General features: G+C 53.2%; 49 protein-coding genes, 1 pseudogene and 1 riboswitch (2 of these 51 cut by a window edge). Of the genes and pseudogenes, 38 read left to right on the top strand and 12 right to left on the bottom strand.

Going from position 1 to position 57,671, the window contains the following annotated elements; genetic code table 11:
• A protein-coding gene (locus NST44_RS02165) for an NAD(P)-dependent alcohol dehydrogenase (RefSeq protein WP_007130447.1) crosses the window boundary here: on the top strand, positions 1-481 show its 3' portion. It extends 581 nt beyond the left edge of the window; the window shows 481 of its 1,062 coding nt (coding positions 582-1,062); the start codon falls outside the window, past its left edge; its stop codon occupies positions 479-481.
• Positions 482-680: 199 nt separating this feature from the next.
• Here NST44_RS02165 and NST44_RS02160 read toward each other — a convergent pair whose 3' ends face one another.
• Positions 681-1,529, bottom strand: coding sequence for a hypothetical protein (locus tag NST44_RS02160; protein ID WP_210094194.1), 849 nt, complete (start codon positions 1,527-1,529; stop codon positions 681-683).
• A complete protein-coding gene (locus tag NST44_RS02155) occupies positions 1,519-2,040 on the bottom strand; it encodes a sigma-70 family RNA polymerase sigma factor (RefSeq protein ID WP_007130445.1) in 522 nt (173 codons plus the stop codon). The genes NST44_RS02160 and NST44_RS02155 overlap by 11 nt, the downstream gene beginning before the upstream one ends.
• Before the next feature lie 529 nt (positions 2,041-2,569).
• On the opposite strand from NST44_RS02155, the gene NST44_RS02150 reads away from it, so the two are divergent.
• The gene (locus NST44_RS02150; protein ID WP_007130444.1) at positions 2,570-3,808 is read left to right on the top strand and encodes an MFS transporter; all 1,239 of its coding nucleotides are present in this window, start codon (positions 2,570-2,572) and stop codon (positions 3,806-3,808) included.
• 471 nt (positions 3,809-4,279) lie between these two features.
• Here the strand turns inward: NST44_RS02150 and NST44_RS02145 are convergent, their stop codons facing one another.
• The gene (locus NST44_RS02145; protein ID WP_340897585.1) at positions 4,280-9,667 is read right to left on the bottom strand and encodes a WIAG-tail domain; all 5,388 of its coding nucleotides are present in this window, start codon (positions 9,665-9,667) and stop codon (positions 4,280-4,282) included.
• Between the two features lie 707 nt (positions 9,668-10,374).
• Between NST44_RS02145 and NST44_RS02140 the strand changes: the two genes are divergently transcribed.
• The 5 genes from NST44_RS02140 to NST44_RS02120 all read left to right on the top strand — a co-directional run bounded on the left by NST44_RS02140 (position 10,375) and on the right by NST44_RS02120 (position 14,068).
• Positions 10,375-11,880, top strand: coding sequence for an HD-GYP domain-containing protein (locus tag NST44_RS02140; protein WP_340897583.1), 1,506 nt, complete (start codon positions 10,375-10,377; stop codon positions 11,878-11,880).
• A gap of 295 nt (positions 11,881-12,175) precedes the next feature.
• The gene (locus NST44_RS02135; RefSeq protein ID WP_007130439.1) at positions 12,176-12,379 is read left to right on the top strand and encodes a CsbD family protein; all 204 of its coding nucleotides are present in this window, start codon (positions 12,176-12,178) and stop codon (positions 12,377-12,379) included.
• A 28-nt stretch (positions 12,380-12,407) separates the two neighbouring features.
• The gene (locus NST44_RS02130; protein ID WP_340897581.1) at positions 12,408-12,689 is read left to right on the top strand and encodes a hypothetical protein; all 282 of its coding nucleotides are present in this window, start codon (positions 12,408-12,410) and stop codon (positions 12,687-12,689) included.
• Positions 12,690-12,943: 254 nt separating this feature from the next.
• Complete coding sequence (locus NST44_RS02125) at positions 12,944-13,618, top strand: NAD(P)H-binding protein (RefSeq protein ID WP_340897579.1); 675 nt, start codon at positions 12,944-12,946, stop codon at positions 13,616-13,618.
• 69 nt (positions 13,619-13,687) lie between these two features.
• On the top strand, positions 13,688-14,068 hold the full coding sequence (locus tag NST44_RS02120) for a RidA family protein (protein WP_007130436.1): 381 nt from the start codon (positions 13,688-13,690) through the stop codon (positions 14,066-14,068).
• Between the two features lie 406 nt (positions 14,069-14,474).
• On the opposite strand, the gene NST44_RS02115 is transcribed toward NST44_RS02120, so the two are convergent.
• The gene (locus NST44_RS02115; RefSeq protein WP_340897576.1) at positions 14,475-16,088 is read right to left on the bottom strand and encodes a response regulator transcription factor; all 1,614 of its coding nucleotides are present in this window, start codon (positions 16,086-16,088) and stop codon (positions 14,475-14,477) included.
• 9 nt (positions 16,089-16,097) lie between these two features.
• The gene (locus tag NST44_RS02110; protein WP_251535986.1) at positions 16,098-17,879 is read right to left on the bottom strand and encodes a cache domain-containing sensor histidine kinase; all 1,782 of its coding nucleotides are present in this window, start codon (positions 17,877-17,879) and stop codon (positions 16,098-16,100) included.
• A 153-nt stretch (positions 17,880-18,032) separates the two neighbouring features.
• Between NST44_RS02110 and NST44_RS02105 the strand changes: the two genes are divergently transcribed.
• The 3 genes from NST44_RS02105 to NST44_RS02095 all read left to right on the top strand — a co-directional run bounded on the left by NST44_RS02105 (position 18,033) and on the right by NST44_RS02095 (position 21,177).
• A complete protein-coding gene (locus NST44_RS02105) occupies positions 18,033-18,914 on the top strand; it encodes a carbohydrate ABC transporter permease (RefSeq protein ID WP_251535985.1) in 882 nt (293 codons plus the stop codon).
• Complete coding sequence (locus NST44_RS02100; protein ID WP_007130432.1) at positions 18,914-19,750, top strand: carbohydrate ABC transporter permease; 837 nt, start codon at positions 18,914-18,916, stop codon at positions 19,748-19,750. The genes NST44_RS02105 and NST44_RS02100 overlap by 1 nt, the downstream gene beginning before the upstream one ends.
• A gap of 137 nt (positions 19,751-19,887) precedes the next feature.
• Positions 19,888-21,177: an ABC transporter substrate-binding protein gene (locus tag NST44_RS02095; RefSeq protein WP_251535984.1), complete on the top strand. Its 1,290-nt coding sequence runs from the start codon at positions 19,888-19,890 to the stop codon at positions 21,175-21,177.
• A 174-nt stretch (positions 21,178-21,351) separates the two neighbouring features.
• On the opposite strand, the gene NST44_RS02090 is transcribed toward NST44_RS02095, so the two are convergent.
• Positions 21,352-21,564, bottom strand: a complete 213-nt coding sequence (locus tag NST44_RS02090; protein ID WP_007130430.1) for a hypothetical protein — start codon at positions 21,562-21,564, stop codon at positions 21,352-21,354.
• A 190-nt stretch (positions 21,565-21,754) separates the two neighbouring features.
• Between NST44_RS02090 and NST44_RS02085 the strand changes: the two genes are divergently transcribed.
• The 3 genes from NST44_RS02085 (at position 21,755) to NST44_RS02075 (ending at position 26,879) form a co-directional block, all read left to right on the top strand.
• Positions 21,755-24,856, top strand: coding sequence for a DEAD/DEAH box helicase (locus NST44_RS02085; protein ID WP_340897570.1), 3,102 nt, complete (start codon positions 21,755-21,757; stop codon positions 24,854-24,856).
• 217 nt (positions 24,857-25,073) lie between these two features.
• Complete coding sequence (locus tag NST44_RS02080) at positions 25,074-25,799, top strand: hypothetical protein (protein WP_340897569.1); 726 nt, start codon at positions 25,074-25,076, stop codon at positions 25,797-25,799.
• 180 nt (positions 25,800-25,979) lie between these two features.
• On the top strand, positions 25,980-26,879 hold the full coding sequence (locus tag NST44_RS02075) for a M15 family metallopeptidase (RefSeq protein ID WP_340897568.1): 900 nt from the start codon (positions 25,980-25,982) through the stop codon (positions 26,877-26,879).
• A gap of 406 nt (positions 26,880-27,285) precedes the next feature.
• On the opposite strand, the gene NST44_RS02070 is transcribed toward NST44_RS02075, so the two are convergent.
• The gene (locus NST44_RS02070; RefSeq protein ID WP_007130426.1) at positions 27,286-27,654 is read right to left on the bottom strand and encodes a hypothetical protein; all 369 of its coding nucleotides are present in this window, start codon (positions 27,652-27,654) and stop codon (positions 27,286-27,288) included.
• 372 nt (positions 27,655-28,026) lie between these two features.
• On the opposite strand from NST44_RS02070, the gene NST44_RS02065 reads away from it, so the two are divergent.
• From NST44_RS02065 to NST44_RS02040, 6 genes and pseudogenes are all read left to right on the top strand, one after another.
• Entirely contained in the window at positions 28,027-28,830 is an 804-nt protein-coding gene (locus NST44_RS02065; RefSeq protein ID WP_007130425.1) for a zinc ribbon domain-containing protein, read from the top strand.
• 106 nt (positions 28,831-28,936) lie between these two features.
• Positions 28,937-29,719: pseudogene (locus NST44_RS02060) on the top strand (TrmB family transcriptional regulator); the annotation flags it as partial.
• A 476-nt stretch (positions 29,720-30,195) separates the two neighbouring features.
• Positions 30,196-30,501, top strand: a complete 306-nt coding sequence (locus NST44_RS02055) for a hypothetical protein (RefSeq protein WP_007130423.1) — start codon at positions 30,196-30,198, stop codon at positions 30,499-30,501.
• A gap of 140 nt (positions 30,502-30,641) precedes the next feature.
• Positions 30,642-31,742: a metallophosphoesterase gene (locus NST44_RS02050; protein ID WP_340897567.1), complete on the top strand. Its 1,101-nt coding sequence runs from the start codon at positions 30,642-30,644 to the stop codon at positions 31,740-31,742.
• Between the two features lie 297 nt (positions 31,743-32,039).
• Positions 32,040-32,140, top strand: a riboswitch (purine riboswitch).
• 150 nt (positions 32,141-32,290) lie between these two features.
• Complete coding sequence (locus tag NST44_RS02045) at positions 32,291-32,860, top strand: xanthine phosphoribosyltransferase (RefSeq protein ID WP_007130421.1); 570 nt, start codon at positions 32,291-32,293, stop codon at positions 32,858-32,860.
• Between the two features lie 43 nt (positions 32,861-32,903).
• Positions 32,904-34,262, top strand: a complete 1,359-nt coding sequence (locus NST44_RS02040) for a nucleobase:cation symporter-2 family protein (RefSeq protein ID WP_007130420.1) — start codon at positions 32,904-32,906, stop codon at positions 34,260-34,262.
• Between the two features lie 140 nt (positions 34,263-34,402).
• Here the strand turns inward: NST44_RS02040 and NST44_RS02035 are convergent, their stop codons facing one another.
• The 4 genes from NST44_RS02035 to NST44_RS02020 form a co-directional block, all read right to left on the bottom strand.
• Complete coding sequence (locus NST44_RS02035) at positions 34,403-34,741, bottom strand: DUF4870 domain-containing protein (protein WP_007130419.1); 339 nt, start codon at positions 34,739-34,741, stop codon at positions 34,403-34,405.
• 105 nt (positions 34,742-34,846) lie between these two features.
• The gene (locus NST44_RS02030) at positions 34,847-36,802 is read right to left on the bottom strand and encodes a hypothetical protein (RefSeq protein ID WP_007130418.1); all 1,956 of its coding nucleotides are present in this window, start codon (positions 36,800-36,802) and stop codon (positions 34,847-34,849) included.
• A gap of 166 nt (positions 36,803-36,968) precedes the next feature.
• Positions 36,969-37,244, bottom strand: coding sequence for a hypothetical protein (locus NST44_RS02025; protein WP_007130417.1), 276 nt, complete (start codon positions 37,242-37,244; stop codon positions 36,969-36,971).
• A 92-nt stretch (positions 37,245-37,336) separates the two neighbouring features.
• Complete coding sequence (locus NST44_RS02020) at positions 37,337-38,374, bottom strand: serine hydrolase domain-containing protein (RefSeq protein ID WP_007130416.1); 1,038 nt, start codon at positions 38,372-38,374, stop codon at positions 37,337-37,339.
• 338 nt (positions 38,375-38,712) lie between these two features.
• Between NST44_RS02020 and NST44_RS02015 the strand changes: the two genes are divergently transcribed.
• The 14 genes from NST44_RS02015 (at position 38,713) to NST44_RS01950 (ending at position 52,419) form a co-directional block, all read left to right on the top strand.
• Positions 38,713-38,901 (top strand): hypothetical protein, encoded by a 189-nt coding sequence (locus NST44_RS02015; RefSeq protein WP_007130415.1) that lies wholly within the window; start codon positions 38,713-38,715, stop codon positions 38,899-38,901.
• A 298-nt stretch (positions 38,902-39,199) separates the two neighbouring features.
• Complete coding sequence (map, locus tag NST44_RS02010; RefSeq protein ID WP_007130414.1) at positions 39,200-39,949, top strand: type I methionyl aminopeptidase; 750 nt, start codon at positions 39,200-39,202, stop codon at positions 39,947-39,949.
• Positions 39,950-40,351: 402 nt separating this feature from the next.
• Positions 40,352-41,401, top strand: a complete 1,050-nt coding sequence (gene coxB / locus NST44_RS02005; protein WP_144869931.1) for a cytochrome c oxidase subunit II — start codon at positions 40,352-40,354, stop codon at positions 41,399-41,401.
• An 83-nt stretch (positions 41,402-41,484) separates the two neighbouring features.
• The gene (gene ctaD, locus NST44_RS02000) at positions 41,485-43,332 is read left to right on the top strand and encodes a cytochrome c oxidase subunit I (RefSeq protein ID WP_050954040.1); all 1,848 of its coding nucleotides are present in this window, start codon (positions 41,485-41,487) and stop codon (positions 43,330-43,332) included.
• A complete protein-coding gene (locus tag NST44_RS01995; RefSeq protein WP_028407358.1) occupies positions 43,329-43,952 on the top strand; it encodes a cytochrome (ubi)quinol oxidase subunit III in 624 nt (207 codons plus the stop codon). The genes ctaD and NST44_RS01995 overlap by 4 nt, the downstream gene beginning before the upstream one ends.
• Positions 43,953-43,955: 3 nt before the next feature.
• Positions 43,956-44,279 (top strand): cytochrome C oxidase subunit IV family protein, encoded by a 324-nt coding sequence (locus tag NST44_RS01990; protein ID WP_007130410.1) that lies wholly within the window; start codon positions 43,956-43,958, stop codon positions 44,277-44,279.
• 99 nt (positions 44,280-44,378) lie between these two features.
• The gene (ctaG, locus tag NST44_RS01985) at positions 44,379-45,284 is read left to right on the top strand and encodes a cytochrome c oxidase assembly factor CtaG (protein WP_007130409.1); all 906 of its coding nucleotides are present in this window, start codon (positions 44,379-44,381) and stop codon (positions 45,282-45,284) included.
• 29 nt (positions 45,285-45,313) lie between these two features.
• Positions 45,314-45,778, top strand: a complete 465-nt coding sequence (locus tag NST44_RS01980) for a DUF420 domain-containing protein (protein WP_028407359.1) — start codon at positions 45,314-45,316, stop codon at positions 45,776-45,778.
• Between the two features lie 1,071 nt (positions 45,779-46,849).
• Positions 46,850-47,566 carry a hypothetical protein gene (locus NST44_RS01975; protein WP_007132528.1) on the top strand — a complete coding sequence of 239 codons (717 nt, stop codon included), beginning with the start codon at positions 46,850-46,852 and terminating at the stop codon, positions 47,564-47,566.
• A 70-nt stretch (positions 47,567-47,636) separates the two neighbouring features.
• Positions 47,637-48,038: a GntR family transcriptional regulator gene (locus NST44_RS01970; RefSeq protein WP_028407361.1), complete on the top strand. Its 402-nt coding sequence runs from the start codon at positions 47,637-47,639 to the stop codon at positions 48,036-48,038.
• A 3-nt stretch (positions 48,039-48,041) separates the two neighbouring features.
• A complete protein-coding gene (locus tag NST44_RS01965) occupies positions 48,042-48,944 on the top strand; it encodes an ABC transporter ATP-binding protein (protein ID WP_340897564.1) in 903 nt (300 codons plus the stop codon).
• A gap of 16 nt (positions 48,945-48,960) precedes the next feature.
• Positions 48,961-49,863 carry an ABC transporter ATP-binding protein gene (locus NST44_RS01960; RefSeq protein WP_007132525.1) on the top strand — a complete coding sequence of 301 codons (903 nt, stop codon included), beginning with the start codon at positions 48,961-48,963 and terminating at the stop codon, positions 49,861-49,863.
• Positions 49,856-51,154 (top strand): ABC transporter permease, encoded by a 1,299-nt coding sequence (locus NST44_RS01955; RefSeq protein WP_007132524.1) that lies wholly within the window; start codon positions 49,856-49,858, stop codon positions 51,152-51,154. The genes NST44_RS01960 and NST44_RS01955 overlap by 8 nt, the downstream gene beginning before the upstream one ends.
• 47 nt (positions 51,155-51,201) lie before the next feature.
• Entirely contained in the window at positions 51,202-52,419 is a 1,218-nt protein-coding gene (locus NST44_RS01950) for a TraB/GumN family protein (RefSeq protein WP_007132523.1), read from the top strand.
• Positions 52,420-52,601: 182 nt separating this feature from the next.
• On the opposite strand, the gene NST44_RS01945 is transcribed toward NST44_RS01950, so the two are convergent.
• Positions 52,602-53,474 (bottom strand): AraC family transcriptional regulator, encoded by an 873-nt coding sequence (locus NST44_RS01945; RefSeq protein ID WP_007132522.1) that lies wholly within the window; start codon positions 53,472-53,474, stop codon positions 52,602-52,604.
• A 154-nt stretch (positions 53,475-53,628) separates the two neighbouring features.
• Between NST44_RS01945 and NST44_RS01940 the strand changes: the two genes are divergently transcribed.
• The 5 genes from NST44_RS01940 to NST44_RS01920 all read left to right on the top strand — a co-directional run.
• The gene (locus NST44_RS01940) at positions 53,629-54,813 is read left to right on the top strand and encodes a Gfo/Idh/MocA family protein (protein ID WP_007132521.1); all 1,185 of its coding nucleotides are present in this window, start codon (positions 53,629-53,631) and stop codon (positions 54,811-54,813) included.
• A 291-nt stretch (positions 54,814-55,104) separates the two neighbouring features.
• Positions 55,105-55,704 carry a TetR/AcrR family transcriptional regulator gene (locus NST44_RS01935; protein WP_144869941.1) on the top strand — a complete coding sequence of 200 codons (600 nt, stop codon included), beginning with the start codon at positions 55,105-55,107 and terminating at the stop codon, positions 55,702-55,704.
• A 189-nt stretch (positions 55,705-55,893) separates the two neighbouring features.
• Entirely contained in the window at positions 55,894-56,367 is a 474-nt protein-coding gene (locus NST44_RS01930) for a DUF3574 domain-containing protein (RefSeq protein WP_340897558.1), read from the top strand.
• 39 nt (positions 56,368-56,406) lie between these two features.
• Positions 56,407-57,084 (top strand): hypothetical protein, encoded by a 678-nt coding sequence (locus NST44_RS01925; RefSeq protein ID WP_007132518.1) that lies wholly within the window; start codon positions 56,407-56,409, stop codon positions 57,082-57,084.
• Positions 57,077-57,671 carry the 5' end (the start) of an NPCBM/NEW2 domain-containing protein gene (locus NST44_RS01920; protein WP_007132517.1) on the top strand. Its footprint extends 1,211 nt past the window's final position, so 595 of the gene's 1,806 nt are visible here — the first part of the coding sequence; its start codon is at positions 57,077-57,079; its stop codon lies off the right edge, out of view. Before NST44_RS01925 ends, NST44_RS01920 begins: the two co-directional genes overlap by 8 nt.

The raw sequence follows: 57,671 nt of genomic DNA, 5'->3' as shown, positions 1-57,671 counted from the left end.
GGCATCGCAGGTGTACGGAAGTGATGTAGTGGAATTCCGGCGCGATTTGGCGTCGCGGATCGGAGCCGCTGGCGTAATCAATCCGCTGTCGGATGACGTGCCTGAGCGGCTGAAGGAGCTGACTGGAGGAGAAGGCGTCGACCTGATCATCGAGACGTCCGGCAATGCAGTCGCGATTGGAAGCTCCATCGGCTACGTGAACCGTGGCGGACGGATCGTGTTTGTCGGCCTGCCGACGAAGGACGCCATTCCTGTCGATATCGGCGCACTGGTGGATGCCGAGCTGGACGTGTACGGCGTGTTCCGCTATGCCAATACGTATCCGGCGGCGATTCGATTGCTGCAGAGCAGCAGCAGCCGGATCCGGGATATCATTACCCATGAATTCCCGCTGGACCGGATCCAGGAGGCCGTGGAGCTGGCCCGGACGCAGAAGGACACCAGCGTGAAGGTTATGATATATCCGGGACGGACGTCATAAAAAGCGCCCATTCGTTCGTTTCTCGGCACAGCAGCACTCTGGATGATACGGTTCTCTAAATTTCATTAGTGCCTAATCCCAAAAGTTACTTAGCAGCAAGCGCCCGGCTCCAATCATCATGGAGCCGGGCTGCTGTACATTTTGGGGATTCGTTAAATGTATGTCTTCCCAATAAAGGGGTGAAATCCTCCCAAGCCTCTTATTCCGGATGGGCATTGCTCATCCAGCTGTCAATGCGCAGATCCCCGGCGTAGCCTTCACGGGATGAGATTTCGCTGAGCCTCTGTTCCGCTTCCTCCCGGGTATCGAATCCGCCAATCGCGGCAATGAAACCACCGCCGGCTGTCTTAATGAACGTTACGTCATCTTCGTAGTATATCTCCTCGAGGATTGCGAGGGACTCTCCCTGCGGCATAGCTTCACTACGGATATAAAACACTTCGCGCGGCGTTGCCTGTTTGCCGGTAAAGGCAAGCTTCAGCTCGATATACCCCGGATCCCGATACTCCGACACGCTGTGGGTCACACCATCCTTCAACTCTACCACAAAACGCATGGCGGAATCATCCAGGATGATATTTTCATAGACGTCCTCCACAAGCGAAAGAGCCAGCAGATCGCTCTTGACTGCATCGTAATCGAAATTTCGAACGCCGTTGAGCGTAAAAATGAGCCGGTTCGGCGCTTCCCGGTGCTCTACGGTATAGGAGGGCACGCTGGATACCGTTTCGCCTGCCTGGTCGAAGTTGATGCGAAGCACATCTGCTACAGTTTCGGTGTTGACGCTTACGCCATCGGTCCGCTCACCGCCCCCGCCAAACTGAAGCACCTGCACAATGCTGCCCACAACCGGGACTTTGGACAAGGCATTGGCAACGCCCGGTATGTTAACGACAAACAACAGGGCGAGGCTTGCGGCAACCACGCTCGAGTATCGCATCAAGCGCAGGGATCTTTTGCGCGCGGCCGCTTTGTGCCGGGCCGACTCCATCACATTAGCCAGCTGAGCCGGAATCTCGATCTGTTCATAACGATCCTTACCTGTCATATCCCTCGACCTCTCCTTCGATCAAATATTGTTTAAGCTTTCCGATGATTCGGTAAAACCGGGTTTTGACCGTGTTCTCCGGCAGTTCCAGGACATCGGCCATGTCTCTGAAGCGCAGGTCCTCGAAAAATTTCAAAATAATATACGCCTTCTCCTCCGGCGCAAGCCGGTCCATTGCCTCATATAAATCCAGCTTCTCTTCCAGCGGAACGGCAAGCTCGGCGGCCGCGTACTCCTGGGTCTGATCCTCCATAAAGGCGATCCGCTTGTTCCGGTTCAGACGATCGAGCGCGCAGTGAATCACGATCCGGGTAATCCAGGATTCGAAATACTGCGGCGTCTTCATCCGCTCGAAGGAAAGATAAGCCTTGTAAGTCGCCTCTGAGACGATATCAAGCGCGTCCTGCTCATTTTTGACATAACAATATGCCACCCGGTACAGCTTGCCGCTGCACCTCGTAATATGTTCGCTGAACTGCTGTTGCGAAAGTGCCTTGGCCAGTTCACTCACTCCTTGCTATTTAACGTCTTAATGATGCTGTACAGGATCGATTGCAGCATAAACCGATTGCTTATGCGTCAAGTCGCTGCCGCTGTATGAAACTCGGCCGAAGCTGCATAAACACGATTGCCACTGTCTAAACTCCGTTACACCTGCTTAAAACACGGATTGTTTCTGCGTCAAATCTTGCCGCTCATATAATCGGTTGTTGCTGTACAGGATCGATGCTCGCGCGCGCATCATTGGCTGGCCAGCTTCATGCTTGTTAGCCACACCGACTATTAGACCGAGTAGGAGCCGAAATAGTTTTAGCGCATGACTAAAAAGTCATGGGAGTTTCAGGAAACCCTTAGACGCCAGAGTAGAAGACATCTTTCACGCAAGGAATTCCCTGGGGTGATTTCGTTTCTTGGGGTTAACAAGCGATAGGGAATAATGTTAACATGTGAGCATATAAGATTAGGAAGCGAGGCCGGAACATGTAGGTTACTACCCCACCACCCATACAATTGAATACTGAAAGAAACGGGGTAGAACCATGAATAACAAATCTTTCCGCTATCTCTGGACCGGTCAGGCCCTCGCCAATTGCGGCGATTTATTTTACGTTGTCGGGCTAATGGCGATCGTCCATGAGATCACGGGATCTGCCATGTATATGGCTATGATTCCTTTTGTTACTACGCTTGCTCGATTTATTAGCGGGGGCTTTGCGCCCGTACTGATGGACAAATATGCCCTGAAGTTGCTGCTTCTCATCTCGCAATGGGGAAAAACAACAGCACTGCTGCTGCTCGTCATGACCCGATATGCACTGGGGAATCAAGAGATGACGGTGTATGTGATTCTTGGCATGGTGTTCCTTATCTCGTTCCTGGACGGCTGGGCCGCTCCGGCGAGCCATGCAATGCTCCCGCGGCTTGTTCCGCGGGATGAATTAACCCGGGCGAACAGCTTCGTTGCCGTAGTTGACCAGATCATTCAGCTAGGCGGCTGGGCTGCCGGAGGAATGCTGGTCGCCATGGTCGGAGGCGGTCAGGTCATTTGGCTGACCGTCGTACTGGCAGCGGCTGCAGCTGTTTTGATGAACAGGATGGAGGATCCGCTCGTTTCAGGCGACTCAAGCGAACGGAGGGACCGTCCTCCGTATTGGAGCTCCATGCGTGAAGGCTGGGTACTCATCTGGAAACAGCCTGCTTTGCGGACGATCCACGTCATATATGTGCTGGAATCCATTGCCGGAGTCGTGTGGATCGCTGCTATCCTATATGTATACGTGTCCGAGGTGCTGCACAAGGAAGAGGCTTGGTGGGGATATATTAACGCCAGCTTTTTTCTGGGATTGATGGCAGGCGGATGGTGCGGCATGAAGGGCTCGAGGTGGATTGATCGCCATATCGGCAGCTTAACCGTATATTCCTCCTTCGGCATCAGCCTGATGACGCTTGGCTTCGGAATGACCTCGATGCCGTGGCTGGCTTTGATGTTTTCGGCAGGGTTTGGTCTGTTTGATCAGCTCAAGGCGGTTTCATTGCAAACCATGCTTCAGCGGAGCGTGTCCCTACAGCTGATGCCCAAAGTGTATGCGGCCCAAAGCTCGCTGATCTCACTCGTTTTTGGAGCGTCTACACTGTTGTTCGGGTATGTCACAGACCGGTTTGGTGTCAGGGCGACCTTTATGGCAGCGGCAGGGATATTGTTCTTATCTGGCTGCTACGCGTTCGGGGCACGGTCCCGATGGCCGTCGGGTAAAAACGCTCCAGATAAGGCGCAATGAAAAATACGCTGGGGCATTTTTTCGTAATGCAGCACGGGTCCGTCATATGTACCGAATAGGGATTTGTGTCGGCAGTAGAGGGCGATTGTCGCGCCACAGGTACTTAAAAGGGTCCTGTAGCGGCAGTAAAAGGCGATTGCCGCGTTACAAGTACTTAAAAGGGTCCTGTTTTCAACTGCAGAAGGCAGGGGGCTACTCGGTCCGCCCGATTTCGGATGATCAAGGGATTATCATTCATATTGAAAGACGAGCTCTATGGCTCGTCTTTTTTGGCATAATATAGACCATTTGATAAGCTGTCCAGGAGCGGAGGATGTTAGCAGATTGCCGTGCTTTTCATAGGTCGGGAATTGCTGCTTACACTTACAATCATGCACATCCCCTGATGGGCAGCTTTAGCTGCAGCCGTGTACAAAAAGACTCCCCCAAGACGCTGAGATCGGGGGAGTCTTATAAAGAATTATGCACGTTCTACAGGGAAGGGCCAATCGCAATCCAAGATATGAAGCCGTAGGCCAGATTGCAGCCGGGCTGGCGCACAACCTCGAGCACGGCGCTGTCTTCTTGCTGGGATTTCAGCGAAATTTGGAAGCCGGGATTGTTGCTCATGCCTACGATGACATAGTTGATGCCGCCAAAAGGCTCCTCAAATTGAACCCCCACTTCGGCTTTGGCCTCGGGGCCGCTCAAAACGAAAGGCGTCATTCCATATTGTTGGAGCTTCGCCTGGCCGGCCGTACCGCGCACTGGCGTAAATCCGAGATGGCGGCTTTGAATGGAGCCATCGGCAATTTGCGTGCCGCCCAGAGAACCGTCAGCGACATGAGAACCTGTAATGGCACCTTGCGCAATATGGTCGCCGGTGATGGAAGCATCGGCGAGGGTGAAACCGTCGAAGGCATCCGGCCCGAGATGGCGGCTTTGAATGGAGCCATCGGCAATCTGCTTTCCGCCCAGAGAACCGTCAGCGACGTGCGACCCCGTAATAGCGCCCTGCGCAATATGGTCGCCGGTAATGGAAGCATCGGCGAGGGTGAAACCGTCGAAGGCGTCCGGCCCGAGATGGCGGCTTTCGATGGAGCCATCGGCAATTTGCGCACCGCCCAGAGAACCGTCAGCGACATGAGAACCTGTAATGGCACCCTGCGCAATATGGTCGCCGGTAACGGAAGCATCGGCGAGGGTGAAACCGTCGAAGGCATCCGGCCCGAGATGGCGGCTTTGAATGGAGCCATCGGCAATTTGCGCACCGCCCAGAGAACCGTCAGCGACGTGCGACCCCGTAATAGCACCCTGCGCAATATGGTCGCCGGTAACGGAAGCATCGGCAAGGGCGAAGCTGCTGAAGACGTCCGGTCCGAGATGGCGGCTCTCGATGGAGCCATCGGCAATTTGTGTGCCGCCCAGAGACCCATCGGCAACATGAGAACCTGTAATAGCACCCTGCGCAATATGGTCGCCGGTAACGGAAGCATCGGCGAGGGTGAAACCGTCGAAGGCATCCGGCCCGAGATGGCGGCTTTCGATGGAGCCATCGGCAATTTGCGCACCGCCCAGAGAACCGTCAGCGACGTGCGACCCCGTAATAGCGCCCTGCGCAATATGGTCGCCGGTGATGGAAGCATCGGCGAGGGTGAAACCGTCGAAGGCATCCGGCCCGAGATGGCGGCTCTCGATGGAGCCATCGGCAATCTGTGCACTACCCAGAGAACCGTCAGCGACATGAGAACCTGTAATAGCACCCTGCGCAATATGGTCGCCGGTAACGGAAGCATCGGCGAGGGCGAAGCTGCTGAAGACGTCCGGGCCGAGATGGCGGCTCTCGATGGAGCCATCGGCAATTTGCGCACCGCCGAGCGACCCATCGGCAACATGCGATCCCGTAATAGCGCCCTGCGCGATGTGGACTCCGGTCACAGCGGCGTCGGTCAAATGAGCGCTGGTCACTGCCCTTATTCCCAGCTTGGCACTGTCAATGGCTCCATCGGCGAGGGTGAAGCCGCTGAAGGCGTCCGGCCCGAGATGTCTGCTCTCGATGGCGCCGTCGGAGATGTGCGAGCCTGCAATGGTTCCATCCGCGATCTTATCTCCAGTCATCGTTCCTTCAGCTATGAGTTCCGCCGTAATCGCCCCGGCTTCGATATGCTCTGTACTGATGCAGTGCATCTGCAGGTGGTGGGGAAGGACCGCACCTTCGGCTAATTGCCGGGATCTTACCGAACCCGACTGCAGTTGATCCACGCCGACACTGTCTGGCTGCAGATGCACGTGCCCTACGGATTGATTCCCCAGATGGGCGGCATTAACGGAATAAGGCGCCAGGTGATGGCTCTGAATCGCGAACAGCTCAATATGATTGGAACCGACAGAACCTTCTGCGATATGCTGGCTGTTTACAGAGTCCTCCGCGATATGACCTGCAAGAATGCTTCCTTCCGTGAGATGGGAAGATGTAATACTTGTTTCTTGAATGTGGTGCGACCCGACCGAATCCGGAGCAAGATGGCGATCCGTTACGGCATTGTTTCCGATATGCTCTGATTTGACGATGTCTGCCCCCAGATGGTCGGACAGGATGCTCGCCTGCTGCAGGTGCCCGGAGCTGATGGAGAGCGGCTTGATTTTACCCCCGCTCACGGAGTTTGGTTTCAGAGCCTGCTCGGATACCGACTCTGGGGAGAGATGGGCTTCCGAGACGGACTGAGCTCCCAGCTTGGAGCCCGGAATGCTGCCGTCATTAAACAACATCTCCGGAGAGCGGGCTTCGTCCGCTAAGTGATTTAATGTGATGGATTTTTTCTTCAGGTGGTAACCGTAAATCGCTTCCTGCACAATATGCTTGCCCAAGATGGATTCCAGGCCGAGATGAGCGCCTTCTATTGCCTGCGGTGCAATTTTGTCTGAAGTAACCGCCTGGTCCTGGATCGCCTCTCCCGATACGGAACTTGGGGACAGGTGGGCCGATTGTACGGCCTTCTGGGCAATCTTATCTGCGGTGACGCTGCCCTCCGCAAGCTTGGAGGAAGTAACGGCAAGATCCACAAGCTTGTCGGTCGATACGCTTTCCGGCGACAGCTTCAGCGATGTAACGGCGTGGTCGCCCAGATGGCGGGGGACAATGGCGCCGTTCGCGATGGCGGATTCGGTAACGCTGTCCGGTGCAAAATGCTTCGGAATCAGGCAGCCCTCCGCAATATGAGCCTGATTTACCGCTTGTTCAGCCAGGTGCCGGGCCGAAATGGCTTGAACGGCGACATGGTCCGATTTAATGCTCGAGTTCTGAATATGATGCGTTTTGATCGAATCCGGAGCAAGATGGCGATCCGTTACGGCATTGTTTCCGATATGCTCTGATTTGACAATGTCAGCCCCCAGATGGTCGGACAGGATGCTCTCCTGCTGCAGGTGTCCGGAGCTGATGGAGAGCGGCTTGATTTTGTCCCCGCTGACAGAGTTTGGTTTCAAAGCCTGTTCGGATACCGACGCAGGGGAGAGATGGGCTTCCGAGACGGACTGATCTCCCAGCTTGGAACCCGGAATGCTGCCGTCATTAAACAACATCTCCGGAGAGCGGGCTTCGTCCGCCAAGTGATTTAATGTGACGGATTTTTTCTTCAGGTGGTAACCGTGGACGGCTTCCTGAACAATATGCTTGCCCGAGATGGATTCCAGGCCGAGATGAGCGCCTTCTATTGCCTGCGGTGCAATTTTGTCTGAAGTAACCGCCTGGTTCTGGATCGCCTCTCCCGATACGGAACCCGGGGACAGGTGGGCTGATTGTACGGCCTTCTGGGCAATCTTATCTGCAGTGATGCTGCCCTCTGCAAGCTTGGAGGAGGTAACGGCAAGATCCGCAAGCTTGTCGGTCGATACGCTTTCCGGCGACAGCTTTAATGATGTAACGGCGTGGTCGCCCAGATGGCGAGGGGCAATAGCGCCATTCCCGATGGCCGATTCGGTCACGCTGCCCTCCGCGATTTTGTCCGCCGTGACCGAGCCTCGCGCAAGCGCCTTGCTCTGTACGCTTTCGGCCTTGAGATGCCTTGCTTCGATTGCTTGGTCGGACAGATGGGCCGAGCGCACCGCTTCTTCCTGAAGAGCGCTGGTTCCGACACTGCCTTGAGCTAGGTGATGCTGCAACACCGACTGTTTGGCGATATTGACGGAGGTGACGCCATCAAGCGCAATGATCGCTCCGCCGACAGAGCCGAGCGCCAGCTTGCTGCTTGTGACGCTGCCAGAAGCCAGCTGCTTTTCGCCAATGGATTCAGGCTGAAGATGCTGCCTGGCTACGGCGCCGTCGGCCAGATGCTGCGGTCCGACCGCTTTAGGCTTTATGGCGGATCCGGTTACGCTTTCCGCTGCAAAATGCTTCGGCGTCAGGCTGCCCTCCGCGATATGGGACGCTTTCACCGCTTGCTCAGCCAGATGTTGGGCTGAAATCGCTTGATCCACAATATGGGCCGATTCTACCGATCCTTTGCTCAAATGCCGGGTCTGCACCGCTTCGTTAGCGATTTTGCTCGGGAGAACGCTTTGGTCTGCGATCTTGGAGGCAGTGACGGCTTGCTCCACCAGCTTCGCCGTATGGACAGACTGGTCGGCCAGCTTGAAGCTTGTAATGCTGGAATCGGCAAGATGCCGAGAAGCCACGACGCCAGAAGCGAGTTGCTCATCTCCAATAGAGCCATGTCTGATTTGCTCGGTGCCGATCGCGCCGTCCGCGATATGGCGGGAGAGGATGGTGCCAGCCTGTAGATGTGCCGAACCAACGGCGCCTTCGGCGATTTGGCTAGAACCGACGCTGCCATAAGCTAAATGCTCGGCAGTGACCGATCCGGGTGCCAAATGCCCGCTGTCTACGGAGCCTTGTTGGATATGTGAGCCGGAAACGGCACCATATTCAATCTTTTCGCTGCTGATCGCGCCGTCACGGATTTTGGTTGTCGTGACTGCGTAGTCAGCGAGCTTGGAGGTGTGCACGGCTCCGTTGGCCAGATGCCGGGTTTCGATCCCGCTGGAGGCAATTTTGTCGCCTCTGACAGATTGATCGTCAAGCAGCTCCGTCGTCACGATCAGATGCTGCAGGTGGCGGGCCGTCACGGCGCCATCGGCAATTTTATTCCCTTCGACCGAATGATCCGCGAGCTTCTGGGCAGTGATTGCGCCGTCTTTGATTTTGCTTCCGTTTACTGCGCCGTCGCGGAGCTTGCGAGTGGACAGCGAGCCGTCCATCAGGTGATCGCTGGTAATGGACAGCGGGGCGATCTTGCTTGAGGTAACGGCCTCGTCCGTGATATGGATGCTGCTCACGCTGTAATCCTGAAGCGCCTCGGCTCCTACGGCACCGGGTGCGATTTTGGAGGCGGTCACGGCCCGGGAGGCAATGCGGCTATCGGTAATCGCATATTCGCCGATATCTTCGGTGTATATGAATGCTCCCTTCACTCCAGGCATTTCCCTATCGGCCAGCAGCTGCTCTTGTTCAGCATGTATGGCCGCAAAGGATGAGGTATCGGCAGGTTTCTCTTGGCTCGGGAAAACTTCGCTCAATGGATTGCTCGGGTTCTGTTCCGGCAGAATATCGTGGATGACCTGTATCTCTTCCTGTATCTCTTCCTGTTCCTGCCTTATCTCCTGTTCAAACTGTTGCTCGTTCTCTTTCTCCTGCTTCAGTTCAGCTAGACCAACAAGGTCTTCATCGGAATCCAAGACGGAAGCCGCGGACAGGATGCGGGCCTCCTTGTCTTTTTTGGAGTTGCGTCCCGTACCTCGCCCCAGCAGGTCAATCTCCCGGGTACTCGGATCGACTCTGAAGGGCTGGGTAGAGGAGGATGAGGTTTTCTTCTTTTTTTTCAAAACGGCACACTCCTTCTGAATACTAAATCGTCTCCGATATCCTATGCAGACGCGTAGGCGGCTGTCACAGATGTTTCGGGAGCTTAGCAGACGAACGGCCGGGGCTTTTATCAGGGGGCCTCTCCGATAGAAGTCGCCATGGGGAGCTGCCGGTAAAATGGAAAAGGGACCCGGCTGTGCAGCCAGGTCCCTTATTGCGGCGTGAAATGCGCCGCCTATAAAATTTAACCCCTGACAGACGCATGCGGTCTGTACAGTCGGTTCCGTGTGTGAAGTCATTCAAGAATCATTACTTCCAAAACAACAAAAGCCCTGCCTCTCTTTCGTCCTTGCGGCTCCGATGACCGCTCCAGTGTGAATCAGAAAACGTTCCTTAAAACTCTTACTCTTAGGGTCATTAAATAGGAATTTTCCACTTCATCTGAGATGTAATATCAATTTTCGAGGAACTTACGGGGTTAAACTTCATGTAACAGTTTATTATTATATCATAGTTGGGCCCGATAAGCAAAAATATTCAAGAATCTTGGCGAATGAGGTTTAAAGTTCTTGATTTTTTTGGCATTTCCAACGATATTCATAGTAACGACAATTTTAGCAAATTCGATAATTATCCTCATTTCATGCGGGATTTTGTGAATGATGCTGCAGACCGATGTTCGGCTTAAACGGGGTGTTTATTTCTGTTACGAAAGTAGAGGCGGACCATGCAACTGTATAAGTCATTTCTTAAACAGCTTGTTCGGAATTATATGATCGGCTCGATTGCGGCTGTTCTTGTCGTCGGCGGCGTATTATTGGTAACGACCCTGGAAATTTCCTTCGAGGAAGGCGCGCGTCTGATGATCATCCTTGCCATTTCGTTCATGATCATGAGCGTTTCGGAGCTCAGCGTCTTCCTGAAGCAGCTTAAGCCGATCCGTGCGGTCTTTGAAGAGGAAAACCCGGATCTGGATCTGCTTGAAAAAGCCTATTTACACGTGCATCGTATGCCGCGCCTCGCCGTTTATCGCATATTCGGCCCCCATCTGCTCGGGCTGTCGCTGCCGGCCATCCTCCTGACCTTATGGATGATGGAGCAGGGGAAGCTGAGCTTTCCTGCCTTTTACATATGGCTTGCGTCACTTGGAGCCGTTCTCCTTGCAAGCTGCCATGCCATGATAGAGTTCTTCCTGACGATTGCCGCCATACGCCCGCTGATCAAGGGAATAAGGCGGAATGCGCTGTCGAGGTATGGTGTCGATTTCTCGCTGGAAGGGCATGTATTCATGGCGATTCGCACCAAATTTTTGCTCAGCACGATGCTCATCGGCACATTTCCGCTCTTTCTGTTCTCGCTGGCCGTCCAGATTAGGCTGGAGGGGCTTAACAAAATTGCCCCGCAGCAGTATTGGGGTTGGGCAGGGGTCGTCCTGCTGCTCGGCGTCGGATTCGCATATGTCGGAGCATGGCTTTTAACCCAGGATTTACAGCGCCCCATCCGCCAGCTGTACCGGGCGATGAATGAAATTAAAGAAGGACGCCTTATCCAGACCTCGAATCTATATTCCGACGAATTCTCTACACTGATCGCGGGCTTCAATATGATGGTTCGCGGCCTTCAGGTGCGCGAGGAACGGAACCGTAAGCTGCTTGACAGCTACTTCGCGGCGCTTGCGGCCGCGCTTGATGCAAGAGATCCTTACACGGCCGGTCATTCGCTTCGGGTTGCGGAATATTCCGTTCTGATCGGCCGTCTGGCCGGTCTCAGCGAGGAGGAGATCGATCTGCTGCGTAAGACGGCGCTTCTGCATGATATCGGCAAAATCGGTGTGCGTGATCATATATTGTTGAAGGAAGGGAAGCTGACGGAAGAGGAGTTCAATCAGGTCAAGACGCATCCGCAGCAGGGCGAGAATATTTTGCTGCAGATTGAACCGGCCGACGCCATGGCTCCTTACCTGGAAGGGGTGCGATCCCATCACGAACGATATGACGGGTGCGGTTATCCGGATGGCCTGAAGGGCAAGGAAATCCCGTTGTTCGGGCGGATTATTGCCGTCGCGGATGCGTATGATGCGATGACGTCGGATCGTCCTTACCGCAGCGGCATGCGATCGGCGGATGCGCTGAATATATTGGAGGAGGGCAAGGGGACCCAGTGGGATCCGGATTTTGCAGGCATGTTCGTGAATTATATGAAAAGCGAGACGAAGGTGGCCTCAATTCGCTAAGAATGAGAGGCTGTTACATCAGACCTCAAGTACAGTTGATAGATAGATGCCCTGCGGGTCCTCATGGATTCGCGGGGCATTTTGCTGCGTTCGCCCCTCTGCTGCCTTGGCTACAGCATGGATGATAAAGCAGCGACCCTCCCTACAGAATTGGCGCCAGGTGAGGCAAGCGGTAGAAGGCGATCCTTCCATGACAGCTTCCTTCAAGGATTCAGAGCGGCAGCAGGCGGGTAAACACAATGTACAGACGATAGATGAATGCAGGAGTCATTACTTGATAGGGAGGCAGATATCTATGGATAACAACGTTTTTAAAGGGAAATGGAACCAGATCAAGGGTGAAGCGAAGAAGCAATGGGGCAAATTGACCGATGACGACCTGGATGTCATCGCCGGAGAGAAGGATAAATTGGTTGGGAAGCTGCAGGAACGCTACGGACATTCGAAGGATGCCGCAGAGCGCGAATATGCGGATTGGAGCGCCAGATTTCGGGATTAAAGCCTTAGATTAAGGGAGGCGAATGATCGTGTTGGAGAACCGGGTTGTGACCGGCAAGGTGATCGATATTCGTAACGATAAGGTGCTTACGCTTCATGGAGACATGGTCAGTACGTTTGATATGAAGTACTATGTCTGGATGGAGGAGGAGCCCTTCCCTATTCACGAAGGCTTGAGCGAGGCGTCCATAACGGGCGGTTTGCCGGAGGGGGACGTGGCGCATGCCGAAGCCCCCGGCTGGTTCCGCAGGGATTGGAAGCCGCTGCTTAACTTGATAACCGCTTGGAGAAGGAGTGCGAATCGTGCCTGATTTGCACTCTTTTTCTGTATTTAAGCTGCGACTCATCCTCCTGTAAACGGCTGTATGGTCCATGAGTGGTTTCACCTGATTCAAGTATGTTGACAGCTCCGTTATGGGGTGTAGAATGATCTCAGTAGCAGGAGTTCGGTCAGCCTAACATTGACGGAGGTTTTGTCCACATCTAAGCTGTCCAGGTTGTCCATAAGCCGCGGTCTTAATCTGATGAATGATTTAGATGATGAATAATTAAGGGGGGCAGTTAGATGGGACGGATAACACTCGTTATTGGGGCAACGGGGCTTGTAGGGGGACAGGTTACCGAGGAATTGCTGAAGAGACCCGAGATGGATGAGGTCCGGGTGCTGGTGAGAAGACCGCCTGACGCTACCCATCCGAGTCTGCGGAGCATTCCCGTGAATTGGGATGAGCTCGAACGCTTCGAAGAAGCCTTCGCGGGTGTTCACAGCGTGTATTGCTGCCTCGGGACAACGATCAAGAAGGCCGGCTCCCGGGAGCAATTCCGGAAGGTCGATGTGGAATACGTGCTGAAGTCGGCGACCCTTGCCAGAAGGCACGGCGTTCGCCAATTCCTGGCGGTCAGCTCGATGGGGGCAAGCCCGGATGTGCGGAATTTCTATCTTCGGACCAAGGGCGAAATGGAGGAAGGCCTGACCGAAATGGGCTTTCATGGCCTGCATCTGTTCCGTCCGTCTTTACTGCTTGGAAAGCGGCCGGACAGCCGTTTCGGCGAGCAGGCAGCTGCGGTATTGATGACTTCTCTGGATGTGCTGTTCAGGCGTCCGAAGCTCGCTCCATACCGGGCAGTCCCTTCACTGAAGGTGGCCCGCGCCATGGTGAGGATCGGGCTTACCGATATGAAGGGGCATCACATCTATCCGAATGAAGTCATTCATGTGCTGGGCGATACGGCTGAATAAATTTGCCAGTCTGCAGCCGGACGTTTACAATGTGAACATAACAGAATTACATAGAAGGGAGCCTTATCCATGAACAAACATATTATTTCCACGCCTAAAGCGCCAGGCGCGATCGGCCCTTACAGCCAGGCGGTAGAGATCAACGGCTTCGTATACACCTCCGGCCAGCTCGGTCTGAATCCGGAAACGGGGGAATTCGGTGAAGGCGTGCAGGAACAGGCGCGGCTGTCCTTAAGCAATGTAAAGGCCATTCTTGAAGCGGCAGGGACAAGCCTGGACCAGGTCGTCAAAACAACCGTATTCCTGAAGGACATGAATGATTTCGCAGCGGTAAACGAGGTGTACGGCAGCTTCTTTTCCGAGCCTTATCCGGCGCGGAGCGCGGTGGAGGTAGCCCGCCTGCCTAAGGACGGACTGGTGGAAATCGAAGTCATTGCAGTCAAGGGATAATGGTCGAAGGAAAACGTAAGGAAGAGCTCCGGCGCCCTAGAGGCGGCCGGGAGCTCTTTTTTTTGTCAGGGTCAGCTTTACTTGTATGGGAGCCGGCCAGTTCAACTGGGAGCGCGAGGAACAAGACTGGACGTTGCCGTCGCCAAGCGAGTGTTTCCCGGGCCCAAGCGGGCGTACCCGTGACCCGGTGTTTCCAGGAACCCAAGCGGGCGTTCCGTGCCCCCCGGTCATTCCGAGGCCGCAGTAGGTGTTCCAGTCCCGTGACCCGGTGTTTTCCCAGGCTCAAGCCGGTGTTCCCGTGACCTGGGTCATTCCGAGCCGGCAGCCGTTGCTCCCATGGCCCAAGTCATGTGTTCTCATAGCCAAAAGCCGGTGTTCCCGTAGCAAATATTCCGGCTGTTGCTTCTTATCTCTGGTGCACCTTCCGATATTCGTTGGGCGTCACGCCCTCCATTTTTTTAAACACCTTGCTGAAGTACTTTTCATCCTGGTAACCGATCATCTCTGCAATCTGGGCAATGCGGAGCTGAGGATTGAGAAGCAGGGTCTTCGCCTTGTCGATGCGTACACGTCCGAGAAAATCGGAGAGGGTCACGCCGAATTCCTGTTTGAATTTGCGAGAGATATACTCCCTGCTGAGGAAGAACCGACCGGAAATCTGCTGCAGCGAAATCTCCTCATGATAGCTGTTTTCCAAATACCGGGCGATATCATGAATAATATGGTTCTCCTTCGAATGAATCTGGGTAAGCACTCTGGAGGCTGCGTTGAGTCGGCCGCAGATCTGTTCCCGCCAGCGGTCCCAGCACAGCATGCCGTCCTCATTCAAGGGAAGAGGGGACGGCAGGTCTTGAGAGATTTCCGCGTCCTCTACGGGCTCCTGTATGCTCTTTACTTCATTCTCGGTCCAATGCTGCTGCATCCAGTCCCATTCGGAGTTGAAGCGCAGCAGCTGCTCCGGAGACACCCGCTCCATGTCCCGGATATCCTTCAACCACTCATCCGCGGCAGCTTCGATCCGTTCCTTGCTCCCGCTCAGGGCGGCTAATTTGAATTTCTCTTCATACGTGGCCAAGCGAGGGGTACGGGAGCCTTCGCTTTCCGGGACGCGGTCTTTGTGAATTCGCGATTTGCCTGTCAGCAGGTTGCGGCTCCACAAGGCCTGGACGGCGTTCAGGTATGCTTTCGGCAGCTCCGCAGGGAAAGCTGCTGCCGCATAGCCGAAATGGGCCCGGCGCCGGAGAATGGCGAACAATCCGTCGTTGATCCGTTCTAGCATATCGTTGACGGGCAGACGAGGGTTCCAATACAGCACAATCATTTCACCGGGCTTGTCGATATGTCGGAAAGCCACACCCTGATCGCGCAGCAGCTCGTTGCAGATATTAATCAAGGTGAAGGAGAGCAGATGCCGCCGGTTCCGAAATTTGGACAGCAGGTCTTTGTCAAACTGAACATCGCTTATAACGAATATATGACAGTGAGCTCCTGCCTGAGGCAGAGCTATCCGGTTTTGAAGCTGGGCCACGATGCTCTCTCTGCTGCCGTATCCGTTCACAAGATCCGAGAGAAGCCGGTCCATATAGAGCGGGGTCATCTGGTTCATTTCGATATTTTGGCTCATGATCTGCTTCCGCTTTTCTTCCTCCAACCGCCAGGCATCCGCCGCTTTGCCAAGCGCCTCGTTCAGGCTTTCCGCCTCGACCGGCTTCAAAATATAATCCGATCCCCCCGAGCGGATCGTATGCCGGACATACTCGAAATCATCGTATCCGCTGATGACGAGCACCTTGATGTCGGGTCTGGATGTGTGCAGCCAGGTCAGCAGCTCGAGGCCGTTTGAATTCGGCATCCGCATATCGGTCATGACGATCTGGGGATCTTTCTCCTCAATCAACCGGACCGCCTCCTCGCCGTCGGCAGCCTGATAGATTTCCGTTATGCCATGACGCTCCCAGTCCGCAAGCATCTCAATCGCTTCTCTTACGTGTTGTTCGTCGTCCACGATCAATACTTTCATTTCTTATGCTCACTCTCCCCAAGCGTTGATATTGAGCGTGACAATGACGCCATGCGGCACTGCATTCTCGATGGTTAAAACAGCCTTGTTGTCCGTATACAGGTTCAGGCGCATCAGCACATTCATAAGCCCGATGGAGATATCCCCGGCATCGCCGCTTCGCGGCTCATGGCCCGAAGGATCGGCCAGCATGCGGCGGATCGCCGCCAGTCGGTCTTCCTCAATCGACGTGCCGTTATTCTCGACCACGACGACGAGCCTATGTTCCTCTGTGATGCGTGAAGAAATCGATAAGCGTCCCACGGTCTCCCTGCTGTTCATGCCGTGCTTGAAATAGTTCTCGACGATCGGCTGCAGAATCATCTTCGGAACGGGGGCCTGCAGGCTTTCCGGCTCCAGATCCCACGTAATTTCAAGCTGATCCCGGAAACGCTGCTTCTGGAGCTCCAAGTATAGCCGCACATGATGGATCTCATCCTGCAGCGTTACCTTCGCCTCGCTGTTACGCATATTGTAGCGCATGATATTAGCGAGGGAGGAGAGCAGGGAATAGATCCGCGGCACCTTATGCTGAAGGGCCAACGTTCCGATGGACTGGAGGGCATTATACAGAAAATGCGGATCGATCTGTGCCTGCAGCGCTTTCAGCTGGTTGGTCTTGTTGGCCAGCTCCAGCCGGTATTCCCGCAGGATCAGGTTGTTGATCGTATCCATCATATTCCGGAACCGCCGGGATAAAATTCCGATCTCGTCGGGGCTCGTTACATCGATATCGACATCCAGCCGCCCGGTCTGTACCTGATTCATATAACTCGTGAGCTGTTTAATGGGTCTTGTAATCCGAATGGATATCCATAGGGTGCCGAAAATGACAACCAGTAGAGCAAAAATGGCAATAATCGCGTTGATCCCCGTCAGTTCCGTCGAATTTTTGTACAGCGTTTTATGCGGTATCTGCTTCACCAAAGTCCAGGGGGCATACGGCAGATCCAGCTTCTCATAGATCACCATCGCTTGCTTGCCGTCATAATAGCCCTGTTTTCCCTTGGCGATTTCATTCAGCAGCGTCTGATCGGCAAAGGGCTGCCCGATTTCATCGGAATTCGGACTATACATGATGCTGCCTGTATCATCAATCAAGTATAACTGCTCCTCGCCCTTGGCATACAGTTCGTCGCAAATGGCCAAGATACTGTCAAGTTTCACATCAATCGCCATTAGAGCGTACTGCTCGGGAGATGGAATGTTGTTGATCGACCGGTAAAAGGTGATCACCTTGAAATCGGTAATGTCGGCCGGTCTGCGGGGAAATCCGTAGTTATGAACCTCATGGATCGGCTCGACCGCGGCAGGGCCGGGACCGAACTGCTCAATCCGGCGGTAAGGCTCCTTCCGGAACTCGCGCCTTGGAAGATTGCTCGACACTTGGGTCGATTGACCGGTTAAGTAGTTGTGCAGGTAGATCTGATGAATGTCCTCCATCCCTGTCTGAATCGCCTGCAGGGTGGCATAGAGCTCGGCAATGACGCGGTGATTGTCCGGATCCAGGGCGAGATTGCGCAGAAAATAGGAGTCCGAATAGACGGAGAGCGAAGCCCGATTGATGCTGTTCATATAGTTTCTTAAATTGGTCGCTCCTTGATAAATTAGCCGAATGTTCTCGTTAACCGTCTGTTCCTTCACGGATTCGCGGGTATGCGAGAATGTGATGATTAAGGAGAGCAGAAGCGGAATCGTTGTAACGGCCAGCATGAATTGAATCAGCCGGGTTTGAATACTGCGGAATTTCATGACAGCTCACCTCAGATAGGATCAATCGTACAAAAGCGTATGGTCAATATTTTACACCTAACGGTTCATGATTCTCCGTGTTCAATGATAACAGGTTACCTCATAATGGCTATACATCATACAACATCTTATCGCAAAGGGGAGATCACAGGGATGAATCGAAAAAAATCATCGGCTCTGCTCCAGCAGTTTCTGTTCGTGGGACCCTCCACTATTTTTTTCATCCTGATCATGATCATTCCATTCCTTCTAGGACTGTATTATTCCTTCACCAACTGGAATGGCGTATCGAATAAAATCGATTGGGTCGGCTTTGATAACTTCGTAACGATATTTACCAATGACGATAAATTCCGCAGCTCATTCTGGTTCACCACAAGGTTCACGGTGCTGGGAGTCATTCTTACGAATCTTCTCGGCTTCGTGTTTGCCTATTTTCTGACCAAGCCTCTCAAGACGAGGAACGTGCTGCGGACGATCTTCTTCATGCCGAACGTGATCGGCGGCCTGCTTCTGGGCTTCATCTGGCAATTCATCTTCGTAAAAGGCTTCGCGGCGATCGGCAACGCGACGAATCTCGGATTCTTCAATCTGCCTTGGCTCGGGACGAAGGGGACGGCTTTCTGGGCGATCGTCATCGTCTTCGTATGGCAGACGGCCGGTTATCTGATGGTCATCTATATTTCGTCGCTCAATAACGTGCCAAAGGATATTCTGGAGGCGGCCGAAATCGATGGCGCAAGCAGGGGACAAGTTCTTCGGTCCATCATTATACCGCTCGTGATGCCTGCCGTCACTGTATGCCTGTTCCTGGCGATCTCATGGTCGTTCAAGATGTTTGACCTGAACCTGTCGCTCACCAAGGGCGGGCCGTTCGGCTCCACGGAGTCGGTGGCCATGAACATCTATAACGAAGCGTATACGAATAACCGTCTGGGCCTCGGCACAGCGAAGGCGGTCATCTTCTTCATCGTCGTCGCCATCATCACAAGCCTGCAGGTTCGGTTCACGAAGAGCAAGGAGGTCGAGGCTTAATGGAGACCGTTAGAAAATACAAGCTGAATACGCTGGCTACCGAGCTCATCATGATCATCGTTGCTCTGCTCTTCCTGGTACCGTTCTATTTCCTGTTCGTCAATTCGGTCAAAACCTTCGGCGAGCTGCTGACCGATTCGGCGGGGCTGCCGACAACGTTTGAATGGAGCAACTATTCGCGGGCATGGGATATTACGAACTTTCCGTCGGCGCTCTGGAACTCCCTGGTCGTCACGGTTGCCAGCAATCTGCTGCTGGCGATGCTGAGCGCCATGACGGCGTATCAGATGGTGCGGCGCAATACGCGCTTTAACCGGCTTATGTTCGCCCTGTTCGTTGCAGCCATGGTCATTCCGTTCCAGTCCATCATGATTCCGCTGGTGAAGGTAACCGCAACGATGGGCATCAATAACAGCCTGTACGGCCTGATCATCTGCTATCTCGGGTTTGGTGTTCCGCTCAGCGTATTTCTGTTCCATGGATTTACGAAGTCGATTCCGCTGGAGATCGAGGAAGCGGCAACGGTGGACGGAGCGAGCGGCTACGGCGTATTCTTCCGGGTCGTATTTCCGCTCATGAAGCCGATGTTCGTGACCGTGATCATTCTGAACACGCTGTGGATCTGGAATGACTATCTGCTGCCGTCGCTGATCCTGCAATCCGCCGAGCTGCGGACGATACCGATTGCGACCTTCGCCTTCTTCGGGCAATATACCAAGCAGTGGGATCTGGCGCTGCCGGCGCTGGTGCTCGGCATTCTGCCGATCATCATTTTCTTCCTGGCGATGCAGAAATACATTATTGAAGGAATTACCCACGGGGCGGTCAAGGGATAAACCGGTAAAGCGGTCAATTTCATCCACCCGAGAGATCAATATCGTACCTGATGAATCGAAAAAAGGTTAATTATACTGAAGAAGCAAACGCCATTCATAGCAACTGATACACCTATACAAAAGGGAGGATTCATAACATGAAGAAACAAGGTAAGCTTCTGCTGGTCATGATCCTGGCGTTCTCCACCTTGCTTGCAGCATGCGGCGGCTCGAAAGAGAGCGGCCAGGGAGCCGAAGGCGGCGCTGAGGGCGGAACGAAGACCATTAAGATTTTCCAATTCAAGGTTGAAATTGCGGAGGCCCTGAACCAGCTGAAGGCGGAATATGAGAAGGAGCATCCCGGCATCAAGCTGGACATTCAGACGGTCGGGGGCGGCTCCGACTACGGCGCGGCATTGAAGGCAAAGTTTGCTTCAGGCGATGAGCCGGACATCTTCAACGTAGGCGGGTACCGTGACCTGGAAACCTGGTTCGAGAATATCGAAGATCTGTCCGACCAGCCATGGGTGGACGATGTGCTGGACGTAGCGAAGGAGCCTATGACGAAAGACGGCAAGCTGTATGGGCAGCCGTTCGGCATTGAGGGCTACGGCTTCATTTACAACAAGGACCTGTTCAAGCAAGCCGGCATCACCGAGCTGCCGAAGACGCTGACCGAGCTTGAGGCAGCTGCGCAGAAGCTCCAAGCGGCAGGCATTACGCCATTTGCCAACGGCTATCAGGAAACGTGGATTTTGGCCAACCACCTGCTGAATATCCCGTTTGCCCATCAAGAGAATCCGGATGCTTTTGTCAAAGGCCTGAACGAAGGAACGGAGAAGATTGCGGGCAATGCGAAATTCGACGAATGGATCCGCCTGCTTGACCTGACGGTAAAGTATGGCCAGAAGAACCCGCTGACGACCGACTACAACACCGAGATCACGATGTTTGCCAGCGGGGAAGCCGCCATGACACAGAACGGCAACTGGACCCAGGTGCAGATTGACGGAATCAATCCGGAACTGAACATCGGCTTCCTGCCGATGCCGATCAACGACAATGCCGAGGAGAACGACAAGCTTCCGGTCGGCGTGCCGAACAACTGGGTAGTCAACAACAAATCCCAGGTAAAGCCTGAAGCGAAGGAATTCCTGAACTGGCTTGTCACCTCGGAAACCGGCAAACGGTACATCACGGACGAATTTAAGTTCATCCCGGCCTTCAAGAGCATTGAAACCAAGAGCGAAACACTGGGCGATCTCGGCAACGATATCGTGAAATACAGCAAGGAAGGCAAGACGCTCAGCTGGGAGTTCAATAAATTCCCGGATGGCGGCATGAACGAATTCGGCAGCCAAATGCAAGGCTATGTTGCCGGCAATGTGAATAAAGACCAATTGTTCGAGGGCATCCAGAAATCCTGGGAGAGCCTGAAGGCGAAATAAACGAATAGAAGCGAGAAGAGGCCGCTCCGATTAGTCGGAGCGGCCTCTTCTGCGTGTATGGGGCAGCTATGGGAATGCAGGCGCGCAGGAATAGAGTGATGTCCTCGCATCATTGCGATCGCCAAATGATCCCGGAATGTTCGCTGGATATGCCGCGAAGACGGCTGACAAGCTCTAAGCCCTTCGGATCAGCAGATAGATGATGAGTCCGACAATCGGAAAGAACAGCAGACCGAGGACGACAAGCAGCGCGAATTCAGGGCTTCTGCCAAGACGGCGCGCATCGCGGTATCCCCATATACAAATCAAGATGTGAATAATAAAAAATAAAATACCTATTAATATAACGCCCAGCCCAATAATGCTTCCGGCAAATAAGATGTCCACACGAGCTCCTCCTGACAAATGTAGGTTTATTTATTCAATACGCATGAAGGACCGGATAGGTGGCAACATTTAGGGGAGCGGCATCCTTTATTTGCCCGAAAATTCTTTTGGTTACCGTTTTGAAATTATGCGGCGATCGTATAAGATAGTAATAATATCTATAAAAAGCAGGAAAAGACGGGAGACAACGATGAATCAACCGCTTTATGGCGTATGGTTAGGTGACGCATTCTTTTGTTTTTCCGGAGAGGTATCCGAGCCCAAGGTAGATGCATGGAGCCGCGTTGTCCGTGCCGTACGGATGCAGGATGGAAGCCGTCCCTTCGCACATGCAACTCTCCGGCTGGCCGAGCTCAGATATCCGTCCCCGACCTATGGGGCGAGAAGCACGCGTCGTCCGGAGCGGAAGATGGTTGGCGGCCGGACGATGGAAGGACTGGCGCTGACGCCGGGGGATGCGTTCCAAATGCTGCTCGAGCTTACGCCGGCAAACTATGAAGCACAGGGCCTCGCAGCCGGAGAAGAGATGGAATTTTGGATACAAGCAAGCCGCTTTGCGCTGCAGCTGCTGCTTCAAGGCAAGCTTGCGCCCGGAACAGCCGAAGTGCCGGCGGTCGGAAGACGGCGCACCACGATGCAGAGCATCCGTGCGGTATGGAAGCCGCAGCTCTCCGGGGAGGACTCGGAGCGATTCATGCACCTGGCGGCCAATATTCCGCCAGTCTGCATCGGCGTGCCGGCAGCTCTGGCCGGGCATGACCCGTCAACCCGGGAAGAAGCGGGCGCGATCGTGCTGTACTCGTTCTTGTGCGGCATTCTGAACAGCGAGGCCCGGGAGGCGGTGCGGGAAACCCAGGATAAGCTGCGGCCCCATCTGGCGAATTATCGCCGCGGGCATTCTCCCTTAGCCGAGCTGTGGTGGAACAGTCTGCTGACGGTGAACCGTGAGCTCCCGGTTCAAGGAACAGTCGAAGAGATCGGGGAGCTGACATCGGCGGTGGAGGCGGCGGGAGGAACGTCGGTTCCGTATGCCGCGGGCGAGGATGCGCCCCCGGAGAGCGGAACGGTCGGGCTCGGACTTCGGCTTGAGCCTCCGCTTACGGACAACCGGCAGGATTGGCAAATCTCGTTTTGGGCACGGGGCTTGGAGGATGAGGGCTTGCTGCTCCCCGCAGGCAGCATCTGGGGAATGGCGGAGCCGGATCCGCTGATCCGGGGACGGATCTATTCCTCCGTGAAGCAGCAGCTGCTGCTAAGGCTTGGCGAAGCCGCGGAGCTTGCGCCGGAGCTGGCGGAGGGCTTACGCGGACCGGCACCCGATGGGGCGACGATTCCACTCAGCGCCTTGTCTTCCTTTATGAAGGATTCGGTTCCGAGACTGGCCCGAAGAGGCGTGACGGTCCAAATGCCGTCAAGGTGGAGCAAGGAAGGCCGCAGACGGGTCGGGCTGTCCCTAAAGATGATGTCCGACGCGAGATCGCCGGGCGGGATGCATCCGCTCCCTGTGATGGGGATGGAGCATCTGGTTCGCTTTGAAATTTCCGCGGCCATGGGAGGCCAGCGTCTCACCCGGGAAGAGCTGAAATCGCTGGCGGAGCAGAATTTGCCGTACGTCCAATTCCGCGGTGAATGGGTTGAGGTCGACTTGAAGGAGATCAACCAGGTGCTCCGTTTCATGAAGCGCCACGAAAAGGGCGAGATGGAGCTCGCGGAATGGATGCATCTGACCGCCGAGATGGACGGAGAACGGCTCTGGAAGGGCCTCTTTATCGAGGAGGTGGAATCCGCAGGACTGCTGTCCTCCTTGCTCGAAGGCGAGTTCATCCGGAAGGTTCCTCCCCGGCCTGTCCCCTCGACGCTGCATGGGGAGCTGAGGCCGTATCAGGAGCGGGGGTATCAATGGCTCAGCATGATGCGCGACATGGGCTTTGGCGTATGCCTTGCGGATGATATGGGGCTTGGCAAGACGATTCAGGTCATTACTTGCCTGCTTGACCGGAGGGAATCGGACGGGGAGACCGGGCCGGTCTTGATCATATGCCCGACGTCTTTGCTTGGGAACTGGCAGCGGGAGCTCCAGCGGTTCGCCCCGGAGCTGTCGCTTCATGTTCATCATGGTGTCCGGCGGCTTCGGGGCGAAGAGTTCACGCAGAAGACCAAGGAGTACGACGTCGTGCTGACCACGTACCATCTGGCCGGGCGTGACGGAGGAGATCTGTCCGGCATCAGATGGTCCAGCGTTGTACTGGACGAGGCCCAGTATATTAAGAATTACCGTACCAAGCAGGCGCAGAGCGTCATGAAGCTGTCGGCCCCCCACCGGATTGCCATGACCGGTACGCCGGTGGAGAACCGACTGGCAGAGCTGTGGTCCATCTTCCATTTTCTCAATCCCGGGTATTTGGGCTCCTTCCATGCCTTCCGTCAGCGGTATGCAGCCGGCGAAGGGCAGCAGGAGAGGTACCGGGAGCTTCACCGGCTCGTATCGCCGTTCATGCTGCGCAGGCTGAAGAGCGATCCGGACATCCGCAAGGATCTGCCGGAGAAGCTGGAGGTGAAGTCCTACTGCACGCTGACGGAGGTGCAGGGAGCTATGTATCAGGCCGTCGTGGATGAGATGATGGGACAGATCGAAACCCAGACGGGCATGGCCCGCAAGGGGCTGGTGCTGTCCTCGCTGACCAAGCTGAAGCAAATATGCGATCATCCTCAGCTGCTGCGGCAGGAGGAGGGACGAGCGGTGCGCGCGGAAGCCTCCGGGAAGATGGAGCGGATGCTCGAGATTCTCGACCAGATCGCAGATATGGGGGAATCGGCGCTCATCTTCACCCAGTATGTCGGCATGGGCGAGCTGCTTGTGAACGTGCTCGGACGCAAGTACGGGAAGAAGCCTCATTTTCTCCATGGCGGCGTCCCGAAGCGCGAACGGGACGAGATGGTCCGGGCCTTCCAGAACGGCGAAGGCACGGAATTCTTCGTGCTGTCGCTGAAGGCCGGCGGCGTGGGGCTGAATTTGACCCGCGCGAATCATGTGCTCCACTACGACCGCTGGTGGAACCCGGCGGTGGAGAATCAGGCAACGGACCGGGTGTTCCGGATTGGACAGCACCGCAATGTGCAGGTGCATAAGCTGATCTGCCAGGGGACGCTGGAGGAACGGATTGACGAGCTGATCGAACAGAAAAAGGCGTTGTCCGAGCAGGTCGTCGGCTCCGGCGAGACATGGCTGACGGAAATGTCCGACGGCGAGCTCCGCCGACTGATCGAGCTTCAAGGACAGGATTGGATGTAAACGGGCATCCCGTTCGCTTATGGATGAGGGTGCTATACGGATTTTCTCTTTTGATTGAGATGCTGTACAGATTCTCTTTCGATCAGGACGCTAGCCAAATTCTTTCGTTCAGGATGCTTGCCCAGATTCTCTTCTGATCAGGCTGCTATATCGAGCGAAACAATTTTGAATGTTTGGATGACATAGAAGGATTTACGGCGAAGAGGAGGGTGCTGTTATGGAACCGACGAAGACTGGTGAGCCCCGGTTTGATTTGACTGCGGGGCGGCTTCAGGGCTGGACCGGTCCGGACGGGGAGCAAGGCGGGTGCTGCGGAATCAGCGTGACGATCGAGCCGCTTACTAGCGATGCCCGCAATACGATAATCGCCTACCTTACGGATCATCCGCTGGAGCTGTACTCGCTCCTCGCAGGCCGTGAAGCCCCGTGGCTGGCGGGCTTTGTTCCTTCGCCCCTGCCGGGCGAAGGGGAGGGCGTGCCTTGCACATGCGGGCGCGAAGCCTGCGGTCAAGCCGCGGCCGTGCTGGACGCCGCACGGCAGAAGCTTGCGGCGGAGCCGCTCCAGCTGCTGGCGCTGCTGGGGCTGCCGCGGGAGGCGCTGCTGGCCGGCGTCTTCGACGCCTGGGCCAAGGCCGTACCGCCGCGGCCCGGCGGCGCCGCCGGGGACGCGGCCACCCGCGTGAAGGAGAAGGGGCCGTCCGGCCCTTCTCCCGGCGAATGGGTGGCCGAGGCTGCGGCCGAAGGCCGGCTGCACCGGCCAGGGCCGCAGCTGGGCGAGCTGGCGGTGCCGCTGTCCCCGCCGCCGCCAGGGGAGCTTGGGCCCGCCGGCGATTGGGCGGGCCTGCTGCCGGGGGTAAGCGGCGTTACCCAGGCGCTCGGCCTCATTGCCCGTGCGGCTTCGGAGCGGGCCGAGCAGAAGCGCCGCCGCATAGAGCAGCCATAGCTGTAGCCGCACCTCTCGAAAGGAGCGGCCAGGCGCATGGCTGCTTTTTTCACGCCTAATGGCCGTAAAGCGCGGCCTCGGCACCGCAAATTCGGAGAAATGACGGCACAGCGCGTCATTCTTCGACATGACAGCGTTTGTCCTGTAACGCTTGGATAAGGTACAATGAGGACAATGAAGATGGGAAAGGACGAGGCAGCGATGAATGCATTTTATGGAAAAAGGATACGCTGGACAAGCCTGATGCTGTCATCTCTGCTGGTAGCGGGGAGCATTTTGGCCGGATGCCAATCGAATGACGCGGGTTCAGGCAAAGAGCAGGGACAGGAGCTTCAATCGCCGGCCGAGGGCCAGGAAGGCACGACGCTTCCGGAAGGAACCGGGGAGGGCGCAAGCGCGGAGGCCGGGAACGAGCCGGCGGATCCCGTAATGGCCAAGCGGAGCGAGAATGCGCTCCAGGCAACCGTGCAGGAGGAGAACGGCAAGCAGGTGGTGACCAATCCGGATGCCGTCACCGTAGTGGTGAACAAGCAGCGCAGTCTCCCGGACGGCTACGAGCCGAATGATCTTGTGGAGCCGAACGTTCCGTTTTCCTTCGACGGTCCCCATGAGAAGCGGATGTTGAGACAAGAGGCAGCCAAGGCGCTTGAGGAATTGTTTGCAGCGGCCGAGGCGGACGGAATGGAGCTTCGCGCGGTTTCGGGTTACCGTTCATATGACCGCCAGAAGGTGATATATGAAAATAATGTCCGCACCAAGGGAGAAGCGGAGGCGAACCGTGTCAGCGCAGTGCCCGGCACGAGCGAGCACCAGACCGGCCTGACGATTGACGTGTCGAGTCCAAGCGCAGGCAATGCGCTGGAGGAAGCGTTCGGCCATACGGAGGAAGGCGAGTGGCTGGCCAGACGCGCGCCGGAATTCGGATTCATCATCCGGTACCCGGAAGGGGCGGAGGATATTACGGGATACGTGTACGAGCCTTGGCATATCCGCTATGTCGGGAAGGATCTGGCGCCGGACATTGCCAAGAGTGGCCTGACGCTGGAGGAGTATTTCGACGAAGCTAACCTGAAGCTGTAGCTGTCGTGTGAAATGGTCGGAGCCGGGGGAATACGCAATCCCTTCATTGCCATGACCGGACAAGGCTAAACCGTTGAACGAGCTTTCAGGCTTATTGGACGTCGGGAATGCTAAGCAATCGCAAAGAAACCCCGGAGCTGTGCTTCGGGGTTTCTTTGGATCAATCCTGCGAGCGGTTCCCGGCATGCAAGCCTCACGCCTGATTCAGGCTTCACGCCAGGTGCACAAACTCCACGCATGATGCAGGATTTCCGCCTGATGCAAGCTTCCGGTCTCATGCAGGATTCCCGCCTAATGCAAGCAGCGAGAGGCTTGTCATGCCCTTCGGCCGCTGAAATTGTGTAAGAAGAGCCGCCTACCAGGAATTTTTTTCACATGGGTGCTGCTTTATGGCTTGTCATTTCGTTTATTTATTAAGCGGGGCATTCTCGTAGCCCGGATCGTCATAGCCGGTGTCATCCATTTTGCGGATAATGTTCATATCCTCGATCATGCGGCGCGTACGTTCATCCCCATGCTCATGGAGGAATGCGTACAGGTCGATTGTCCGCTCATCGAATTGCTCGATGGCTTCATCGTGATCAGCCGATTTATACGGTACAAAGGTCCGTTGGAACGCATAGCGGTCGGTGCTGCTGAAATCATTCATCAAGTCCTTCAGCCGGGTTAATTCGTCCTTGCTGAGCATGACGATGAATTCATTGGAATCTCCCGGGACATCCCGGATCAGGTTATGGTTGACGGAGACATAATAGGTTTTTTTATCGGTTGTCATGCTTTATCCCTCCAGTAATGGCAGCCGGCTTACCGCACGGCCGGTAAGCTTTCGATGCCAGATTGAACGCTGGCTTGAGGCAGGTGCTGGCTTTTTTCTATTCTTTACACAACCGGAATCGGGTTGAATCACTTGAAATGACAGGAAGACGGCGATTTTCACAAGAAGCAAGGAATTTGGTATGATAGAATCACCGTCACCGCCGTATACTGGATAGATGAGATGTCCGCCTTCCTGGCATGGCCCGATCGACGGCATGCGGGAACCGGAGGACCGGTTAGGGGTGAGCGTTTAATTCATTCATGATGTTAACTATGCGCTGCTTTAGGAAGCGCGTTATGATGCGGGTATAAGGAAGAGGAGGAAATAGGGATGAATATATTACAGAGGCTTAAGGACGGTGCGAACCGGGCAACGGAAAAAGCTCAGCACGTGGTAGAAGTCAATAAACTGAACAGCCAAATTGCGGAGATCGAGCAGCAGAAAAATTCGTACTACCTTCAAATGGGGAAAGTATTCTACGAAGGCTACCGCATGCAGGATATGTCCGTTGCCGAGCAGGAAATGGTAGAGCTGGCCAAGACCTGCGACGGTCTTCAGGAGAAGATTGAAGAGATCCGCAACCGGATTGCGGTGCTGAAAAATGAGCGGGTCTGCCAATGCGGACGCGTGGTGGCGCTCGATGCCAATTTCTGTCCGAATTGCGGCCGCAAGCTGGCCAGCATCGCTCCGAAAGAGGAAGAACCGATTGAAAAAGCGGTGAAGGAGCCTGAGCTGAACAAGGTTAGATTCGATTTCGAGGATGAAGATGAGGCCGATGCTTATGCGGCAGCTGCCGATGAGCGAGACCATGAGCCATTCACGTATCGCCAAGGTCCGGAGCCGTTTAGCCCTGTCGATGAGGAGCTTCTTGAGCCGGAGGTGGATCCTGAGCAGCTTCGTCTTGAGCAGGAGGAGCAGGAGAAGGAGCGCCGCCACTGGGAAGAGCTCGAGCGTGAACGGGAAAGACAGCTGGAGCTGGACCGGCGCATTCGTTTCTGGCAGGAAAACAATCAGAACCAGGATTACGTGTCCGGAGAAGAGACGGTGCGGGATACGGTAAAATGCCAAATTTGCAGCGTCGACCTGCCGAAGGGCTCGAAATGGTGCCCGCGCTGCGGAGCGGAGCAAATCTAATTGAATTGTAAGGGAATCGGACGACCATGGCCTTAAGCGCAAGTTCAACAACAATCGTGTGTATGATAGAGCAAGCGTTCGAGCATCTTTGGGGGGACTAGAAATTATGGAACAATTGCTGCATCATCTGCGCAATTTAGGATTTACCGAGATCGAATCGAAAATTATGGTGGACCTTGCCGAGCATGGACCCGCCGGAGGCTACGAGGTGGCGAAGCGCCTCGGGGCCTCCAGGTCCAATGTGTATGCGGCCATGCAGCGGCTGGAGCGGCAGGGAGCGCTCGAGCGCATGAACGGAGAACCCGTCCGATACCGGTCGCTGAAGCCGGAGGAATTGACGCGCATGATCTCGGGACGCGTGGAGGCTTCCCTTGCCTATGTGGAGAAAAGCCTGCCGCGCAGCAGCGGTACGGCTGCCCCGTTCCTCAGCATGGAAGGGGATCAAGCCGTGCTTGATGCTCTCGTTCGGGAGCTGGGACGGGCAGAGCGCGAGATTGTGGTCGATGTCTGGCGGGAGGAGGCAGCGCTGCTTCGCGAGCCGCTGGCCGAAGCGGAGGCTAGAGGCGTGAAGGTGCTGTGGGCATGCGACGGCCCTGAGCAGAGCTTGTCGCGGACGCTTGCTTGGCCGGGCTGGAGGGGCCTCGAGGAACGAAAGCGGGGCGGCCGCAAATTCTCCTTCGTCGTGGACCGCGAGTGGTGCATGCTCGGGATGCGCGGCGGTGAATTCGAGACCGGTGCCGTAATTACGGAACACCCTGTGATGGCTGAGCTGCTGCTGCATCATTTCACCCAAGAGATGGTGCTGTTCCAGCTTGAGCAGGATATGGGAGACACGCTGGAGTCGCGGTACGGCCGGAATTTCGGGCTCATTCAAAGCGAGTACGTCACGCCGGAAGGCTATGCCGACCCGTACGGGGAAGAGGATGAACGTGCGATTGATCCTGATGCCTTAAGGGTAGCTTTACCCGAGACGGGAGCGTTTGAAGAAGCGGCGACCGGCTTGGAAGCGGAAGCTGAATCCGGCGTTAACGCGGAGGCAGAGCAGGAGCCGTCATCTGAGCACGCATCCAAAGGGACAGATAGCTGATCGTGACATGCACGATCTGCCCGTATTAGATGCTGCGCCTGAAATCGCTAGTACATCTATACTAGGCTTGCGCACACCAGCGCAATGGCATTGTATGAATCGGCAATGACATGAATCACAGCCCGATCCGTAATTTTATGATAAAATACAATCAAACTTTAACGAACGCCGGGAACTATCCTGGCGTTTATTTGCATAAGGGACTATACCCCCGCGATGCAGGATATCATGAGTAAGGGGCAGGATATTCAGACAACGAAGCGAGAGGAGTGGCTTGCATGGAATGCATCGTTCATTTTACAGTCGGGCACAAGGAAGGACCCAAGAAATTAAGGGGCCTGATCTTTGTTGATAAGGGGAAGCAGCCCACCGGACAGCAGCTTCTGGATATGTTTCACGATATGGAATACAACGTCGTTCCGGATGAGCGCGATGAGCTGCTGTTCAAGCCGGTGACTCCGGATGCAACGTACTCCTACATCCGGGTCAATGAATTGGATATGGGTCAGGAGCGTTATACCGAGGATCGCAACCTGAAATCGATCTTGAATGAGCTCATTCCGCGAAAGCATACGGGGTTGTAGCCTATAATTATGAACAAGCACCAATATAGCATACGATCTCAAGTATGAATTTATCATTACGGATGCTGTCTTCCTTACCGGCGAGTGCTGGGATTTGCTCATTAGCCTTGATATAATGAGTGTATGAAAAGGAGATGGCGATGTATATTTTCATAGGAATCATAGCGTTGATCATTTACGGCTTGCTCGTCTATTATATCGGGCGAAGTGTATGGAGCTGGATGGGGCCCGGGAAATCCGCCCTGTTCAAGACACTGTACATTATCGTCCTGACGGTCGTATCGACCTCTTTTATATCAGGGCGTTTCCTCGGCAATCTTACGGTGCTGAACGTAATCGGTGCCTATTGGATGGCGGTCTTTTACGTGCTGATCCTCGTTCTCCCGTTGTTGCATTTAACGATGTGGGTGCTGCGCCGAACGAAGCTCCGCCGGGACGGCGCGGGGAAGAGGGCAGGTCTGCTCGTGTTGGTTCTCTTACTGCTGTTGATCGGGCTTGGTACGTTTAATGCCTATAGCCCGACGATACGGGCATACAGCGTGAATATTGCCAAGGATGCCGGAGCGATGGATGAGCTTAATATCGTCATGGCCTCCGATATGCATTTCGGACTGCTGTCGGGAAAAGGCCATGCGAAGCGGATGGTTGAGGAAATTAATGCGTTAAAGCCGGATCTGGTGCTGTTCCCGGGTGACATGATCGACGACGATCTGGATGCTTATCTTGGCCAAGGCATTGACGGAATCTTGTCAGGCATCCGTTCTACATACGGGGTATATGCTTCGCTTGGCAACCATGACCGCTTCGAAGGTGACATTAAAGAGCTGATTGAAGCACTGGAGCGCAGCGGGATGACCGTGCTGTATGATGAGGCGGCAGCCGTCGAGGACTTGATGATTGCCGGGCGACGGGACAAGCAGGATACGGAGCGTGCCCCATTATCCGAGATCCTGAAGGAGGCCGACAAGACGCGGCCCATTCTTCTTCTGGATCATCAGCCGAATGCGCTGGATGAGGCCAAGGAGCAGGGCGTGGACCTGGTCGTATCGGGCCATACCCACCGCGGGCAGGTATTCCCGGCTCACCTGATTACCGGGGCGTTGTTTGAAAATGATTGGGGTTATTTGAAAAAAGGACAAATGCACTCCATCGTTTCCTCGGGCTATGGATTTTGGGGACCGCCGATCCGGCTCGGCTCCCGCTCCGAAATCGTGCAAATTCATGTCGCGTTTCAGCCATAATACAACGTGGGCCACCGGTTAACGGTGGCCTTTTGGTGCTCAAATGCTCAAGATTTGGCCGCTTAGCTCTTCGTTGAATAGATTTCCGTAAATTTTCACTTTATTTTTTCATACTAATTGCGTTATACTTCATTCATTCGGAATTATCACATTACACGTAAGCATGAGATTGATTTTTTCTTACCATGCAGATTTTGCACAAATCGAAATCGACTTTCAATCAGCAATTATTAGAGCGAAACGGTTTGGTCGCCTATGACATTGTACTTGGGAGCGGCTGGAATTGAATTGTTGCAAAATGCTGAACATACGTGTTCTCGTATATGTGCAGGGATTGGCCTGCATGTTTCTACCCGATCACCGGAAATGATTGGACTACGGGATACAGCGGCAGCGACGGACAAGCTATGAGGGCCACGGCCCATCTTGCAGCTTTCGGCGTATTATTGCTGCTTATGCCCATTTGTTTCTTTTCCCGGCGATAACGGCGAAAGAAGGAGATGGGCTTTTCGTGCTTGGAATGTGTACAAAATTGAAGGGGGAGCATCATGCAATTACTGCAGAACAAAGTGAAAGAGGAAGGCATCGTACTTAGCGGACAGGTGCTGAAAGTGGATTCGTTCCTGAACCACCAGATGGATCCGGTACTCATGAAAGAGGTAGGCAAGGAATTTACGCGGCGGTTCAAGGATGAGAACGTCACCCGTGTATTGACCATTGAATCCTCGGGCATCGCGCCGGGCATCATGACCGCCCTCGAGATGGACGTGCCGATGATCTTTGCACGGAAGCAGAAGTCGCTGACGCTCCGTGAGGATATCTTCGTGGAGAAAGTCTATTCCTTCACCAAGCAAGAGACGAATGAAATTACCGTTTCAAAGAAATTCATCAAGCCGGGCGACCGCGTCCTGATCGTCGATGACTTTCTGGCCAACGGCGAGGCTGCATTCGGCCTGGCCCGAATCGTTGAGCAGGCCGGCGCCGAGGTTGTCGGCATCGGAATCGTGATCGAAAAAGCGTTCCAGCCGGGCGGACGGCTGCTCGCGGAAGCAGGCTACCGGGTGGAATCGCTCGTACGCATTGCATCGCTTGAAGACGGAACAGTAACTTTTGCATAGGTAACAAGCCATACAACAATCAATTAGGAGGAATTCAAGAGCCATGGAAGAACAGAAACAAGCGGTGCTGGAGCCGATCTTTGATAAACGCCGGAATCCGGGCAAGACCTTTTCACTTGGTTTGCAGCATGTGCTTGCCATGTACGCGGGAGCCATTATTGTACCTCTGATCGTGGGGAACGCGCTTGGGTTGACGACGGAGCAGCTGACCTACCTCATTGCGATCGATTTGCTTGCATGCGGTGTGGCGACATTGCTTCAGGTATTTGGCAATAAGTATTTCGGCATCGGGCTTCCGGTTATGCTCGGATGCGCGTTTCAAGCCGTTGGTCCCATGATCATCATCGGCCAGCAGCATGGCTTGTCCGCTATATATGGAGCGATCATCGCCTCCGGCTTGTTCGTCATTCTCTTCTCGGGCCTGTTCGGCAAGCTGATCAAGGTGTTCCCGCCGGTCGTAACGGGCTCTGTCGTTACGATTATCGGCCTGACGCTGATTCCGGTAGCTCTTAATGATCTGGGCGGCGGTCAAGGCAGCGAGGATTTCGGCAGTGCCTTGAATATCTCGCTCGGCTTTGGCGTCCTTGCTTTCATTATTCTTATGAATCGCTTTGCCAAAGGCTTCTTGCGTTCGATTTCCGTTCTGCTCGGCCTGATCCTCGGAACGATCGCCGCAGCGCTGTTCGGAGGGCTTGATCTGACCCCGCTGCGTGAAGCGGGCTGGTTCCGTGCACCGCAGCCGTTCTATTTCGGTACTCCGGAATTTAAGCTGATGCCGGTTCTGACGATGATTCTGGTTGCGATTGTCAGCGTGGCGGAATCCACGGGCGTATTTATGGCTCTCGGTAAAATTGTGGACCGCGATATCAAATCCAAGGACCTGGCCCGGGGCTATCGCGCGGAAGGTCTTGCGATTGTGGTCGGCGGTATTTTTAACTCGTTCCCGTACACGACGTATTCCCAGAACGTCGGCCTGATTCAAATGAGCCGCGTGAAGACGCGCGACGTCATTGTCGTTGCGGGCGGCCTGCTCGTGCTGATCGGTTTCGTGCCGAAGATTGCGGCATTGACCCAGCTTGTACCGACATCCGTTCTCGGCGGAGCTATGGTTGCCTTGTTCGGGATGGTCGTCTCCTCTGGCATTCGCATGCTGGGCGACCAGGTGGATTTGAACCGTCATGAGAATCTGTTCATTATCGCCTGCTCTGTCGGCATGGGGCTTGGGGTAACAACGGTGCCGGGGCTGTTCGAGAGCCTGCCGGAAAACTTCCGCATTCTTGCCGATAATGGCATCGTCGTCGGCAGCGTGACGGCGATCGTGCTCAATCTGATCTTTAACGGGTTGAAATATACGAAGCCTGCTATGAAGCAGGGCGATGCAGCCGAAGGGCACGCCGCATAAAGGATGCAGCTCCTAAGCTAAGGCTGGCTGCGCCGGTTTAGTAGATATCCATGGAATTCTTCCTTATATAAATGATGACGCAAAACGGCCGCAAGCCCTGTTCACAGGGCTTGCGGCCGTTTTCATAGAGCGGGGATTGCTCAAATCCGCTGCATCTGCTTTTCGGCGATGGCTCCAATCCAGGGAAGCTTGTACCATTTTCCCTGAATGGCGTTGGCCATCAGCACGAGCCACAGCACCACGCCGACCAGCGCCAGCAGAGCCGAAGCGAGCAGCCCGATAATCGGAACTGCGCCTGACAGCAGATGTGCAATCGCCAGAACCGCAAAGGTCATTAAGGACTGCAGCGCATGGAAGATTACGTAGCGGCTTCTTTTCTCTAACGCCAGAAACAGAATTCCTCCGACCATGGGGAACAGGTAGCAGAGCGTTGCAGCCAGATTCTCGGGAAGTCCTGTGGACGATTTGAAAGGGGACAATGTCATCAACTCCTTGTCTTGAGCACCGTTCATTTCGGCAGGTCAAGCTGTATACCTTACCTTATGAACGGTTTGGACAAAGTATGATGCTTATTGTCCCCGATCCTATTTCATTTTCAGGCTGAGCAAATAGTGCACCAGCGCATCCTGCTGCTCCTTCGTAAAGCCTGTGCCGTCATCCACCCAAAATTCATGGCCTTGCCCCGTGACATGGGTGTCCCTGAGCCGGGAATCCTTCCGGTTGGCATCGATGACCTGCTGTCTAAGCCGCCGGTCGATCATCGCCTTCAAGCTGTTGTAAGGGTCCGGCTCGATTCCCTTCATAAGGGTTTCGGAAAGCCCTGCCTGCGACAGCTCGGGGCCGACGGCCACACCGCCGTCATGGAGATACGGTGCTGACCACCGCAGACCCATCAGTCCTTTCACCTTATAGCCGCCTCTTCCGTTATGCCCAAATCCAAGCGCAATCTGCTTCGGATCGATGTGCTCCATCGGCACTTTGACCACCTTGGCGTCAGGGGGGATGGGTACAGGCGTGTCCGGCGCGTAGAACAGCGCTTCTCCGAAGTCCTTTTTCGTCCGTTGAAAGGCCTTCGCTCTGGACGGCTCGGTACCGACCTCATTAACCGGCAGGATGCGATTGTTCGTAAAATAATCGCCTGCATGGCACGTAATGCACTGTGCTTTTTTGAATACTTCAGCCCCGAGGCTTATCGTCTTGGCGTCTGCACCTTTCTTAGTTGTCTCCGGAGGCCGGATCGTATTCTGGTAAGCGGACATGGCAGTGACCTGTTCACCTGCCCTGTAGCCGGGCGAGCTGATATATAGACCATTCGGAGCAATCGGCGATACCTTCGGGAAGTTCGGCATTTTAATGACCTCATTAACGCCGGGCGTTCCGGGATTCGGGTCCTGCTTGTTGAAAAATTCGGTCGGTGTAAGCCCGCTGTTGGGGTCATAGCGGAACTTCCGGCTTGGGGCATTTTGCAAGATGGTACCGACGTAAAGTTCCTTATCGATACCGAGTAGAACCTCGCTCACCTCGGTCTGGCTGAGCGTATCCGTATTCTGGGCGTGGACGTTGTTGCCGAAGGTGCTTAACCCGCTGAACCCGCCGGCCATGGCAAAGCCGCTCCAGCTGAACGGGTGGCCGCCTTTAGTGAACATGTCGGGAATCTGGGTAACGTTGCTGATCATATCCACCGTTGTATCGAAGCTTCCCGGCACCCATTTGACCAGATTATCGTCAACGGCCTTCTCGAGCATATCCGGGTCGGGCAAAGGTTCTGCCTTTCCTTTGGAGTTGATTACCGTCCGGTTCTGGTCTTTCACATAATCCACAAGCTTGGCTACATCGGTATGCGTGAAATAGGCTGAGCTGTTAGGAGCCAGCGCGAGCAGCAGTCCCAGGTTCAGATCGGAATTCGGAGCACCCTCCACAATTTTACCGGTATCCCGGTTGACCGTAGCATGGCATGCCATGCAGCTGACGCCGAGCTTGGTCCTGCCCTCGACGTACCGGAAGGTGACTCCGATCGGGGCATGGGCTCCTTTGGGTACATCGAAGCCGGTGGCAATTTTATCTCCTTTGCGGAACGTTTTTCCCCCGACCGTAATGTCTTCATCCAGTTCAACCTGAAGATTGTCCGTTCCCTTTCCTTTCAAGTCGGCGACGGCCTTGAGAATGCCTTTCAGCTTCATCGGGCCGTCAATGATGCCCACGATATCCGTTAAGAACACTTCATTGCCGAACGACTCCTTGTAAAGCGTGCGCCTGCCGAGCGCAAGTAAATCCTCTGTGATCTCGACGGCTCCGTTACCAGGCTTGAGACGGGGATCGGGATCCTGCAGAGCGGTTCCCGGAACGGTCAGCGTCTTGCCCCAGATATCATACTGGCGTATTGCGTTACGCTGAAGAAGAACTTGAAGAGCTTGAGTATTTTCGAGCTTGCTTTTGGGCGGAATATAGGCATATTCAAGCCCTCTGATATCGACGGCGAGCCATATTCCGCAGATGACAGCCAGTGGGATGAGAAGCCTAAGCCATCTGGATGTTGTCATATTCTTATTCACCCTTTGCATGAGAGCAGTACGAATGTGCTTCTGCTCACGGAAGAACAGTTACCGCGGATCCGGATGTCTGTTCATTGAAGTATATCGCATCGCAGTTTCGTTTGTTCGCCGCTGAATCGGCCGCATCGTTTTGTTTCATTTAAAATAAACCGTGTCAGTCGATTTCTACGTGGCGGAACGGGGAATCGATATTGACCTGCTTGTCCGGCCCTTTCTCTTTCGGAACGAGACGTTCATCGGTTCGTCCCTGGTGATGGTTCTCGAAATCGTATTCGGACAGCTTCCATTCCGTAGAGCCTTTTTGCGGATCGAAAGGAAAGGTCTCTCCGCGCTTTAAATATTCCTCCCGGCCCCATTCGTTGGTATAGGTGCCGTCTACTTCAACTTCATCCCTTGAAATCGGTGGCAGATCTTTGTCCTTGCCGGCCATGTTGCATGCTCCTCTCAGCTTGAAATTTAGTAATGATTCATATCGCATAAAGTAACCAGAACCGGGGAGGACTATCCGTATCATTCGAGATTTCAGGATAACGAGTTGAATTTGGACTGCAAGAGCCCGATAAGGTGCCGTTCCAGAAGAATTCTTGGATTTCGCCAACGGCTTACCTTGCTGTCAGCCGTAAAAACGACCACAGCGTCGAGCTTGGGGAGCAAATAGATCTGCTGACCGCCATGGCCGTGGGCCAGCGCGAAGGGAGTTCCGCTTAGGGTGCCCGTCCACCACTGATATCCATAATCGCCGAAGGCGGGGTATCCCTCAGCCTGAGAAGTCAGAGCCTCGCTCAGCCAGCCTTCCGGGATCAGCTCATGACCTTCCCATCGTCCGCCGTTCAGGCAGCATAGCCCGAATTTGGCCATGTCCCTAGAAGTCAGGTACAAGCCGATGTGCCCCATGCTGTGGCTTTCCGGGCTCGGGGTCCAGGCTGCGTGATCGATGCCAAGCGGCTCGAACAGATTCGCTCTGCCATAGGCATACGCATCTTTGCCGCAGGCCTCGGTCAGGGCAACGGAGAGCAGATGCGAGTCCGTGCTGCGGTATTGAAACACGCCCATGTGCTCCTCCATGATCGGGAGCGAAAGCGCGAAGGAGGTCCAGCTGCGGCTGCGATGAAAGCGGTGAATGAGCGGCTCCCCGAGCTTTTTGCCCGTCTGCCAGGCGAAGCCGGAGGTCATCGTCAGCAGATGACGAAGCGTCACTTTACCGAGGAGGGGATGCGCCCGACTTGGGATATACCTGCTGAGCACATCCGTTACCGGTGTATCCAGATCCGGGAGCTCGGATCGGGAAACGGCAATGCCAATCAGGATTGATGTGAAGCTCTTGGTTGCGGACCTGAGATCGTTCAATGACTGGGCCGTATGCCCGCCGTAGTATCGCTCATACAACAGTTTGCCGGCATGAACGAACAGGAAGCTCCGCATTTTCGGATACTGATTCCGGATTAGGCTGTCCACCTTGTCCAGCGGATCGCGGGCAAGCCCGAGCTCCTCCGGTTCGGCAGCTGGAAACGGCGAGCTGGCAATGACGGGAGCGCGCATGATCGGCTTAGGCTTCATCATGTCCTTCCAGACCTCCTTCATGTACAAGAAATAGGGATGGTTGTATGTATCTTAACCAAATTTACGCATGAGGGAGCTGTACATAAAATATGGGCAAAAAAACATTTTTTTGGGAAAGATGAAACAAACAGAAGAATATGATACAATATATTAATGATTCAGATGCATGCTGCTAGGGTATGTATAGTGTCAGGTGTACTTGGTTAGTTGCTGAATATCAACCTATGGTCACCGTAAGAACTGCAATATGGCTTCATCTTTAATTAATGGGGTAGATCTTTTCGGCATTCTCTTTAAACGGAGTTTTTTAATTCCACACGTTTTAGGAGGGATCCATCATGGCAACGAAAGGTCACAATGAGGTTAAGGAAAGTCTGCGGGAAATGACACGAATTTTCCGGCCTAAAGATCCGAAAAAATTTGTAAAGGAGTATGTCCGGAAATACCATATTATGGGAGGTTATGAAGAAGAGCTCACCCTCGTCGTCGAGCATGAGCTTGGGAAGATGAATTCCTCCGTATCCTGACCGTTAGCGCACCTGAACGATAGAAATATCGCTATTAGCATGTTTCACCTTGTTACTACGTATATGGTTAAACCGTTTTCGGGTATTACCCGAAGGCGGTTTTTTTGCTTATTGGGGCTTAAGTCGTCCTCCGTAAAGGCTGTGCACAGCTGGCTCTTTTATAAGACGGGAACGGGCCTTCAGAGAATATCCATCCAAGATAGGCATTCGAGGCTTTTCATCCCTGCGGTTAATTATCGCTTAGTCCCGGACATATATTGATAGCAGTTGGCGAAGCCATATAAGGGAGTGGGCGGATGTGAGAATACAGCTGAAGAGCGCCGAAGAGATCGGATATATGCGGGAAGCCGGCCGCATACTTGCGGCATGCCACCGGGAGATTGCAAAGCACATCAAGCCGGGCGTGAGCACGTTGGAGATTGATGGGCGTGTAGAGGACTTTCTAAAGAAAAAGGGGGCGACTCCCGAACAGAAGGGGTATAAAGGATTTCCTTATGCCACATGTGCTTCGGTTAACGAGGTGGTGTGTCATGGGTTTCCGGATGACCGGCCGCTGCGGGAGGGAGACGTCGTGACGATCGATATGGTCGTGAACAAGAATGGCTGGCTGGCGGACTCGGGCTGGACTTATGCGGTTGGCCAAGTCAATCCTGCTGTCATGAAGCTGATGAAGCGAACGCATGAAGCCCTATTCAAGGGAATTGAGCAGGCAAGACCCGGGGCCGCCATGGGGAATATCGGGCATGCGATCCAAGAGGTTGCGCAGAGGGAAGGCTACGGGATCGTGATGTCTTTGGTCGGGCACGGGATCGGACGGCAGCTTCATGAACCGCCGGATGTCCCCAGCTATGGCACATTAGGCAGAGGATTAAAGCTGAAGGCGGGGATGGTCATTACAATCGAGCCGGTGTTTACGTTAGGGTCCTCCGGTGCGGTATTCTGGGGGGACGACGGCTGGACGATATCGAGCGCGGACGGGTCGATCGGCGTTCAGTATGAGCATACGATCGCCATCACGAAGGAAGGTCCGTTCGTTCTGACGGATTAAGATTCGGAAAAATATCGCATAATGATAGGAGGAACCTTGCTGGCCGGAGATGGCTTGCTTAAGGGACCTCCTTTTCGATGGTCGATTCAAAACGGAGAAATGACTGTATATAATGCATAGAACGTTGTCGTACAAGCTCCGGTGAAGATTGTCGAACCATAGGGCACGGGATGGGAGATAAGCCGTGAAAGCGATTGCAAATTCAGTAACGGCGGGACTTTGACGACTTTTCGAACAATTTGTGAACTCCCTGTGAATGATTGACAAAAGCAACCCGTGAACTTATATTTAATAAGTGATTGCTTTAATTGACAGGATTACTTCATCCGTGATTGTGCAGGTAGATTACCGCTGTTTGCGCCGGATGGTAGTCTACGAAAATCGGAAAAGTGGGGTAGATCAATGATGAAACGGTGGCAGGCTGTAAAGCGTCTTCTTCCCTTGTTGGCCATGTTTGCTTTGGTGTTATCCGGATGCGGCCGGGAGGATTTGTCGGTCCTTAGACCTCAAGGTCCGGTGGCGCAGGGTCAATTGGATTTAATTAAGCTGGCCATTTCGATTATGATCGTCGTAATGGTCGTTGTATTTGGCATCGCCGCGTACGTGCTTGTTAAATTCCGCAAGAAAAAGGGACAGGATAAGATTCCGGAGCAAGTCGAAGGGAACCACAAGCTTGAGATTATTTGGACGGCTATTCCGCTGCTCCTGGTGCTCGTGCTTGCAATTCCTACTATTCAAAAGGTGTTCGCTTACGGCGAAAACGACTGGAACAATCCGGATGCAGTGAAGGTAGAGGTTACTTCTCACCAATTCTGGTGGGAGTTTAATTATCCCGACTACGGTGTTAAGACGGCTCAAGAGCTTGTCATTCCTGTAGGTAAGAAAATTGCTTTCCAATTGAAAACGAACGATGTGCTTCACTCCTTCTGGGTGCCGTCGCTCGGCGGCAAGATGGATACGAACACAGAAGGCAGCGTCAACTACATGACCCTGATTGCCGACAAGGCGGATACATACATTGGTAAATGCGCAGAGTTGTGCGGGCCTTCCCATGGATTCATGGAATTCCGGGTGAAAGCGGTTGATGATGCGACATTTGACAATTGGGTAGCAGCATTTAAAGCACCTGCTGTGCTTCCAGAAGATCCGGCACTTGCCGAGAAGTTCAAGACCAACTGCCTTTCTTGCCATGCTGTGGGCGACCAAGGCGGATCGGTGGGTCCTAACTTGACCGGTATGGGATCACGTGAGACCGTAGCGAGTATCTTGCTGAACGATATAAGCGGCGAACCAGGCTCGAAGCCGACGAAGGACAACCTGGTGGAATGGCTGTCGGAGCCACAGGCTGTAAAACCTGGAAACACGATGCCTAATCCGAAGGATCTCGGCTTTACCGATCAAGAGATCGAGCAAATCGCCGATTACCTGGCCAATTATAAGTTGGATTATTAATACAGCAAGAACTTTAAAAGGGGGTACAAACCTTGGCTCATGCTCATGCTCATAGCCATAGCGTCAAGCGCTACTCGGGGTTAATGGATTGGCTTACAACCGTTGACCACAAGAAAATCGGAATATTATACCTGATAGCGGGCGGCTTGTTCTTTGGTATCGGCGGTATTGAAGCAATTCTGATCCGCCTGCAGCTGATCAAACCGATGAACGATTTGGTATCGGCTCAGGTATTTAACGAATTGATTACGATGCACGGAACGACGATGATCTTCCTCGGCGTCATGCCGGTCATCTTCGCTTTGATGAACGCGGTGGTTCCGCTTCAGATCGGCGCGCGGGACGTCGCGTTTCCGTTTTTGAACTCGCTTGGCTTTTGGACGTTTTTGTTCGGTGGACTATTGCTTAACCTTAGCTGGATTATGGGCGGCGCTCCGGATGCGGGCTGGACTTCCTATACGCCATTGTCCACAACTGAGTATTCCTCTACGCACGGCGTAGACTTCTATACCATCGGCTTGCAGATAGCAGGTCTTGGTACATTGATCGGCGGTATCAACTTCCTGGCTACCATCATCACGATGCGTGCTCCGGGAATGTCCTTCATGAGAATGCCTATGTTTACTTGGACTTCTTTCATTACATCGGCAATGATCCTGTTTGCATTCCCTGCGATTACCGTAGGTCTCGTATTGCTCAGCTTCGACCGGTTGCTGGGCGCGAACTTCTTTGACGTTGCGGCAGGCGGAAGCCCTGTATTGTGGCAGCATATTTTCTGGATTTTCGGTCACCCTGAAGTGTATATTCTGATTTTGCCGGCTTTCGGTATCATTTCCGAAGTCATTCCGACCTTCTCGCGTAAACGGTTGTTCGGATACAGCTCCATGGTGTTTGCGACCATCCTGATCGCCTTCCTGGGCTTCATGGTTTGGGCTCACCATATGTTTACGACAGGTCTTGGACCGGTAGCGAACGCATTGTTCGCCATTGCAACGATGCTGATAGCAGTACCTACGGGTATTAAGATCTTTAACTGGCTCTTCACCATGTGGGGCGGACAAATCCGCTTCACCAGCGCGAACTTGTTCGCGATCGGTTTCGTGCCGACGTTCGTTATGGGCGGCGTGACCGGGGTTATGCTGGCATCGGCTCCCGCCGACTTCCAGTTCCACGACACGTATTTCGTAGTCGCGCACTTCCACTATGTTATTGTAGGCGGCTTGGTATTCGGTCTGTTCTCCGGACTTCATTACTGGTGGCCTAAGATGTTCGGCCGGATGCTGAACGAACCGCTTGGCAAATGGACGTTCTGGACGTTCGCCATCGGTTTCCATCTGACGTTCTTTGTACAGCACTTCCTGGGCTTGCTCGGTATGCAACGCCGGATCGTGTCGTACCTGCCGAACCAAAACTTTGACACATTGAACTTTATTAGTACAATCGGCGCGATCTTGATGGGCGTCGGCGTATTGCTCTTCCTGGCTAACGTCGTCGTGACGGCGAGAAAACCTTCCGGTGTTGCGAACGATCCATGGGAAGACGGTCGTACCCTCGAGTGGAGTATTCCTTCTCCGCCGCCTGAGTACAACTTTAAGCAAATCCCGCTTGTTCGCGGTCTTGACGCTTTCTGGAAAGAGAAAATGGCAGGCAACAAGGAGATGACTCCGTCGGAGCCGCTCGGCCCGATCCACATGCCGTCGCCAAGCATTCTTCCGTTCGTCATGTCGCTTGGTTTGTTCATCGCGGGTCTTGGCTTCATGTTCAGCACAGAGGAATTCTCGAATTCGTTCATGAGCCTAATCTTTAACAAATACATCGTTATGATTGTCGGTCTTGTCATTACGTTCGCTGCAATGATTGCACGTTCCGTATTCGATGACCATGGTTATCACATCGAGACTGAAGAACTCGAAGGGGAGGGGAAAGCATGAGCGCACACGCTGAACATGTAAATGGAGAGCTTCCTCACGAGCCGGAGAAGGCAACGCTCGAGGGCCGCAATAAGGTCTTGGGCTTCTGGCTCTTCCTTGGCGGTGAAGCCGTGCTCTTCGGTACGCTGTTTGCAACATTTTTGGCCCTGCGCCATCAGAACAACGAGGGCCCGACAGCAGCCGAACTGTTCTCGCTGCCGATTACGGCAGCAGCGACTCTGATCTTGCTTGTCAGCTCCCTGACCAGTGTGTTTGCCATCCAGGCTATGCACCGGCATAATCTCGAGAAGCTGAAGCTTTGGCTGATCGTTACCGTTGTTCTTGGTCTCGGCTTCCTTGGACTTGAGATTTATGAATTCTATGAGTATGTCGCCCATGAATCGTTCGACATGAAGACGAGTGCATTCTCGTCCTCGTTCTACACATTAGTCGGATTCCACGGTGCCCACGTTGCATTCGGGGTTGTGTGGATCAGCCTGCTGATCGCTCAGCTGTTCAAAAAAGGGTTAACCGTCGTGACAGCACCTAAGGTTTACGTGTCTGCGATGTACTGGCACTTTATCGACGTTGTATGGGTGTTCATCTTCTCGGTCGTATACCTTCTTGGAAAGGTGGGCTAAGATATGACAGCGAATCAACAATCCAATGAGGGGCATACGGTGAAGCACCGCCATCGTACCGAAGGCCCTGAGAAACATATTATTGTCTTTATCTTCTCCATCATCCTGACTGCCATCGCGTTTGCCGCGGTTGCGGCCGGCGGCGTGAATCCTGCATTTACCATCATTCTTTTGCTGGTGATGGCGATCCTGCAAGTATTCGTGCAGATGGGGTACTGGATGCACCTTAAGGATAAAGGTCATCTGATGCCGATCGTGTTCATGATCGGGGGCTTCTTCGTAGCAAGCACCTGTATCATCATGGCATTGTTCTGGGTTTGGTGGTAAAATGAAAAAGAGGAGGGCTAATAGCCCCCTCTTTTTTTAAGTCGTAGGAAGGTGTCACAATTTCGACTAGAATTTAACCCGTTATGGGGAGGTTTTTGCATGCTGGGCTTAGAATATTTTAGTTTTGCGGATAAATGGAGTCCTTTGTTTCTGGCGTTCATGCTGCTTGTGACCGCTGCCTATTTCTTGTTCACGGGACCGCTGAGCAGCCGGTTTAAAGGCCATGCTCCGGTGTCGGCAGGCCGGAAGACCTTATTCGTTGCAGGTATGTTCACGCTCTACCTTGCCCAGGGCGGACCGATCAGCTTGCTGGGCCATACGATGTTCTCGTTTCATATGGTCAGCATGGCAATGTCCTACCTGATGGCTACTCCGCTCCTGATTCTGGGTATCCCGGTATGGATGTGGCGCGCCTTTGATAGAGTGAATCCGTTTAAGAAGCTCGGTTTCCTCACTCGTCCGGTTGTGGCTGCGATTTTATTCAACGGCTTGTTCTCGTTCTACCACTTCCCAGTGATTCATGACTTTGTCATGCTCAATTTCTGGGTGCATCGTCTGTACTATCTGATCTTGTTCATTGCTTCACTTGTGATGTGGTGGGCGATTCTGAATCCGATCCCTGAAAAGGACAAGACGACAGGGCTGGCGAAGATGGGATACATCTTCCTCAATATGGTGCTGCTGACGCCGGCTTGTGCGCTGATTATCTTTTCGAGCGAGCCGATGTATGCGACCTACAGCGATCCTGCCATTTGGGCAAAAGCGATGGGATACTGCGTATCCGATACGTCCGGACTGCTCACTCAATTCGGAGGCCCGGAGTATTTCGGATATTTGGAGCCTGCGATTGACCAGCGGGTCGGCGGGATCATCATGAAATTCTTCCAAGAGATTATCTTCGCTTCCATGCTCGCATACGTATTCTTCCATTGGTACAAGCGTGAAAATAAGGAGGACGATCCATTGCCTACCGAGGTTCCGCCGGGCAAGCTGAACCAGGCATAATGAGGATTATTTTTTGAAGGGGGATCTACATGGATTTGTTCTTTCTCTTTCCCACGATCAGTACAACCTTCATCGTGATCAGCGCCGTGCTGGTCGCCATCGGTTGGGGACTGATTATCAAGGGAAAACGGGAGGCTCACAAAAAAACGATGATTTGGGCTGCCGTGGCAGCTATCATCTTCTTTATTATTTATTCTTCCCGGACGGTGTTCATCGGGAACACCTCGTGGGGCGGTCCGGATAGCCTGAAGCCGTATTATCAGACATTCCTGATCTTCCATATCGTGCTGGCCACGGTGGCCGCCGTCTTCGGAATCACCACGCTGGTTCTTGGCTTCAAAGAAAAGTTTGCGAAGCACCGCAAATGGGGCCGAGTGACCTCGATCATCTGGTTTATTACAGCGATCACAGGCGTTGCGGTATACACGCTGCTCTACCTGATGTATCCGGGGGGACACACCCAGCCGGTGTGGAAAGTTATATTTGGCTTATAAATGGAGGAACACCCGTCAGAGCGATCTGGCGGGTGTTTTTACATTTATAAGGCTGGATTTCAGGCAGTGGGGTCAGGGAGTACAGTCGCTCCGGTCGCTGTTGAAATCGGGAAACCTGAATTATTAATGAGGTTAATGGAGTTTCCCGATTTCAAAGGCGAACGCCAGGTCTCCTCCGCGCCTGTACTCCCCTCTAGCAGGGAAGCCCGACGACCCAGCCGCAGCCGAGTCAATGGAGGAACACCCGCAAGGATCTCTCTAGCGGGTGTTTTGTTGCTGAGGGGGCAGGCAGCTGGCCTGGGAGTTAGCTGTGAGAGGAAACAGCTTGCAGGCCCGGGGAGTACAGTAGCTCCGGTCGCTGTTGAAATCGGGAAACCTGAACGTTAATGAGGGTTAATGAAGTTTCCCGATTTCAAAGGCGAACGCCAGGTCTCCTCCGCGCCTGTACTCCCCTCTAGCAGGGAAGCTCGATGACCCAGCCGCAGCCGTGTCAATGGAGGAACACCCGCAAGGATCACGCTGCGGGTGTTTGGTGTAGGAGGGGGGCAGGTGCAGCAGCTTCGCGGTTTCAGCTGCGGGAAGAAACAGGCAATTGGCCCGGGGAGTACAGTAGCTCCGGTCGCTGTTGAAATCGGGAAACCTGAACGTTAATGAGGGTTAATGGAGTTTCCCGATTTCAAAGGCGAACGCCAGGTCTCCTCCGCGCCTGTACTCCCCTCTAGCAGGGAAGCCCGACGACCGAGCCGCAGCCGAGTCAATGGAGGCACACCCGCAAGGATCACTCTTGCGGGTGTTTGGTGTAGGAGGGGGGCAGGTGCAGCAGCTTCGCGGTTTCAGCTGAAGGAAGAAACAGGAAATTAGCCCGGGGAGTACAGTCGCTCCGGTCGCCTTCACATTATTTTACAAATGCTATTGACACTGTTTATATACACACTGTATACTGTGTATAAAGATATACACAGTGAGCACAGTGATCATTACATAATCACAGTATCGGATCAATCAAACCAATTCATAACGCGAAATATTAACAAGGTTAATGTGGGGAAAGGATGAGGCCAGTTGCAGCACATGCTTCATAACGCGATGAAAATCGTCAGGAAAGATTTTGCCAGCGATAAGCTTCAAATATTATGGACCCTGATCTTTATGATATACATGGGATTCGCGACAAGCGTAGTCATGAACGAGCAGTTCGAGCATTTGAACGAATATGTGAACCCGCTGGTAGATTTTCTGCTAGTCCTCTACGCGCCGCTGATGGGCCTCACGTTTAATCGCAGGTCGTTCCGGTATATCAACGAGGATTCTTACACACAGATGCTGTACTATTACCGGAGCCTCCCGGTTCCGGCCTATGCGATCTTTATCAGCCGGATCATTAACGCGATCATCGCCTATGTGATTAACGGCATCGTATTTTTCGGAGTCGCCTACGCGATCGCCAATCAAATGCGAGAGGCAGTGGATATCGCCAGCTACGCCGCATTTGTCATCAGCTGGATCGGCATTGGGTTTTTATTGACTGGATTTTATATTTACTGGGAGAACATGGGGAGCGGCAAGGCTTACCTGGGGAAAACCCTCATACTCATGATCGTCACGGTCGTTGCAGCAGGTACGCTCAGCTTGCTTGGATACAGCATGTTCAAATTCGTTATGGATTCGGCCATGAGATGGAAGCTGCTATCCCCGGTTATGTGGGGATCACTGATCATTGGATTAGGCGGAATGCTGCTGATGAGCAGACTGACCTATATCCGGCAGCAAACCCGGGATTTATCGTAATTAATTGGATTTATAAGCAGAAGAAATAGGGGGACCCCATAAGGATATGGAAAAAGCGAGGTGGTAGAAGGTGCGAATTCCGATTCAGATTAACGAAAATAGCGCAGAGCCTTTATATCACCAGATAGAGACACAGCTGCGCTCGCTCATTATCAGCGGTCAGATCGAGGAGGGGACATTATTGCCGTCCATACGGGAATTTGCCGGAAATCTGAATTGTAGTGTGATCACGGTACGCAGGGTGTACCAGGATTTGGAGAGTGAGGGCCTTCTTCGCACCAGACAGGGTACGGGAACCTTCGTTGCCGGTGTCGGCGACCAGGCAAGGGAGCAATTTAAACGCGATGCCGTAATCGAAGCCTTAAACCTGGCCGTAGATCGAGGGCTTGCCGTCCAGATGAAACAAGAGGAGTTAACTGAGCTGTTCATGGAAGTTGTCCGCGAACGATATCAATCACGGGGAGGTCATTAACGAATGGAACCACATGTCATTGAGTTTCGTAACGTCATGAAACGGCGTCGAACGAAAACCATCGGACCCATCCAATTATCGATTCCTCAAGGGTATATCGTTGCGCTGGTGGGACCGAACGGATCGGGGAAAAGCACCTTGCTGAACATGATGATCCAGACGGTGTTCCCGGATGAAGGGGAGGTTACCTGGTTCGGTGAATCGTATTCGAAGGAGCTGCCGATCGAGGTTCGAAAGCAGATGGCTTTTGTGCCTGAGCAGCTGAGCGTGGAAGAACAGCATATGACGGCGGATCAGGCGGCTACCTTTCGTGCATCCTGGTATGACAATTGGGACGGGTACTTTTTTGACGAGCTGATGTCAAGGTTCGATGTTCCACGCGGCGTGAAGCTCCGCAAAATGTCGAAGGGCGAACGGCGGAAATTCGAGATCGCCGCTGCGCTGGCCCCAAGGCCGAAGCTGCTGCTGCTGGATGAGCCGTCGTCGGGACTTGACCCGTTTGCCTGGAAGCAGATGATTGACCAGCTGCACAAGCTGATGAAGTCCATCGACACGACGATTATTCTCTCCACCCATGTGGTGGATGAAATCCGGCGTCTTGCGGACTACGTGATTTTGATTCATCATGGCAAGCTGCTCGGCATGGTCGAGAAGGATTCGCTGCTCGATAATTGGAAGGAATGCTGGATTCAAGGCGATGCCTCCATCGTGCGTGAACTGCCGGGGATTATCAGCAGCAGGCAGGAGAATGCGACAACGATATCTTTTGTGACGACGGAATGCTTGGAAGTTGAGAATATTCTACGGTCAGCAGGAATGACCTTTATCCAGACCCGCTCGCTGGAGCTGGACGAAGTGCTTCGTTTATGGATCGATGGCCATCAACCTGCCGGCATACAGAAATAGGAGAGGGGAATAAGAAATGCAACGATTACTATTGGATAATGTCGTTAAAATTTATGCGGACAAAACCGCGGTGAACCGGATTTCGCTACAAGTGGAGGAAGGCGAAATTTACGGACTCCTGGGCGCCAACGGTGCAGGGAAGACAACGACCATGCGGATGGTGCTCGGCCTGATCTACCCGGATGACGGGACGATTCTTTACAACGGCAAGCCTTACAGTAAGGAACTTAGACATATTATGGGTTATCTGCCGGAAGAGCGCGGATTGTATCCGAAGGTGAAGGTCAGCGAGCAGATTACGTATCTCGGCCAGCTTCGCGGCATGTCCGCCAAGGACGCCGACAAGAGCCTCAAGTACTGGCTTGAGCGGTTCGAAGTACCGGAATATTACGATAAGAAGATTGAAGAGCTGTCGAAGGGGAACCAGCAGAAAATGGGCTTTATCGCAGCCGTCATCCATAACCCGCAAATCTTGATTCTGGACGAGGCGTTCAGCGGTCTTGATCCGGTTAACGTAGAGCTGCTGAAATCCACCGTAAAAGAGCTTCGCGATCAAGGCACCAGCATTCTATTTTCAACCCACCGTATGGAGCATGTCGAGGAGCTGTGTAAAAACATAACGATCCTGCATCGATCCAACACGGTCGTGAAAGGCAATCTGAAGGAAATCAAAGCTAAGTACCCGCGCGAGGAAGTCATTCTTGGCACATCGGGCGAGGTTCAAGGACTGGAGTCGGTACCGGGTGTTACGGCGGTGAATCGTACCGAGGACGGATATTCCATCCGGATCTCTGACGTAAGCGCTGGGCAGCAAATTTTGAATAAGGCAATATCGCAGAGCGTCGTGCATCGGTTTGAAGTGAAGGAGCCGACGCTCAACCAAATCTTCATAAAGGCGGTAGGTGAATCCAATGAATAATATGTGGACGGTTATTCGATTTACATTCATGAATAAGGCAAGAACGAAATCGTTTCTTGTATCGACCTTGATTTTTGCACTCATTATTACCATCGGCATCAATTTGCCGTTCCTGATCCAATGGTTTACCGGCGACAAGGACGACTCCGGCGAAGCGGTACGCATCGGCCTTGTTTACGGACAAGAGCAAACCCTTGCTGAACAATTGCAGACCACATGGGGCAACCTGCCGACTACGTATGAACTGGTGAAATACGAGGCAAATGATGAGGCTGCGCTGAAGCAAGATATTAAAGACGGGGTTATCGAGGGGTACCTGACATTCGAAACCCAAGAAGGCAATGCCTTCCCGACGGTTGTCTATAGCTCGGAGGATGAGGGCATCAACATGGAGCTTCAATCCAACCTGCAGGCGGCGCTCCAAGTTGCAAAAACCCGGACGATCGTTGCGGGGCTGAATCTGACGGATGATCAGATCAATGCGCTGAATACGCCGGTTCAGATCGATACTCGCAGCATTGACGCTAACGAAGCCGGCAAGGCCGGCGGTGCTGCTGCCGAAGACGAAGCTTCCGAGGTTATGAACTACATCGTGGTTTATGCACTGGTCATCCTGTTCTTCTTCACGCTCATGGGGACCGGGAATATGATCGCTTCAGAGGTTACAACCGAGAAAAGCTCCCGGATTATGGAGATCCTCATAACCAGCGTATCGCCGCTTAGCCAAATGTTTGGCAAAGTCATCGGAATGTTCCTGCTGGGATTGTCGCAAATCGCTGTATTTGCTGTCGTGATTGCCGTGAACGTGATGCTGCCGCATAATATCGGCGCACTTCAGGATATGAACCTGGATGTCTCGGCCATTGATCCAATGCTGATCGTGTTCGGTCTGATCTTCTATATTTTCGGATACTTCCTCTATGCGGTGCTGTATGCAGCTATCGGCTCCATCGTCAGCCGTACCGAGGATTTGGGCCAGGCGGTTATGCCGATCACGATGCTGTCGCTCGTCGCTTTCTACATCGCAATCTTTAGTCTAAGCACGCCGAACTCGATGCTGCTGAAGGTATCCAGCTACATTCCGTTCATCTCGCCGACAACGATCCTGATCCGAATCGGCCTTGGAGATATCCCGCTCTGGGAAATCCTGCTGTCGCTGGCGATTCTGTTCGTCGCAATCCTGATCTTTGGCTGGCTGGCTGCGAAAATCTACCGCACCGGCGTGCTGATGTACGGCAAGCGTCCGACCTTTAAAGAGCTTCGCAAAGCAATGAAGGCTTATAAGATGTAACCATGATCGCAATCCCACAACACCAACAATATTAAGGAGAACCACACATGAAAAATTGGAAACGAATGCTCTTATCGCTCATCGTCTCAGCGGGAATTATCACCACAGCGGCTGCACCTGCAATGGCTGCTCCCAAGCAGCCGGCAGTTAAGGTGAATGATCAGACCGTAGCATATGCCGGAGGTACTCCGGTCATCGATCACGGAACAACGTATGTTCCGCTGAAAACGACGCTCCAGGCAATGGATGCGAAGCTTAAGAATGCCGCAGATGGTACGATTCACGCCGTTGTGGACGGCAAGACGATTACGCTGAAAAGCAAGCTCAAGCGCATCAATGGCGTAACCTATGCCCCAATTCGGGTGGTCGGCGATGCGGCCGGATATGAGGTCCGTTGGGATGCCAAAACGCGCACGGTGGTGCTGGTTTCCAAGGCAACTGAAACCGCGCAGACCGGCGGCCGCGGGTTTATGTGGGAAGTAGAGAGCAATGGGAACACAGTGTATCTGGTGGGCTCCATGCATATTGCGGATGACAGCTTCTACCCGCTGCGTCCGGAATTTGAGGAAGCCTTTGCCGAAGCGGATTATCTCGGTGTCGAGGTGGATGTCAGCAAGGCAGCCGACGACGCGCAGCAGCAGCTGATCATGGATATGGGCATGTATAAGGATGGAACAACGCTCAAGGATCATGTGTCCAGCGAGACGTACGCCAAGCTCGGCAAAATCCTGACGGAGAGCGGCATGAAGCCGAATGCCTTGGATGCGTTCAAGCCTTGGGTAGTGGAATCCACGATCAGCAGCTTGAAAGCGGTGAAGGCTGGATATGAAGCCGCTCAAGGGATCGATCTGTATTTCGTCCAGAAAGCGATCGAACGCAAAATTCCGGTAATCGAGCTGGAATCCTATGAATTGCAGCTGGGCATGTTTAACGGCTTCTCCAAAGAGCTGCAGGAGAAGAATCTCAACATCGCCTTGGACAATTTCGACGTGCTGGATGACGGCGTGGAGCAATTGGCTAAAATGTGGAAGACGGGCAATGATGAGGCGCTGCTGGAGTTCACCAACAGCATGGCTGTTGATGAGGAATACAACAAAGCGATGCTGATTGACCGAAACATCGGAATGGCCGAGAAAATCGACGGATACCTGAAAAACGGCAAAAACGAAGAGTACTTCATCGTGGTTGGTGCAGCCCATTATCTGGGTGAGCATGGGATCGTCAAGCTGCTGGAGGACAAAGGGTACACCGTTGTTCGTAAATAGATTGGCCTGCAAAAGTTGAGGCTCTAACACCGGGTTTGGAAAGAAGCTAGTAAGGCTTATCGAATCATACTTCGTAATAATTTGGATTATATTAGCTTAAATCAATGGTGAACAAGAAGCCAAGAGCAGGGATGTGCTCTTGGCTTCTTGTAGTTGCTGACTATGATATCTAAACAGAAGAATCATGTACTCGTCCATTTCTTTCGATATTGATGCGGCGTGATTCCCATATGCGACTTGAACAATTTGCAAAAATAGGAGCTATTCGTTAAACCGATCTCCTCCGCAATGAGTGAGATCGGTTTTTTCGTAGTTGCTAACAGCTGGATGGATTGATGAATCCTTCGGGCTGCAATGTATTCCGTGATACTGATCCCTGTCGCTTCTTTAAAGAGATGTGACAAATGGTAGGGAGACAGATGCAGCGACTTGGCCATATCGTCCAATCGGAAAGGAACCGAATAGTTCGTTTCGATCCAGTTCAAAATGTGCTCCACCCGATGATTTTTACGGCGGGCTGGGTATGTTGTGCCTCGTTCTTTCCGCTTATCCCATATCTGTTTCAGGGAGCGAAACAGTGCGACAAGAAACAGCGAAATTTCTTCATATTTTTCCGTGCCGGTCAGCGTCGGGAATCGATCGTGCATGCTCTTGTATGCACTGTCCAGGTAAGGGTCATCGACTTCATAGAGACAAGGGAAGGGGAGATTGCCTAAGTATATAAAATTGTAAAATTCGTGGAGTGCGGGCCATTGTTTAAAATAAGACTCGTACACGGTCGGTTCGAAAATCGCAATCGATCGTTCGAAGCATTGTTGGTTGTCGTATTCAAGCTTTAGATGATGGAGTTGGCAAGGCTGAAAAATACAAAGCATGCCCGGCTTAATCTCATAGCTGATGTTATTTACGATCATGGTTCCTCTTCCTTGATGAATGAACAACACTTCAAGTCCAAGGTGGGAATGGAAAGTCTCTTTATGCTCGTAATTTTCGCTTTTACGTCTATAGGCAAAGTACAAGGGAGAGATCCTGTCGTCGCTTGCAACCAACGGCAAGTTATTCGCCTCCTTCTTCCTCGTCTTCGTGCTTGCATTGAATATACCATACAATCCGCAACACAGCGTTATTTTCCCCCCATAACAAAATACATTTGCAAGGCTGCCCCAGCTACACTTCTTTATATAAAACAAAGTTGGGAGGCAAAAACGTATGTTAAAGGTTGCAATTATAGGTACGGGAGCAATTTCACCCAGTCATATCGAAGCATATCTGCAATTCGAGGACCGCTGTAAAATTGTTGCCCTATGCGATCTTTATCCCGAGAAGGCAGAAGCGAGGCGGGAGCAGTACGGACTAGATGCCAAAATCGTACAAGATTATAAAGAACTGCTCAAAGACGGAATCGATCTCGTTTCCATCTGTATGCCTCCGTATGTTCATGCGCAGGTTACGGTCGATTTTCTGAATGCAGGAAGCCATGTCGTTGTTGAGAAGCCTATGGCAGCGTCGCTTAAGGAATGTGACGATATGATCGAAGCGGCACAGAATAGCGGTAAGCTGTTGTCCGTTATCGCCCAGAACCGATTCAGAAACCCGATTATGAAGCTGAAGCACATATTGGACAGCGGCATGGCCGGCAAGATTCTGCATGCTCAAGTGGATTCTTTCTGGTGGCGAGGCCATTGTTATTACGACTTATGGTGGCGCGGCACTTGGGAGAAAGAAGGGGGAGGCCCTACTCTAAATCATGCCGTACATCATATTGATGGATTGCTTTGGATGCTCGGTCGTCCAAGCCAAATACAAGCCTATATGAGCAACGTTGCTCATGATAATGCGGAGGTTGAGGATTTATCCATTGCGATGATGAAATATCCGAATGGAGCCTTGGGGCAGCTTACCAGCTCGGTTGTTCACCACGGCGAAGAGCAGCAATACGTCTTCCAAGGGCAGTTTGCCCGGATTTCCGCACCTTGGCGGGTCACGGCCTCCATTTCTTTGCCGAACGGATTCCCTGAACGCGATCTGAAGCTGGAAGAGAAAATTCAGAAATACTATGACGAATTGCCGGATTTGCCGTACGAGGGCCATACCGGTCAGATCGACAATATGCTGAGCGCGATCGAGCATGGAACACCGGTGCTCATCGACGGAGAAAGCGGCCGCAGCACATTGGAGTTGATCATGAGCATTTACAAATCCGCGAGCACGGGAGAGAACGTGCAGCTTCCGCTGCGAAAGGACGATCCTTTCTATACGCAGGATGGTGTTAAAGGGAATGTTCCTTATTTTTACGAAAAGGGCAAGAGCGTTGAGAATTTTACGGAGATGAAAATCACGACAGGAAGCAATTATGGCGCACAAAAGGATCATGTTGGAGGCATATCACAATGATCAAAAGCGATGGAATGAACGACGCCCCGACGTTTTTTTGGGAAACGGCAATCTGAACAAGTCTAGGAACGAACAAGCGTAATCATATGGAGCATTGGAGCTTCATTTTTCATTTGTTGGTGATTAAGAAGCCAAGAGCAGGCGTGCTCTTGGCTTCTTTTTGCAGCTGCTATGTTAAATCGGGGCAGCAGAATTTGTGATGGCACATCGACCTGATGTGACCTTCTTTCGGCGGCGGGACCGCGTTATGTTATACTCGGATATATTAAATAATTTACAGGGGAGTATGCAATGAAACACAGAGAAATGTCCGAACGTACCGTGCGGAAGCTCATCGAGGTCGGAATCGATTTGTTTTCGGAGCAGGGATATACAAGCACCAGCATTGATCAAATCGTCAAGAAAGCGCAATTGTCCAAAGGGGCGTTCTATGCCCATTTTGAATCGAAGGAAGAATTTCTGATCCGGATTCTGAGAGAAAGCTTTCGCGAATATTTTGAAGGACTGCAGCATATTTTGGACCGGAAGAATCAGAACTTAATGGATAGTTATATGGAATCATCCAAGCTGACATTGAAAGAATCATATCAAAAGGGTTTCTCCCAGCTTCTGCTGCAATCGGCGATGGTTTCCCGGCAATTGCCTAACGTCCATGAAAAACTGAAGGCATTGATCGATGAATGGAAGCATAATCTGATCCCCTATTTCGACGAGATGAAGAAGGAAGGGTTCATCAACAAAACTCTTGATTCCGAAAGAATATTTACGGTAGGAGTCGCTTTGTTTATGGGGTACAATATCCAGCATTACATCGACGAACAAGTACCGTTGGAAGATATGATGGAGGTTTTTTTAGGGGTATTACAAACCGATCGTCTCACGAAGGAGTGACTTTGTTCGCTCCATACCCTTATTGCTGCGTTTTCCGTCAGTCCGATTCCACCGCAATCTTTGGAACCAAACGGCCATCTTTATAAGACTAAGTTCCCATTGTGCATGAAATCTCCACATTCTATACTGGTGAAGTAAATACCGACCGGTAGGTATTTAATTTGACCTGACAAAGGAGATCTGAAAATCATGAAGAAGATGTGGCTTGCCGCGCTGTCTGTTGTTTTCGTATTGGCTCTTTTCGTTGTACCCGTGCAGCAGTCTTTCAGTTCAGCGGAAGGCAGCTCCGGTGCGAACGGCACCGCCGGAAGCGCCCTGGACGGCCAGTTTCAACTCGGGCACGTTGTGAAAATTTACGTTCCTTCCACGGTGAACGGCGATATTCCGATTACCGAAGAGGCGCACGAAAAGTTCGTCGACCAAGCGCTTACCCAGTTTTCAGGCTGGTTCGGAGGGGCTACGGCGGTTGAAGGTACGGGAGCCTGGGTGGACGACAATAAGAAGCTGATCAAGGAAAAAGTGACGATTGTCTACGCGTTCGCGGAGAAGCTGGATAAAGCCGCAATTAATCAGGTTGTCGATTATGCCAAAAAAATGAAAGTGGAGCTAGGCCAATCTTCCGTATCGCTCGAAGTGGACGGCAAGATGTACTTTATCGAGTAAGCTGCTGGTACACAACTATCGATAGGCGGGAGATAGAAGATGAGAAAAATCGTAATCGCCTTGTCCCTTATGATGCTTGTCGTCTTGACGGGATGCGGAAAGCTGGATCTCGTCATCCATGATGACGGCTCGGGTAAAGGGAAGTTTTCGGTCGATCTTTCGGGGATGATATCCGCCGATGAACTGAAGGAGGAACTCGAGAAGGAGATCACGAACGCGAACGCGGATGCCGGGAAAGAAGTCATCCGGCTGGACAGTTTCAAGGAGAAGGACGGAAAAGTCGACGCAACGGTTTCGTTCGATAGCCTGACCGCGCTGAGTGGCGGGGAAGACTCGCTGCTGGCGACGGTTGCGGATATGAAGAGGCTCTATCCCGAGCGGATCAACGAGCTGGTCGAAGCGCCCGGGGACATCGAGAAGATTGCGGATAAGCCTGTCGTCTATCTGAACCTGGACGATGATATGGAAATTACGGTTACGGTGCCGGGCAATATTCTGTATGCCACCGGCGGAACCGCTGCCGAAGGCAAGCCTCGAACGCTCCAACTGGCCTCAGATGAAGCGGTCATCGTCTACGAACCATCTGCGAATAGGTCGTGGATGGTATGGGTTGGCGTGCTGCTGGCCGTCATCATCGCGGCGTATATCATCTATCGGAAAGGGCGGTTCCGGAACGCAGCGTCCGGGACGAAAGGAGGAAACGCTCCGAATGCGTAACCGAAATCGTGCATGGGTCGGGATATTGGGATGCCTCTGGTTGCTGGCCGGCTGCAGCAGCGGCGGCGGAGAGTACGAGAAGCTCATGGCGGCGGCCGATAAGGCGATGGAGAGCCTGGACGTGGATACCGCCATTGCCCAGTACCGCAAAGTAACGGAGATGGACCCTGAAAAGTTGAAGTACGGCGAAGGACGGCTCGTTATCGCCAGTGAGCTGCTGATGAACGCTGAAGAACTGAAGGGCCGACTGGATGAACTGAAATCGCGCACCGAGGAAGTGAAAAAGGCGGTAGCAGGCCTCGATATCGAGAATGCAGAGGCGGAGGAAGTCGTCCGAATGAACGGGGAGCTAAACGATATTCAATCAAACCTCGAAGAGTTCTCAACGACCTCCTTGTACAAGGAAATCTCGGATTTGCGAAATCAATTCATGAATGACATCAAAACCAAGAGAATCGATCCGATTGTGAGCGGGATCGAAGCCAGTATCGGGAAACTCGAGTTTGATGTTGCCGAAAGCGGCGTAGCGGAGCTGCGACAATTCGCGGACGGCTTCTCCGAGGTGGTGGGGAGCATTCCGGAGGATT

It is taken from the genome of Paenibacillus sp. FSL W8-0919 (assembly GCF_038003785.1).
GTDB classification, from domain to species: Bacteria; Bacillota; Bacilli; order Paenibacillales; family Paenibacillaceae; genus Paenibacillus_AQ; species Paenibacillus_AQ lactis.
This window is presented reverse-complemented; position numbering and strand designations above follow the sequence as displayed.

Excerpts from the sequence above, each read along its gene's own strand:
- NST44_RS02160 (WP_210094194.1), bottom strand. The coding sequence starts at position 1,529 with ATGACAGGTAAGGATCGTTATGAACAGATCGAGATTCCGGCTCAGCTG.
- NST44_RS02150 (WP_007130444.1), top strand. The coding sequence starts at position 2,570 with ATGAATAACAAATCTTTCCGCTATCTCTGGACCGGTCAGGCCCTCGCC.
- NST44_RS02140 (WP_340897583.1), top strand. The coding sequence starts at position 10,375 with ATGCAACTGTATAAGTCATTTCTTAAACAGCTTGTTCGGAATTATATG.
- NST44_RS02135 (WP_007130439.1), top strand. The coding sequence starts at position 12,176 with ATGGATAACAACGTTTTTAAAGGGAAATGGAACCAGATCAAGGGTGAA.
- NST44_RS02125 (WP_340897579.1), top strand. The coding sequence starts at position 12,944 with ATGGGACGGATAACACTCGTTATTGGGGCAACGGGGCTTGTAGGGGGA.
- NST44_RS02120 (WP_007130436.1), top strand. The coding sequence starts at position 13,688 with ATGAACAAACATATTATTTCCACGCCTAAAGCGCCAGGCGCGATCGGC.
- NST44_RS02115 (WP_340897576.1), bottom strand. The coding sequence starts at position 16,088 with ATGAAAGTATTGATCGTGGACGACGAACAACACGTAAGAGAAGCGATT.
- NST44_RS02110 (WP_251535986.1), bottom strand. The coding sequence starts at position 17,879 with ATGAAATTCCGCAGTATTCAAACCCGGCTGATTCAATTCATGCTGGCC.
- NST44_RS02105 (WP_251535985.1), top strand. The coding sequence starts at position 18,033 with ATGAATCGAAAAAAATCATCGGCTCTGCTCCAGCAGTTTCTGTTCGTG.
- NST44_RS02100 (WP_007130432.1), top strand. The coding sequence starts at position 18,914 with ATGGAGACCGTTAGAAAATACAAGCTGAATACGCTGGCTACCGAGCTC.
- NST44_RS02095 (WP_251535984.1), top strand. The coding sequence starts at position 19,888 with ATGAAGAAACAAGGTAAGCTTCTGCTGGTCATGATCCTGGCGTTCTCC.
- NST44_RS02085 (WP_340897570.1), top strand. The coding sequence starts at position 21,755 with ATGAATCAACCGCTTTATGGCGTATGGTTAGGTGACGCATTCTTTTGT.
- NST44_RS02080 (WP_340897569.1), top strand. The coding sequence starts at position 25,074 with ATGGAACCGACGAAGACTGGTGAGCCCCGGTTTGATTTGACTGCGGGG.
- NST44_RS02075 (WP_340897568.1), top strand. The coding sequence starts at position 25,980 with ATGGGAAAGGACGAGGCAGCGATGAATGCATTTTATGGAAAAAGGATA.
- NST44_RS02070 (WP_007130426.1), bottom strand. The coding sequence starts at position 27,654 with ATGACAACCGATAAAAAAACCTATTATGTCTCCGTCAACCATAACCTG.
- NST44_RS02065 (WP_007130425.1), top strand. The coding sequence starts at position 28,027 with ATGAATATATTACAGAGGCTTAAGGACGGTGCGAACCGGGCAACGGAA.
- NST44_RS02055 (WP_007130423.1), top strand. The coding sequence starts at position 30,196 with ATGGAATGCATCGTTCATTTTACAGTCGGGCACAAGGAAGGACCCAAG.
- NST44_RS02050 (WP_340897567.1), top strand. The coding sequence starts at position 30,642 with ATGTATATTTTCATAGGAATCATAGCGTTGATCATTTACGGCTTGCTC.
- NST44_RS02045 (WP_007130421.1), top strand. The coding sequence starts at position 32,291 with ATGCAATTACTGCAGAACAAAGTGAAAGAGGAAGGCATCGTACTTAGC.
- NST44_RS02040 (WP_007130420.1), top strand. The coding sequence starts at position 32,904 with ATGGAAGAACAGAAACAAGCGGTGCTGGAGCCGATCTTTGATAAACGC.
- NST44_RS02030 (WP_007130418.1), bottom strand. The coding sequence starts at position 36,802 with ATGACAACATCCAGATGGCTTAGGCTTCTCATCCCACTGGCTGTCATC.
- NST44_RS02025 (WP_007130417.1), bottom strand. The coding sequence starts at position 37,244 with ATGGCCGGCAAGGACAAAGATCTGCCACCGATTTCAAGGGATGAAGTT.
- NST44_RS02020 (WP_007130416.1), bottom strand. The coding sequence starts at position 38,374 with ATGATGAAGCCTAAGCCGATCATGCGCGCTCCCGTCATTGCCAGCTCG.
- NST44_RS02015 (WP_007130415.1), top strand. The coding sequence starts at position 38,713 with ATGGCAACGAAAGGTCACAATGAGGTTAAGGAAAGTCTGCGGGAAATG.
- coxB (WP_144869931.1), top strand. The coding sequence starts at position 40,352 with ATGATGAAACGGTGGCAGGCTGTAAAGCGTCTTCTTCCCTTGTTGGCC.
- ctaD (WP_050954040.1), top strand. The coding sequence starts at position 41,485 with ATGGATTGGCTTACAACCGTTGACCACAAGAAAATCGGAATATTATAC.
- NST44_RS01995 (WP_028407358.1), top strand. The coding sequence starts at position 43,329 with ATGAGCGCACACGCTGAACATGTAAATGGAGAGCTTCCTCACGAGCCG.
- NST44_RS01990 (WP_007130410.1), top strand. The coding sequence starts at position 43,956 with ATGACAGCGAATCAACAATCCAATGAGGGGCATACGGTGAAGCACCGC.
- ctaG (WP_007130409.1), top strand. The coding sequence starts at position 44,379 with ATGCTGGGCTTAGAATATTTTAGTTTTGCGGATAAATGGAGTCCTTTG.
- NST44_RS01980 (WP_028407359.1), top strand. The coding sequence starts at position 45,314 with ATGGATTTGTTCTTTCTCTTTCCCACGATCAGTACAACCTTCATCGTG.
- NST44_RS01975 (WP_007132528.1), top strand. The coding sequence starts at position 46,850 with ATGCTTCATAACGCGATGAAAATCGTCAGGAAAGATTTTGCCAGCGAT.
- NST44_RS01965 (WP_340897564.1), top strand. The coding sequence starts at position 48,042 with ATGGAACCACATGTCATTGAGTTTCGTAACGTCATGAAACGGCGTCGA.
- NST44_RS01960 (WP_007132525.1), top strand. The coding sequence starts at position 48,961 with ATGCAACGATTACTATTGGATAATGTCGTTAAAATTTATGCGGACAAA.
- NST44_RS01955 (WP_007132524.1), top strand. The coding sequence starts at position 49,856 with ATGAATAATATGTGGACGGTTATTCGATTTACATTCATGAATAAGGCA.
- NST44_RS01950 (WP_007132523.1), top strand. The coding sequence starts at position 51,202 with ATGAAAAATTGGAAACGAATGCTCTTATCGCTCATCGTCTCAGCGGGA.
- NST44_RS01940 (WP_007132521.1), top strand. The coding sequence starts at position 53,629 with ATGTTAAAGGTTGCAATTATAGGTACGGGAGCAATTTCACCCAGTCAT.
- NST44_RS01935 (WP_144869941.1), top strand. The coding sequence starts at position 55,105 with ATGAAACACAGAGAAATGTCCGAACGTACCGTGCGGAAGCTCATCGAG.
- NST44_RS01930 (WP_340897558.1), top strand. The coding sequence starts at position 55,894 with ATGAAGAAGATGTGGCTTGCCGCGCTGTCTGTTGTTTTCGTATTGGCT.
- NST44_RS01925 (WP_007132518.1), top strand. The coding sequence starts at position 56,407 with ATGAGAAAAATCGTAATCGCCTTGTCCCTTATGATGCTTGTCGTCTTG.